Raw genomic sequence first — 56,905 nt, 5'->3', positions numbered from 1 at the left:
TGCTGCCCGACGGCGCTTACCGGCTGCCCGGCCGTCGGGCGCGAAGCCGCTTTCCATGGCTTCGATCGTCTCGGAGAAGAACGCGAGGAACATCGTCATCGCGACGGTCGCGCTCATGTCCGCCCGCTGGTAGATGCAGCTGAACGAGCGCGCCCCCGCGTCGGCAAGCGGCGTCCATGCGAGCCGGCCGGCGGCCACGTCTTCCGCGACGTTCTCGGCAATCAGGAAGCCGACGCCCGCGCCTTCGGCCACCAGGCGCCGCACCATCGGCACCGAACCCGTCTCGACCAGTGGCCGCACGTTGCGCGGCTGTCGCGCATCGATCTGGTCGAACATCGCGCGCAGTTCCGTGTCGGGTGTCATCAGGATCAGCGGATGCGCGAAGCAGTCGCGCATCCGCACCTTGCCGCCGGACGCCGCGAGCGGATGGCCCGGTGCCGTGACGACGCCCAGCGGCTGAGCGAACGCGCGCACTTCGACGACGCCCGCCGACGTGCGCCGGCGCAGCGCATAGCCGATGTCGGCCTCGCCCGTCTCGACCCAGCGCACGATGCTCTCGCCGTTTCCCGAGCGCACGCTGTACGTGACACCCGGGTAGCGCTGCATCGCGGCGAGGATCGCGTCGGGCACGAGCTTTTCCGCGGTGGATGCGGGCACCGCCAGGTTCACGTGCCCGCGTCGCAGCGCGCGCAGGTCCTCGACCTGCGTGAGCGCATTGTCGAAATCGCGCTGGCCGCGCCGCACGGCTGCGATCACGATCTCGCCGGCCAGCGTCAACTGCATGCCGCGCGGCAACCGGTCGAACAGCGGTACGCCGACCTGCTCCTCGAGATTGCGGATCTGCTGGTGCACCGCCGCAGCGGTCAGGTGCAGCGCGTCGGCCGCCTTGCGGATCGAGCCGCGTCTCGCGACTTCGTCGAAACAGCGGAATGTCTGCGATATCGAACGCATATGAGGTCCGTTAGATTTTTTCGAACAGGGCGTCAAGAATAATCCGATTTTACTGACCGTCCGGATCGTCTAGATTCCGCTGCATCCCCGTGTCCGATTCGAATGGAGACCGCAGTGACAACCGTCGACCAGATTACCCAGCGCCGCCGTGGCGTCGGCCTCATCGCCCACGATCCCGCCCTGTCAGCGGGCGGCTATACGCTCATCGCGCCGCAGACGGCCGACGGCAACGTCTATCTCGTCGGCATCGACGGCGAGGTCGCTCATCAGTGGAAAATGCCCGTGCGCCCCGGCCGCCATGCGGTCATCCTCGCGAACGGCAACCTCGGCTACAACGGCAATCATCCGCAATCCGAATCACGCTATGCGCCGTGGTCGATGTGGCATGGCGGCGACTTCTACGAAGTCACGCCGCAAGGCGAAACCGTGTGGCGCTACGAGGATCCCGCGCACCACCACGATGCGCAGTGGCTGCCGAACGGCAACCTGCTCTACGCCGCGTGCGAGCCGGTCGACGCCGCGTTCGCGCGGCGCGTGCCGGGCGGCACGCCGCACGGTGACGACGAGGTGATGTATTCGGACGTGATCCGGGAAGTCAACCGGGCCGGGCAGATCGTCTGGGAATGGCATGCGCGCGACCATCTGCGGCCCGAGGATTTCCCGATCGCGGCCGGCTTCGGGCGCTATCACTGGCCGCTCGTCAACGGCCTCGCGGTCGATGCGAACGGCCGCGTGCTGATGAGCCTGCGCACGACGTCGGGCATCATCGGCGTGGACCGCGCAACCGGCCGCGTCGACCTGCGGATCGGGTCCGACGTCGTGTCGCACCAGCACGCGCCGGTGCCGCTCGCGAACGGCAACATCCTCGCATTCGACAACGGCAATTTCCGCCACGGCGCGCACGTCGTGTTCTCGCGCGTCGTCGAGATCGATCCGGCGACGCAGCGCGTCGTGTGGTCGTACGCGGACGACGTCGTGAACCTGTTCTACACGCCGTTCATGGGCAACGCGCAGCGCTTGCCGAACGGCAACACGCACGTCACCGAATCGTCGACGGGCAGGCTGTTCGAAGTGACGCCGGCCGGCGAGGTCGTCTGGGAATACGTGATTCCGTGGTTCGCCGAATACCCGGACGAAGCCGCGCGCAAGACCGGCCCCGGGCAACTCAACAGTGTGTTCCAGACGTTCCGCTACAGCGCCGCGCAACTGCCCTGGCTGCGGGACTGACCCTCCGTTCATCGCCGGTTTCCGGCGCTCGTCGCCGTTCGCTTCGAAGGGGCCTGCCGTGTCGCACGATCCGATCCCAACGCCCGTCGACACGCGGCTGCCCGCTTGGCAGCTCGTGCTGTTCGGGCTGCAGCACGTGTTGTCGATGGCCGCGTCCCCGATCACGGCCGTGTTCCTGATCGCAAAAGTGCTCGCGCTGCCCGCGGAGCTGACGGTCCAGCTGATCGGCGCAACGTTCTTCGCGTGCGGGATCGGCACGCTGCTCCAATCGCTCGGCGCCGGGCCGATCGGTGCACGCATGCCATTCGTGATGGTGCCCGGCGGCGCACCGACGATGCTGTTCGCCGGCATCGCCGCGCAATCGGGCCTGCCGACGGCGGCCGGCGCGGCGTTGCTCGCCAGCGCGTTCTACTGGGTGCTGCTGCCCGTCTTCACGCGCTGCCTGCGGCTCTTTCCGCGCATCGTCGTCGGTGCGATGCTGTTGCTCGTGTCGGTCAACCTGATCCGGATCTACGCGACGATCGTCGTCGGCCAACCCGATTCGGCCGATTTCGCTCAGCCACGCGCGCTCGGTCTCGCGCTGGCGACGATCGTCGCCACCGTCGTCGTGGCCGGTGCGTTCCGCGGCACGCTCGGGCGGCTCGCGGTGCTGATCGGCCTGATGGCCGGTGCGACGCTCGGCTGGGCGCTCGATGCGATGCCGGCGCTCGCCGACGTGTGGCGCGGCCCGCTGTTCACGCATCCGGTATGGCTGCCGTTCGGGATGCCGCGCTTCGACGTGCTGGCCGCGCTGCCGCTGCTGATCTTCACCGCGATCTCGATGGCCGAGGCCACCGCGCAGACGGTCGCCGTCGGCGAAACGTGCGGCAAGCCGATCTCGCTGCCACGCGACGTGCCGAAGACGATACGCGGCGATGCGCTGGCGTCGCTGGTCGGCGCGCTGTTCGGCACGCCGTTGATCGTGACCAGCGCCGAGAATATCGGTGTCGTGCAGACGACTGGCGTGCGCTCGCGCTACGTGACGGCTGCCGCCGGTGCGATCCTGATCGTCATCGCGCTGTTTGCACCGCTCGCGCGGCTCGCGTATGCGATTCCGGCCGCCGTGGTCGGCGGCACCGCGCTGGTCGTGTTCGCGATGATCGGCGTAATGGGCATCCGGCTGCTCGCCAGCGTCGACCTGCACGCACGCGCCAACCAGTACACGCTCGCAGCCGCGCTCGTCGTCGGCCTTGCGCCGATCCTGGTGCCGAACCTGTATCGCCATTTCGGTGCGCCGGTGCAGATCGTGCTCGGCAACGGCATGGCGGCCGGCACGCTCGCGGCCATTGCGACGCAACTGGCGTTCGCTGCATTGGCGCGGGCAAGGGGACAGGTAGGCACGGTAGCGGCAACTGCACCTTCGCGCGACGCATAACGGCGACGGCCGGCAGCGCGATACGCGCGCAGGCCCCGCTTGACGACGCTCGAGGTTCGACCGACAATCGCCGCTCCCTCCTGGCGCGGGCACTCGATCCAGCCGGCGCGTGCGTCTCCTCGACGCCGCCCCGGCTTCAGGTTTTCCAGTCCCGATCTCCGCGCCGCCGTGCCACGCACGCAAACCGCCGGCCCCGCCGGACACGCTCATGCAGGTATCGCCCCGAACGCCGGCTGATCGCCGCGCGGTCGCGCTTTCGCCTGCCCATTCATTTCGGAGTCCATTGTGATCGTTCGTCTTTCCAAGGCAGCCATGGTGCTTGCCATGGCTTTTTTCGCATCGCTCGTCGCGTTCGGCAACATCACCGACTACGCGACGAATTTCGCGTTCGTGCATCACGTGTTCCTGATGGACACGACGTTCCCCGGCAACGGGATCATGTATCGCGCGATCGGTACGACGTGGGTTCATCACGTCGGCTATATCGGCATCATCTCGATGGAAACGCTGACGGCCGTGCTGTGCTGGATCGGCGGAGTCCGTCTGCTGCGCGCGCGACGCACCGGCGATGCTGCATTCCGTGCGGCCAAGGCATATGCGATCGCCGGCCTGACGCTCGGCTTCCTCACGTGGCAGGTCGCCTTCATGTCGGTCGGCGGCGAGTGGTTCGGCATGTGGATGTCGAAACAATGGAACGGCGTGCCGGACGCGTTCCGCTTCTTCATCACGCTGCTGCTCGTGCTCGTCTACCTGACGATGAACAACGACGACATCGACGACACGCGTACCGCGCACTGACGCGTCGCTTGCATCGGGCCGGGCGGCCGAAAGGACATCGGGACGATTGCCGGCGTCACCGCGTCCGGCTATAAATCGTGCATGGACACGAATCGCTGGATTCACGACCCCGTTGGCGCCTTCCGCGCGTGGCAGGAAACCGCCGCGACCGGCGCCGATCGCCGGCCGTTCGCGCCGCGATCGGTCGTGCAGCACGTCGCGATGTTCGAACGGTTCCTGCGTTACCTGATTGCACAGCGCGTGTCGCTCGCCACGTTCGGGCCCGACCACGTCGCAGCCTTCCTGGCGGAACTCGAGCGTACCTGCGCGCCCGGCACGTCGACCCGCGTGCGTTACGCGAAGCTGATCGACCGGCTGAGCCGGCATCTGGTCGAAGCCGGCGTGCGCACGATCCATCCGGCCGGCCGGACGACGCGCGATCTCGCATGGCCGGACGGCGAGCCCGAGCCGTGCTACCTGCCGCCCGATGCCGACGCGGCGCTGCAGCGCCATGTGCAGCCACGAGCGGGCGACACGCCGGCCGACTGCAGGAATCGCGCGATCGTCGCGCTGCTACTTGCGAGCGGCATCACGTCGGCCGAGATACGCGCGACCACCTGCGGCGCGCCCGATCTCGACGCGCGGCCGCCTGCGCTATCCGTGCCGCGCGATCGGGCACGGCCGGCACGCCGGATCGCGCTCGCCGAATTTGCGCTGGCGCCGCTCGCCGCATGGCGCGTGCGCTCGCCAGACGCACCGGCATCCGCGTTGCTGTTTCCCGCGCCGCGCGGCGGTGGCGCGATGAACGACATGTTCCTGCTGCTCGTGGTGCGCGACGCGTTGACCGCGATCGGCTTCCACGCGACGGACCTGAGCCCGCGCGTGCTGCGCAATACGTATGCACGCCGCCAGTTGCTTGCAGGCCACGCGCATGCCGACGTCAGTGCGATGCTCGGTCTCGTCAGCGCGCGAACGGTCACGCGCATCCGGCAGACGCTGCCGCCCGACGCGGCCGCCGACCGGGCCGCGCACGAGCGCTGATCCCGCCCGCGCCCGGCACGGGTCGCGTGTCGATCGGCGCCCTATTCGCCCTGCTTCGACTGGATCAGCCGCAGAATTCGGGTGTCGTACGGTGATTGCATGACTTCCGCGACACGGGCCTCGGATGCGGCCGGATGCAGCGGATTCAGCAGGAAGTTGTGCGCGTGCGGCACGACGACGCTCGGCACGCGCAGCAGCGCGCTCGGCTGTGTGTGCAGCCACTCGGTGCCGGCGCTGCGGGTCCAGTCGACGTTGGATCGCCAGTCGTCAGGCGCGTCGCCCTCCGCGATTTCGGCGATATCGACCGAATCGGCTACCTCGATGCGAAGCAACTGGTATCCGCTCGGCAATTGCGCGACCGTAGCGATTTCAAAATGAACGAGCGTCTCGAGCAGCGCGAGCGCCGGATGCTCGGCGAGATACACGACGGGCTGCCCGGCAAAGTGCCAGCGCCCGCCGGCGCGCAACCCGCCGATGCCTTTCAGGTCGGCGAAATTGCTGATCCGCCACAGCGTCGTCAAGCGAAGTACCCCTCGTCGATCTGCGTGAGGACTTCCTCGACGAGCCGCGCGCCATGCTCGGTGCTCGCCATGTCGAGCGACGTGCGGCCGCCGAAGCGCTCGAGCCCGTTGCGCAGCCACGCCATCGCCTTGTCCTGGTCGCCGAACGTGGCCGTCGCCTGCGCGACGATGCGCGCGAGACGGATCGCCTTGTCGGATTCCTCCTGCGACAGGCGTTCGTGCGCCTGGCGACGATGGCTCAGCGTGCGACGCGGAATGATGAAGGCCAGCTCGTCGGATTTCAGCCCGCGCTCGGACAGACGGTCGATCACCGAGACGTCGACGCGTGCGCTCGCCAACTCGGCAAGATCGGCCCCCGATCGGACGCGGATCGCCAACAGCTGCTCGAGAATCGTGAATTCGGCCTGACGCGGATGCGCGACGCCCGAAGGATGGAAAGCAATGGTGCTCATGACCTCTCCCGGCAATTTGCCCAATCATTATAGGCGTTTTGCCGAAAATAGGCGGAAACGGGTTGGAGGGCGCAGGTGGCACCCGGCGAAGCCTTCGTGAGAGCAGCGGCGGGCAGGCGTCGCCGGTCTGAAAGCAGGTGAGTACGGTCGCGAATCGAAGATTCGCTTCGGCGGAAGGTTGTATCTATTCAGTATATAAAGTCCATGCAAGTATCACATGGTTGTCACGTAACAACTTTTTTATCGATTAGCGTTCCGACTATAAGATGGGCGTGAACAGTCCCCGTCGCCACGCGCAGATTCGCGAGATGGCGAAATCGCTCGATCGAGGCTGACAGAACCGGGAAAGAAGTCCTTGTCCGCGGTTCGTCCGACTTCGTTTGCCATCCTTCCCCGCTGGTGCACGACGGCTTCAGCGCCCGGACGCCGACCTGACGAATGCCGCCAGGTCGTGGTTGAACCGGTCGGGCTCCTCGATAAACGGCGCGTGGCCCGAATCGGCATATACCTTGGTGGCGATCCGTGAATTCAGCGTGATCGCACGTGCAAGCGTCTTGCGCGTATCGACCAATGCGTCGTGACCGCCGTAGACAAAAAGCAGCGGTACGCGCGCTGTGCCGAGCCCCTCGGCAGCGGAAACCGTCATCGTCGGGATTGCCCGCTGCATATCCCACGATGCCATCGCGGCATTGGCAAGAAGCCGGCTGAAGGTCTCGGCACCCGGTCGATGGTTGAAGCACAATTCCAAGAATCTGCGCTCGCCGTCCAAATGCGTTTTCAGATCCGGCGAATTCATATCGCGATAGACCTCGGGATGATCGACGATTTGACCAGGTGCGAGTTCGACCACACCATCGACAAAGACGGCACCCGCGACGTCGCGGTCCCCGTAGGCTGCGAGGTAGTTGGATATCACTACGCCACCCAGCGACCAACCGACCACAACGGGTTTGCGCGCATGCGCGCCCTTGACGACGGCATCAAGGTCATCGGCCCAACGACGTCCATCGCGATACGGCGCAGCTCCGGACGGCTTGTCCGAGAGACCATGGCCGCGCAGATCATAGGTAATGATGCGGTAGTGGCGCAATTCGGCGCTCTGCACTTGCGCGTCCCAGTCCAAACGACTGCCGAGCAGACCGTGAATCAGGATCACCGGGCGGCCATCGGGGTTGCCGTCTTCCTGAACCGCAAGTCTTACGCCGTCTTTCGACGTAACCATGTAGCTTTTGGGCGCAGCCACGGCACTTGGCACCGACGTAATCAGTATTGCCGCCGTTACTACTGCGTTCAGCAAATCAATCAGCGATCGGATCCGCATGAAAAAGTCCTCGGAAGTGAGCAGTTCTCCGAGTCTCAACCCTTACACTGATGTGAGAGTCAAGCGGCATGTGCCAGGCTGACGTTCATGGACACGATACTCATGCAGAAATGGCTGACGATAGGGGCGCTCTCGCAACATACCGGCGCAAGCGTGCGGTCGATCCGGCACTACGACGAACATGGCTTGCTCGCGTCGGTACGTGCAAGTAACGGCTACCGCATGTTTCCCGACAAGGCAGTCACACAGGTCAGGCAGATTCAGCGCATGATTGCGACCGGTTTCACCATCGACGACATTCGCGGCTTTCCCGACTGCATGCTTCTGATCGAAGGCGCGCGCTCGTGCGATCAGGTCACCGAGGTCCAGCAGCAACGCCTCGCAGCCATCGAGCGTCAGTTGGCGGATCTCGAGCGACGTCGCGCCCGGCTTATCCAGACCTTGTCGGAAGGCAGGATTCCGCCAGTCGACTGATGCCGGCCGATGTCCGGACAGACGAACCGCCACGCAACAGGAGCGGTGCTGAATGGACACGGTCGCCGCAGGCGCGAGTCGGTTCTCGAGCGTCCTGCTTTCACGACATGATCGGACTCCTGATCAATATCGCAACCCCGGCTCTTGTTTCCCCCTACTCAGTGCCGGGGATCGTGTGCCATAAGGAAGCCGATCAGCCGGCCCACGCGGACGCCCGGATCACGCTGCAGAAATTGCCCGCGTGGAAATGCGGATCCTTGTCTGCGAGCACGTCGGCCTTTACGTTGCCGAATGTCGTGTCAGGCTTGTGCTTGATCCCGTCGTAGAACGCCTGAATGATGTCCTCCTTGAAGTGCGGCGTACGCGGATGCGCACGAACGACGGCCTCGCGCTCGACGTCGCTGTATTCCGGATACGTCAGGCCCAGCACGTCCATCTCGACGCCTGCGGTAACGAGCGCGATCACCGGATGCATGTGCTGCGGGATACCCGGCGTGGTATGCAACGCGATCGAGGTCCACACGACGTCGATATCCTGCTGCGAGATGCCCTTGCCCTTCAGGAAATCGCGGGCGGCGTTGGCACCGTCCACCTCGAAACGCTCGCACGCGCTGCTGTGTTTGTGCGTGAGCCCCATGTCGTGGAACATGCAGCCGCAGTAGAGCAGCTCGGGATCGTATTTCAGCCCGCGCCGCTGGCCCGCGAGCGCCGCGAAATAGAACACCCGGCTGGAATGATGGAACAGCAACGGAGACGCGGTATCGCGAACGAGCTCAGTGATCTCACGCGTCAGTTGGCTATCGGGAATGGTGATGCCTGCAACGTTCTCAGTCATGATCGACCTCCATTGGAAACACCCTTTATTCTCCGGAGACCGATAGCTGGCTTCAATAGACGCATTACGTCAAATCCTGCCATTTTGTGCGACGGACGGACACGGTGCCCGCGCGGCAAGAAGAACGCAGGAAACAGGCTCATCAGCCCGCGTCACGCGCCGCTGGCGCCTCTATACTGCTACCCGTCACGTTCGACACGCCACGCAATCGATCATGCCGAAGGTCGTAGGAATTTTCGCCGTTCCGGGCGTTCAACTGCTCGATGTCTCCGCACCGCTCGACGTCTTCGCGCAAGCGAACGCCGAATGCGGGAAGCCGTTCTATACGTTGCGGATCATTGCAAGCGAGTCCGGTCCGATCCGCAGTTCGTCCGGTGCGCAGTTGCTGCCCGACTGGATCGTTCCCGACATTCCTGAGCGAATCGACACGCTGCTGGTCGCCGGTGCGCCGAGCGCCGGCCGGATCGCACTGCGCACCGACGTCCTCGCGTGGCTGCGAGCGACAGCCGTGCAGAGCAAGCGCTACGGCTCGATCTGCACCGGCGCATTCATCCTCGCGGCCACCGGCCTGCTGAAAGGGCGTCACCTGACCACGCACTGGGCCGCTGCCGGCGCGCTTGCCGAAGCCTATCCGTCGCTCGCTGTCGACGCGGACGCGCTGTACGTGCGCGACGGCAAGCTGCGCACCGGCGCCGGCGTCACGGCTGGGCTCGATCTCGCGCTCGCGCTGGTCGAGGAAGATCTCGGACGCGAGATCGCGCGGCGCGTCGCCGCGCAACTGGTCATGTTCTTCAAGCGCCCGGGCGGGCAACTCCAGTTCAGCCGCAAGGGCGAGGCGCGCCCCGCCGGGCGTTCGGTACTGCAGGAGGTCCAGCGCTGGATCGCGGCAAATCCGGAGCTCGAGCATTCGGTGGCGGAAATGGCGAAGCATGCGGGCATGAGTCCGCGTCACTTCGCACGGCTGTTCCGTGCGGAAGTCGGCATGACGCCAGCCGCATGGGTCGAGGCGACCCGCATTTCGGCCGCCCGCCACTTGCTCGAGAACGGCCACGACACGCCGAAACAGGTCGCCGCGAAATGCGGCTTCGCGAATGTCGATACGCTCAGGCGGTCGTTCACCCGGCATGTCGGAATCACGCCTGCCGAATACCGGAAACGACAGGCGGTCGTGGTCGAGTGACGCGGCAGTGCGCACGGACGGCACGGCCGATATCGAAGGCCTCGTTCAAATATTTCGGAATGCGATTCAACTGATCGTTGTGTGGCCCCGGCCGATCGACGACATTGCCCCGCTCGAAGGTCCATCCGCAGTCCCTGCCAGGCACCGGACGCCCTCGCAATCATCAGACGAAATACCCGCCTGCCCGGATCGTTTACCCAGTTGCAATAATTAATCGCTGGAACGCGTATTTCCGACCGGTAGCGCGATCGCTACGATGCAATCAACCGCTGAACGCAACAAGCGAAGCGCGAAATCAATGAAACCGGAGGTCATCATGAAGTCGTTCATCTACGCAGTCGTCGCCGCAACCGCCCTGTCCGCCTCGTACGGCGCATTTGCACAATCGAACCCGTCGGGCCAGCTGACGCGTGCCCAGGTGCGCGCGGAACTCGTCCAGCTCGAACAGGCCGGCTACAAGCCCGAAGTCTCCGATCAGTACTACCCGCGCGCGCTGCAGACCGCCCAGGCCCGCGTGACGAACGCCGATGAAACCGGCTACGGCGCGCAAGCCGCCGCTGGCGTACGCGCCGGCCGCGCGATCGCAGTCAAGCAGGATGGCCGCGACTCCGTGTATTTCGGCCAGTAAGCCGGACACGCGCCCGCGTATTCCGATACGCGCGCAGCAGACGAAACACCCCGCTCCCGTTCATCGGGGCGGGGTGTTTGCTTTCCGGTCGTCCGCTCCCGGAACGGATTGCCTGCCCTCGATCGACGCGATCTTGCGGATCGCGTACCGCGCGGCTCCGTTCACGACGGTAGCCGGTGTTTGCGCATAGAATGGCCGCGTGGTCGGTGCCGGCCGAAACGAACGCGAGCGGAACCACGACGCCCGGCTTGCCCGATCGTCGCCGTGCCCGCAGGCCGGCCCCGATGCCGCACTCATCGCATTTTTCGAAAAGGAGCGGTTTCATGTCTCAAACATCCGGTTCCATGATCACGTTTCGACGCCCGGACGGCCAGGAACTGCAGGGCTATCTCGCCACGCCGGCAAAGACCGAAGGCGCGCCCGCGGTCGTCGTCATCCAGGAATGGTGGGGGCTGAACGACCAGATCCGCGGCGTCGCGGATCGCCTCGCGCGCTGCGGCTACTTCGCACTCGTACCCGACCTGTATCGCGGCAAATCGACGGTCGAGGAAGAGGAAGCGCATCACCTGATGACCGGGCTCGATTTCGGCGACGCGGCTTCGCAGGACATTCCGGGCGCCGTGACGCATCTGAAGACGCTGGCCTCGCGGGTCGCGGTGACGGGTTACTGCATGGGCGGCGCACTCACGCTGCTGTCGCTGCAGTTCGCCGATGCGGACGCAGGCGTCACGTGGTACGGCTTCCCGCCGCTCGACTACCTCGATCCGGCCAAGCTCAAGGTGCCGCTGATGGGCCACTGGGCCACGCAGGACGCATTCTTCGCGATCGACCAGGTCGATGCGCTCGAAAAGAAGCTGACCGATGCGAAGGTCAATGTCGAATTCCATCGCTATCTCGCGCATCACGCGTTCGCAAACGAAACCGCCGTCGGCCCCGGCCGCATCGCCGGCACGCAATTCGATCCGGTGTGGTCGCAAACGGCGTGGGATCGCACGCTGACGTTCTTCGGCCGCACGCTTTGGGAAAAGCAGGGGTAACGTAACGCCGCGTCCAATGCGCGCGGCTACGTTGGCTGCGTAAAAAGAAACGCCACGGGTTGTCATCCGTGGCGTTTTCGTTTTCGCGTCGGGCAGCCTCCGCGAACAGGGGTCATGACTTGCCCCTGCCCTCGGTCTTGCTTACCCGTTCGTTGCCGCTACCGACGCGGGCGCCGGAGCAGCCGCCCTGTCGTAGTCGACCGGTGCATCCGGCGCGCGCGGCGTCTCGCCGGCCCGCTCGACCCACCCGCCGCCCAGCGCGCGGTACAGGGTGACCAGGTTCGTCCAGCGTGCCAGACGTGCGCTGATCAGCGACTGCTGCGCGTTGTACAGATCCGTCTGCGCAGTCAGCACCGACAGGTAGCTGTCGACGCCGTTCTTGTAGCGCAGGTCCGACAGGTCGAAACGTCGCTGCTGCGCGTGCTCGTTGCGCTCGAGCGCCGCGATCTGCTGGTCGTACGTGCCGCGGGCGGCAAGGCCATCCGACACTTCGCGGAATGCCGACTGGATCGCCTTCTCGTAGCTCGCGATCTCGATGCGCTTCTGCACGTGTGCAAGATCGAGGTTCGCGAGGTTCGAGCCGCCTTCGAAGATCGGCAGCGCGATGTTCGGCGCGAACGACCATGCCGCGGTGCCGGCCTTGAACAGGCCGCCAAGCGTCGGGCTGGCCGTGCCGAACGCGGCCGTCAGCGAGATCTTCGGGAAGAACGCCGCGCGGGCCGCACCGATGTTCGCATTCGCGGCCAGCAGCGACTGCTCGGCCTGCATCACGTCGGGGCGACGCATCAGCAGGTCGGACGGCAACCCGGCCGACACGTCCGTCAGCAGGTTCTGCGCGTCGAGCGGCATGCCCGCCGGCAGGTCGTCCGGCAGCGGCTCGCCGATCAGCAGTACCAGATAGTTCAGCGCCTGCGCACGGTCGCGCGCCTGCGACTGCTGGCTCGCGAGCGCCGTCTCGACCACCGTCTGCGCCTGACGCAGGTCGAGCTCGGAGCCCGTGCCGTTGTCGAACTTCAGCTTCGTCAGGTTGTACGAGTCCTGCGCGGACTTCAGCGTGTCCTCCGTGACCTTTAGCAGGTCGTCGGTCGACAGCAGCGTCAGGTATTGATCAGCCACCTGCGATACCAGCGAGATCTCCTGCGCTTGCCGCGCATAAGACGTCGACAGGTATTGCGCGAGTGCCTGGTCCTTCAGGCTCTGCACGCGGCCGAACAGGTCGAGTTCCCACGACGCCGACAGCCCGACGTTGTAGGTCGTCGTGATGTTCCGGCCCGACACCGAGGTCAGCGCATTCGGCAATCGCTGACGGCTGCCGGTACCGATGCCGTCGAGCGTCGGGAACAGGCCCGCGCGCGTGATCTGGTACTGCGCGCGCGCCGCCTCGATGTTCAGCACCGACACGCGCAGGTCGCGGTTGTTTTTCAGCGCGATCTCGATCAGCCGCTGCAGGCGTGGATCGACGAAGAACTCGCGCCAGCCGATGGCGGTCGCCGCCTGGCCGTTCGCGCTGCGCGCGCCGGCCGCCCCCGGCTGCGTCGCGTAGACGCCGCCGGCCGGGTACGTCTGCGCGACGGGTGCATCGGGCCGCTTGTAATGCGGCGCCATCGTGCAGCCCGCAGCGAACAACGCGGCAGCCAGGGCGGCCGCGGTTGCAGTCAAAGCGTGTTTTTGCATCGTTACTGCCCCTTCGAATCGTGTGCGTCGTCGTGACCGCGCTGCAGGTCGCCCTGCACGAGACGCCATGCGTCGTCGACGTTTTCCGTCTCGCCGCTGAAGATCGCGCGAACCCGCACGAAGAACATCGGGATCATGAAAATCGCGAGGAACGTCGCCGTGATCATCCCGCCGATCACACCCGTGCCGATTGCATGCTGGCTGGCCGAACCCGCGCCGTTGCTGATCGCAAGCGGCAGCACGCCGAGCATGAACGCGAGCGACGTCATCAGGATCGGACGCAGCCGCAGACGCGCCGCCTCGATCGCCGCGCGCACCGGCCCCATGTTCTCTCTCGTCTGCAATTCGCGTGCGAACTCGACGATCAGGATCGCGTTCTTCGCGGACAGGCCCACGGTGGTCAGCAGGCCGACCTGGAAGAACACGTCGTTCTCGAGCCCACGCAGCATCGTCGCGAGCAGCGCGCCGACCACACCGAGCGGCACCACCATGATCACCGAGAACGGAATCGACCAGCTTTCATACAGCGCCGCGAGACACAGGAACACGACGAGGATCGAGATCGCATACAGGATCGGCGCCTGCGAGCCGGACTGGATTTCCTGGAACGACAGGCCCGTCCACGAGTAGCCGATACCTTCCGGCAGCTTGCTCGCGAGCGCTTCCATTGCCGCCATCGCCTGGCCGGTCGACTTGCCTTCCGCGGCCTGCCCCTGGATCTCGATCGACGACACGCCGTTGTAGCGCTCGAGCTTCGGCGAACCGTAGCTCCAGTGGCCGGTCGAGAACGCACTGAACGGCACCATGCCGCCCGCGCTGTTGCGCACGTACCAGATGTTCATGTCTTCCGGCGTCATCCGGAACGGCGCGTCCGACTGCACGTACACCTTCTTGATCCGGCCATCCATATCGAGGAAGTTGTTCACGTACTGCGACGCCCACGCGATCGAGAACGTCTGGTCGATCGCAGCAGCCGTCACGCCGAGCGCGTTCGCCTTCTCGCGATCGATGTCGACCTTGTACTGCGGCGTATCGTTCAGGCCGTTCGGGCGCACGAGCGCCAGCGCGGGATCCTTCGCGGCCATCCCGAGCAACTGCCCGCGCGCGGCCATCAGCGCTTCGTGGCCGAGACCGGCGTTGTCCGTCAGCTCGAAGTCGAAGCCGGCTGCCGTCCCGAGTTCAGGAATCGACGGCGGGTTGAACGGGATCACCATCGCATCCTTGTACTGCGAGTAGTGCGCGAAGGTCCGACCGATCAGCGCCTGCACCTTCTGGTCCGAACGCTGGCGATGCTCGTACGGTTTCAGCTTCACGAACACGAGACCGGCGTTCTGGCCTCGGCCCGCAAAGCTGAAGCCATTGACCGTGAACACCGAGTCGACCACGTCCTTCTCGGTGGTGGTCAGGTACGTGTTGATGTTGTCGAGCGTCTTGCCGGTCGTTTCCTGCGTGGAGCCGGACGGCGTCTGCACGATCATGAACATGTAGCCCTGGTCTTCATCCGGCAGGAACGACTTCGGCAGGCGCACGAACATCACGCCGACCGCGATGAACACGGCCAGGTAGATCACCAGCCAGCGTCCCGAGCGACGGATCACGTGATTCACGCCACCCGTATAGCGATCGCGGCTGCGGTCGAACGTGCGGTTGAACCAGCCGAAGAAGCCCTTCTTCTCCTCGTGATGCCCTTGCGGGATCGGCTTGAGGATCGTCGCGCACAGTGCCGGCGTCAGAATCAACGCGACGAGCACCGACAGCACCATTGCCGACACGATCGTCAGCGAGAACTGACGATAGATCGCGCCGACCGAGCCACCCGAGAACGCCACCGGCACGAACACCGCCGACAGCACGAGCGCCACGCCGACGAGTGCGCCGGTGATCTGGCCCATCGCCTTGCGGGTCGCCTCCTTCGGCGACAGTCCCTCCTCGGCCATCACGCGCTCGACGTTCTCCACGACCACGATCGCATCGTCGACCAGCAGGCCGATGGCAAGCACGAGGCCGAACATCGACAGCGTGTTGATCGAGAAGCCGGCGACGCCCATGATCGCGAACGTACCGAGCAGCACGACCGGCACCGCGATCGTCGGGATGATCGTTGCCCGCAGGTTCTGCAGGAACAGGTACATCACGAGGAACACCAGCACGATGCCTTCGAGCAGCGTCTTGACCACTTCCTCGATCGACAGGCGCACGAACGGCGTCGTGTCGTACGGATAGTGGACGACGAGACCGTGCGGGAAATACTTCGACAGTTCGTCGATCTTCGCCCGCAGCGCGGTCGCGGTCGCCAGCGCGTTCGCGCCGGTTGCGAGCTGGATGCCGAGACCGGCCGTCGGCTGCCCCATGTACTTCGTGTCGAACGTGTAGTTCTCGGAGCCGAGCGCCGCGCGGCCGACGTCCTTCAGGCGAACCTGCGAACCGTCCTGGTTGACCTTCAGCAGGATGTTGCCGAACTGCTCGGGCGTGCGCAGCAGCGTCGATTCGGTGATCGTCGCCTGCAGCATCGTGCCCGGCTTCGCCGGCGTGCCGCCGATCTGGCCACCCGCGATCTGCACGTTCTGCTGCGTGATCGCGGCCGACACGTCGGTCGGCGTGAGGCTGTAGTTGGTCAGCTTGACCGGGTCGAGCCAGATGCGCATCGAAAACTGCGAACCGAGCAGCAGCGTCTGGCCGACGCCGTTCACGCGGCTGAGCGGATCGAGCACGTGCGACGCCACATAGTTCGTCAGGTCCTCCTTCGACATGCTGCCGTCGTCGGAGTTGAACGCGAACCACATCAGCCAGTTGCTGCTCGACTTCGTGACCTGCATGCCGAGCTGCTGCACGACCTGCGGCAGGTTCGGCGTCGCAAGCGACAGCTTGTTCTGCACCTGCACCTGCGCGACGTCCGGATTCGTACCCGGCGAGAAGGTCAGCGTGATCGTCGCGTTACCCGAGTCGTCGCTGGTCGACGACATGTACAGGAAGTTGTCGAGACCGCTCATCTGCTGCTCGATCACCTGCGTCACCGTGTCTTCCACCGTCTTCGCGGAAGCGCCCGGATAGTTCGCCTGGATCTGGATCGTCGGCGGTGCGATCGTCGGATACTGCGCGATCGGCATCTTGAAGATCGATGCGACGCCGGCCAGCATCAGCACGATCGCGATCACCCACGCAAAGATCGGGCGATCGATAAAGAACTTGGCCATGAAACGGACTCCTCGTTATTGCGCGGTCGACGCGGCGGTCGAACGCGCGGCAGCATTGGCGGCGTTGCTCGCCGGCGCGACGCCGGACGCATTCGCGGCGCTTGCCGGTGTGCCGGACGCAGCGTCCGGCGCCGGTGCGAGCTGCGCAGCGACCGTTTTCACTGTCGCGCCCGGACGCACCTTGTCGACGCCCTGCACGATCACGTGATCGCCCGCTGCCAGACCGCCTTCGACGATCCAGTCCTGGCCGTACGTGCCGGCCGTCGTCAACGGACGTGTCTCGACCTTGCTGGCCGCGTTCACGACCAGTGCGATCGCCTGCCCCTTCTGGTCATGCGTGACGCCGATCTGCGGCACCAGGAACGCGTTCTCGTTCACGCCTTCCTCGATCCGTGCGCGTACGAACATGCCCGGCAGCAGCACGCGGCCCGAGTTCGGGAAGATCGCGCGAATCGTGACCGAGCCGGTGGTCTGGTCGACCGTCACGTCCGAGAACTGCAGCTTGCCCGGCTCCGAATAGGTCTTGCCGTCTTCCAGGATCAGCGACACCTTCGCCGCGCCCGGGCCGCTCGTTTTCAGCTTGCCGCTCTGCACGTCCTGGCGCAGCTTCAGCCCGTCGAGGCTCGACTGCGTGAGGTCCACGTACACGGGGTCGAGCTGCTGCACCGTCGACATCAGCGTCGCCTGGCTCGCCTGCACATACGCGCCCGGCGTCACCTGCGAGATGCCGACGCGGCCCGAAACCGGCGAGACGACATCGGTATAGCCGAGGTTGATCTGTGCGGTATCGACCGCCGCCTTGCCGGCTGCGACGTCCGCCGCTGCCTGCCCTTGCGTAGCCACTGCGTTGTCGTAGTCCTGCTTGCTGACCGCGTTCGCGGCCACCAGCACCTTGTAACGTGCGACCAATGCGTTCTGCGTGACGAGGTTCGCCTGTGCCCTTGCGAGCGTCGCCTTTGCGCTGTTCAGCGCGGCGACGTACGGTGCCGGGTCGATCTTGTAGAGGCGCTGACCGGCCTTGACGTCGGTGCCTTCGGTGAATTCGCGGCGCAGCACGATGCCGTCGACCCGCGCACGCACCTGTGCGACGAGGAACGCGCTGGTGCGACCCGGCAGTTCCGTTACCGCCGGCACGGCCTGCGGCTGGACGGTGACGACGCCGACTTCCGGCGTTTGCGGCGGCGGTGCCGATTCTTTTTTTCCGCACGCGGCCAGGAAAACGGCAGCCGTTGCAGCAGTGATTAAGCGGTATGGAACCCGTTCGACGCGCATGGAGCGACCTCTCACAAATAGACGACCTTCAATGGGAATCACCAGATCTCCTCGTGACCTGCACGCGCGGCCGGAATGCTGTCGCTTCCTGTTTGCCGCTGCTGCGGTCGCGTATTTCGGGCGTGCGTTGCGCCCTGCGGAGCGTTCGTTCGTCGAACTGCTTCCGTGGAAAAAGAACGATGAGCCCGCGGCACTGGCGGGCGGGCTTTGCCGCGGCTACCGACCGGGCCGCTAACTCGCGGGCCTGAATGCGGCGCCGGCGAATTCGACGAATGCCCGCGCAGCGGCCGGCAGATGCGCGGTGCGGGCATGCGCGAGCTTCAGCGTGACGGGCGCGAGCGGGCGAATCGGCGCAACGCGCACCAGCGTGCCGGCAGCCAGATCGGCGTCGGCGAGATACGCGGGCAGCACCGCAGCGCCCATGCCGGCCACCGCCAGCCGCCGTGCCATTTCGAGATGGCCGACGCCCGGACTGCCGCCGGGCGCCGTGTCGGGGCGAAATGCAGCCGCATCGTCATCGCCGGTCGCCGGCAGATCGAGCCGCACGGCCGTGATATCCGGCCAGTCGCCCGACGCAGCCGCGCCGCCATGCGCGTCGACATAAGACGGCGCCGCGACACGCACGGATTCGTAGGCGGCCAGCGTGTGCAGCGCATGCGCACCTGTCACCGGCATGCCGTCGGTAAGGAACGCGACATCGATGTCTTCGGATGTCAGGTCGACATGGGCATCGGTCAGCGTCACGGTCGGCCGCACGTCCGGAAACCGGTTCACAAAACGATCGAGCAATGCGCTCAACTGGCTGAGCCCGAACGCGACCGGCGCGGCAACGCGCAACGCGCCTTCCGGCTTGCTGCCCATCGCGACGAAGCGACCGTCGATCTCGTCGATCGCACCGAGGATCCGCTCGACACGCGCGAGATACAGCTCACCGATTTCCGTCAGCGACTGATGGCAGGTGCTGCGTTGCAGCAGGCGTGCGCCAAGGCGCGTCTCGAGCGCATCGACCAGCCGGCTCGCCATCGCCGTCGACACGCGCAGCCGCGTCGCCGCCCGGCGAAAGCCGCCTTCCCTTGCCACCGTCACGAATGCCCGAATCGATTGAAGTTGGTCCATTTGTCCGGATTCCCCTGCGCGGTCGACTGCCTTGACGCGCACCCCGTCGCCGCATCGCGACCGGCATGCAGCGGCCCGGCCAATGCGGCGGCACCGACGCCGGCTACACCGGGTCGGTCGGCACGCTCGCGCCAGACGCGCGCCGGCATGCAACGGACGCAAGCCGGCCTCGGCTGGCCCGATACATGAACATTCGAATAGCAGTCCTGAGTCTTTTCCAGTGGTTCGCAGCGACAACGCCGGCGGCATTCGCCGGCCATGCGGCAGTCATACCTGCATCGCCCGAGTGCACTGGATCACGTTTGTTTCAGCAGGTGCAATGGTATGAAAACCGCCGGAAATTGGCTTGCCCGATCCTGCGATTGTTTTGCCTTAATTTCCGAATTTGTGCGCTGCACACCGCGCAGCGACGCGCGATGCGGTCACCGGCCATGCAGATCCGGATGATCGGGCTAATTTCCCACAGGTTTAGGCAATCGCGTGCACGCGACTCGCCGTACGATGTGACCGCCGTGCCGGCACCCCTGCCGGGACACCAACAGGGAATCGCAGCCGCGCACCTTGCACCGATCATTTCGCCACCCGCTCACGCACCATGGAAATCGACGCCCGAACGCCGCCGCTACAGCGCATCACGCCCGATCACGCCCCTCGGTCCCCTGCCCGGTCGCCCACGGCCCGGCTCGCTGCGCTGATCGCCGCGTACGCGCCACATGACGGCACGTTCGAGCTCCCGGTGCGCGGCATGCGCATCGCACGCGCCTCCACGTCACCGCCGCCCTGGAACCATGGCGTGCACCACGCGTGCCTGAGCATCGTCGGGCAAGGCGCGAAATCGATGCGGGTCGGCGACGACACCTACGTGACCGACGAATCGCGGATGCTGGTGGCGACTGCCGACCTGCCCGTCACCGGTCGCGTGATCCGTGCGAGCCCGGCCGAGCCGTTCCTCTATGCGCAACTGGAACTCGACCCGGCCCGCATCGCGGCACTCACGCCACGCGTGTTTCCGCTCGGGTTGCCGAAGGCGGTCGACTGCGGCGCACTCGATACGCACGATGCACAGCCTGAAATCGTCGACGCCGTCGTGCGCCTGATGCAACTGATCGCGCAACCCGACGACATCGACCTGCTCGCCCCGCTGATCGTCGACGAAATCCTCATTCGGCTGCTGCGCGGCCCGTCGGGTGCACGCGTCGCACAGGTCGGCCTGACCGATTCGACGACGCAACGCATCTCGCGCGCCGTCGCCTGGATTCGCGACCACTACCTCGATCCGATGACGGTCGAATCGCTCGCGCGGCAGGTGGACATGAGCCCGTCGACCTTCCATCACCACTTCCGTGCGGTCACGTCGATGAGCCCGTTGCAATGCCAGAAGGTACTGCGACTGCAGGAGGCGCGCCGCCTGATGTGCGTATCGGCAATGGATGCGCGGCAGGCGTGCCGCAGTGTCGGCTATGTGAGCGCGTCGCAGTTCAGCCGCGAATACGCACGCCTGTTCGGTGATGCCCCGGGCCGCGATGTGCTGAAGCTGCGCGACGAAGCGGTGCCGCTATCCCGCGTCGCGCCGTAGGCCCGCACCTCACGCGCGCGGCGCACGCGAGCGCGTCCCGCGCTTCGTCACGCCGGCATTCGCACGCTCGGCCTGTACGGCTTCGTCGATGCAGCGCACGAAGTACTCGGCCGACGCCGTGAGCACCGCGCTGTCGCGGAACAGCAGATAGAGGTTGCGCGCGGGCGGCTGCCCGACGAGATCGAGCGTCTTCAGCGTATCGGATGCATCCTCCCCGCGTAGTGCGAGCTGCGTCCACGCCGTCACCACGTCGCTGTTGACGGCCAGTGCGTAGAACAGCGTCTGCGACGCGCAGCGCGTCACGCGGCGCGGCACCGGCAGGCCGGCCTGCGCGAACAGCTCCGCAAGAAAGGCGCGAAATTCGGTGGATGGCCCCGTATGCAGCCACTCCGCGTCCTGCAGGTCGGCCAGCGAGGTCGCACCGGCGAGCTTGCCCTTGCGGCTCACCGCGAACCACATCGGAAACGAGTCGAGATGCTCGCAGCGCACGGACGTGAAGTCCTGCGCATCCGCGCCCGCACCCAACGCGAAATCGAGTGCGCCGTTCTTCAACTGCTCGACCAGTTGCGACGGGCTGCCCTCGACGAATTCGAGCTGGACGTCGGGCATCGCGCGGCGAAAGCGGTTGTACGCGGCCGGCAGCACCGTGATGCCCGCCAGCGGCGTCATCCCGATCGCGAGCCGGCCTTGCCGGTTCTCGCGCAACTGCGCCATTTCCTCCTCGGTGCGCGCAACCTCGTTGACGACCAGTTCGGCCCGCCGCAGCATCGCACGCCCCGCATCGGTCAGCGTCACGCCCGACGAACTGCGTGCGACCAGCATCAGCCCGAGTTCGTCCTCGAGATCGCGCAGCGAGCGCGTGACGGCAGGTTGCGTGAGATGCAGGGTGCGCGCGGCTTCATGGATGCTGCCCGAGCGGGCAACGGCCACGAGCGCGCGGAGCTGGTGAAGTTTCATGCGACGAATGGACGAGACAGACGAAAGGCATCGGGGGATAAACAAATGTTATCAGGATAAAAATTTGCGCGTATCGCGATGTTTTGCCGGGTCTTAACATGCGGCCAGCTCTCGCAGGATGCCTGACGATCCATGCGGTGCTCACGATACCGATACCCATGGAGACATCCCCGATGCAAGACGCCGCCACGCCGCTCGTCAACGCGCCGCCTGCCCCGCGCCGCCGCTCGGCGCAGACCCGGACGATCATCGCCACCTCGGCCGGCAACGCGCTCGAGATGTTCGACTTCACCGTGTTCAGCTACTTCGCCGCGCTGATCGGCAAGACGTTCTTTCCGGTCGACTCGGGCGCCGGGCCACTGCTGCTCGCGATGGCGACCTTCGGCGTCGGCTTCGTGATGCGCCCGCTCGGTGGCGTGCTGATCGGCAACTACGCCGATCGCGCAGGCCGGCGCGCGGCGCTGACGCTGACGATCCAGCTGATGATCGCGGGCACCGCGCTGATCGCGCTGACGCCGTCCTATGCGCGCATCGGCGTCGTCGCGCCGGTGCTGGTCGTGATCGGCCGGCTGCTGCAAGGCCTGTCGGCCGGCGGCGAAATCGGTGCGTCGACCACCTTCTTGATGGAATCGGGTCCGCTGTCCGGCCGCGGCTTCATGGTGAGCTGGCAAATGATCACCCAGGGCGTCGCGGCGCTGCTCGGCGCGCTCAGCGGTGCGCTGCTGTCGGCCGTGCTGTCGGCGGACGCGCTCGAAAGCTGGGGCTGGCGCGTGCCGTTCCTGCTCGGCCTGCTGCTCGGCCCGGTCGGCTTCTACATCCGCCGACATCTCGACGAAACGCATGTGCCGACGCACGATGCCGACGGCAGCGCGGTGCGCGAAGTGTTCACGCGCTACCTCGGCCGCGTCGTGCTCGGCACGCTGATGATCATCGGCGGCACGTCGACGCTCTACATCTTCGTGTTCTACATGCCCGCCTATGCGGTACGCACGCTTCACCTGCCGATGGCGACGTCGCTGCTCGCCGGCTGCGCGTCGGGGCTTGCGATGATCGTCGCCGCGCTCGTGTCGGGACTGTGGATCATCGATCGCCTGCCGCGCCGCAAGCCGATGATCGCGGTCACGTGGCTGCTGTCGCTCGCGTGCGTGTATCCCGCCTTCCGGCTGCTGATCGCCGCGCCGTCGGTGGGGCTGATGGTCGCGATCGTCACCGTCGTGATGGCCTTCGCCACCGCAGGCAGTTCCGCGTTCCTGCTGCTGATCATGGAGGCGTTCCCGCCGCGCGTGCGCGCCACCGCGCTCGCAACGATCTACAGCTTCGGCGTGACGATCTTCGGTGGTTTTGCGCAGTTCAACGTCACGTGGCTGCTGCATCGCACCGGCGACCCGATGTCGCCCGCGTGGTACGTGCTCGCGTGCGGCGCCGTCAGCATGATCGCGCTGTGGCGCTTCCGCGAACGCCCGGCCGACTCGCATCACGACGGTCGCTGAACGGCGCGCCGCTTCATTCACGGCGACGCCGGATACCGGCCGCGCCACCCACTATCAGACAACAGAATCCGCGACGTCGACGCGTGCGCGGGCGGGCCCTTGCACGCCTGCGATTCGCGCGCCGACGATCGCGACATCACGAGACAAACGTGCGCAATTCAACCCTGATGGCCGCGTGCTGCGCGGCAACCTGCATGTGGGCCGCGCCGGCCCGCGCCAACGTACAGATCTACGGCGCGCTCGACAGCTTCCTGCAATACGCGCGCATCGGCAGCCAGACGAGCGTCGGCCTGATGAGCGGCGGTGCGTCGACGTCGCGCTTCGGCTTCATCGGCAGCGAGGATCTCGGCGGCGGCCTGCGCGCGAGCTTCCGCCTCGAAAGCGGTTTCGACCTGATGTCCGGGCGCCCGCAGAGCGCAGCATCGTTCTACAACCGCGAAGCCAACGTCGCGATCGGCTCCGCGGACTGGGGGACGATCAAGCTCGGCAAGCAGTATCCGGCGATCGTGCCGGAAGCGGCCGATCCGTTCTATCTCGTCGGCCAGTTGTCGCCGTTCGCGAGCACCGCGCTGATCGGCAGCGATCTCGGGCGCGGTGCCGCGTCGCTGCCCGGGCGCATCGAGAACGCGATCAGCTACAAGACGCCGACCTACGGCGGGCTCGACGTCACCGTGCTCTACGCGTTCCGCAACGCGGCAGGCGCGAGCCCGATCGCCAGCAACGCCGGGGCCGTCGCCAATTTCGCACGCGGCCCGGTGATGCTGAGCGGTGCATACAACGCGATGTGGGCCGCCACGTCGTCGACGCCGGGCGGCGCCCCCGACGGCCCGCGCACCGATTCGGTGATGGCCAGCGCGTCGTATGCGTTCGGTCCGACGCTCGCGTCGTTCGCGTACACGCTGATGCGCCCCACCGCGCCCGGCACGCTCGTCGCGCAGGTCTATTCGCTGGGTGCGATCTGGCAGCGCGGCCCGCATGCGATCCGCGCCGACCTCGCGTATCGCACGATCGCCGGCCAGGCGAGCCATGCGCTCGGTGCGCTGCTCGGCTACGACTACCAGTTCTCGAAACTCACCGGTGTGTACGTACGGCTCGGCGGCTTCAGAAACACCGGACAGTCGGCGCTGTCGTTCGGCTCCGCACCGATGTCCGCCCCCGGCATGAGCAGCACCGTCTTCGCCCTTGGCCTCCGGCAGAAATTCTGACCGCGCCAGTCTCTTCACAGGAGCAATTCATGACTTCACTCGCCCTCGATTTCATCGACAGCCAGCGTGCACAATTCACCGAGCTGTCCGACCGGATCTGGAACCTCGCCGAGTTGCGCTACGAGGAATTCGCGTCGACCGACCTGCACATCCGGATGCTGGAGGAAGCCGGCTTTCGCGTGACGCGCGGCGTGGCCGACATTCCGACCGCATTCGTCGCCGAAGCCGGCGACGGCGGCCCCGTGATCGGCATCCTCGGCGAATACGATGCGTTGTCCGGGCTCAGCCAGGAAGCCGGCGCACTCACCTGCCAGCCGTCGGGCGAGATCTCGAACGGCAATGGCCACGGCTGCGGCCACCACCTGCTCGGCACCGCCGCGCATCTCGCCGCGACAGCGGTGAAGGCGCATCTCGAACGCACGGGCCAGCCCGGCACCGTGCGCTTCTACGGCTGCCCGGCCGAAGAAGGCGGCTCCGGCAAGACGTTCATGGCGCGCGCCGGCGTGTTCGACGATCTCGACGCCGCGCTGTCGTGGCACCCGCACGTGTACACGGGCATCTTTCCGGCCGGTTCGCTCGCGAACATCCAGGCGTACTTCCGCTTCACGGGCAAGGCGTCGCACGCCGCCGCGTCGCCGCATCTCGGCCGCAGCGCACTGGATGCCGTCGAGCTGATGAACGTGGGCGTCAACTACCTGCGCGAACACATGCTGCCCGAAGCGCGCGTGCACTATGCGGTAACGAACACGGGTGGCCTGTCGCCGAACGTCGTGCAGGCCAATGCGGAAGTGCTGTACCTCGTGCGCGCAGCCCGCAACGACCAGGCGGCCGAGCTGTTCGAGCGCGTGAAGAACGTCGCGCGCGGCGCGGCGATGATGACCGATTGCCGGCTCGAGATCGTGTTCGACAAGGCCTGCTCGAACCTGCTGGAAAACGCCGTGCTGAACCAGGTCATGTACCGGCATCTGCAGTCGATCGGCACCGCCGGCTTCGACGCGGACGACGCAGCGCTCGCCGATACGTACCAGCGCCAGACGCTCACTGCTCAGGATATCGAAACGTCATCGCGTTCGCTGAACCAGGCGTGGCGTAATCCGAAAGCGCTGTTCGACGGGATCGATCCGTACGAGCCGGGCAAGGGCCGCCCGATCTGCGGCTCGACCGACGTCGGCGACGTGAGCTGGGTCACGCCGACCGCGCAATGCCATACGAGCTGCTACGCGTTCGGCACGCCGCCGCACTCGTGGCAGTGGGTTGCGCAGGGCAAGACGCCGCTCGCGCACAAGGGCATGCTGCTTGCAGCGAAGACGATGGCCGCGACCGCGATCGACCTGCTCGGCGCACCGGACACGCTCGCGCAGGCGAAGGCCGAATTGCTCGAGCGGCGCGGCGGCCGGCCGTACGTGTGCCCGATTCCGGACGACGTCGCACTGCCGTTCCGCCGTTGACCGGCAGCACCTTCAAGCGAGCGCGGGTGGCGCGGCCAGGCTGACGTCGACGCGCTTCGGCAGCACGCCGGCCTGGTAGAACACGTCGGCGATGCGCTGCTGATACGCGAGCGTGTCGCGCGTGACGGGCTCGACGCCGAAGCGCGCGCGGCGAAACGCGAGCGCTACCGCGGGCTCCGGAATCCCCCACAGCTTCGAGAACTCGGCCGCGCCCTGCGCGCGGTTCGCATCGAGCCATCGCTGGACCGCCGTCAATTCCGACACGGCCACGTCCAGCACGTCGGCATTGTGCTGCGCATACGTGCGCGACGCAAAGTAGTAGCCGCGATTCTCGACGAGCCCGGTGCCATCCGCGACGATGCGCGCACCGAACGCCTGCTGCACTACCGCGAGAAACGGATCCCAGATGATCCACGCATCGACCGAGCGATTCTCGAACGCGGCACGCGCATCGGACGGTGACAGCCAGACCGGCGAGATGTCGGCATAGTTGAGCTTGGCCGCCTGCAGCAGCCGGACCAGCAGGAAGTGCGTGTTCGATCCCTTCACCAGCGCGATGCGCTTGCCGCGCAGGTCCGCAAAGGTCTTGACCGGCGAATCCTTCGCGACCACCAACGCCTCGGCGGCGGGGCCGGCCGGCGTCTGCGCGTAATAGACGAGTGGTGCGCCGGCCGCGAGCGCGAAGATCGGCGGTGCCTCACCGACATCGCCGAAGTCGATCGATCCCGCGTTCAGTGCCTCGAGCTGCGGCGGCCCGGACGGAAACTCGGTCCACGTGACGGTCACGCCGAGTGTCGCGAGCTTGCTCTGCAGCGTACCGCGTGCCTTCAACAGGCTGAGCGGCCCTTTCTGATAGCCAATGCGCAACGTACGCGCACCGGCCGTGCTCGCCAGCGCGAAGCCCGGTTGCACGGCGGCGCCCGCCGCGATGGCCAGGCCGGCATGCAGGAGCCGGCGGCGGGTTGTGGAGTGTTGGTCTGCCATGTCGTATCGGGTTCGATGAAGAGGATGCCGCTTTGCGCACGCATGCGATGAAGCCGGTCGAACCGATTCTAGGGGGTTGGCGCCACGCACCGAACCAACGATGTTCGATATCGAAAGCAAGCGCTTTCATAAGGGCACGCCGGTTATCCGCGCGTCATTGCCCGGGGCCGTCGTGACGAGGCGGCCGATATCCGCCTCAAATACAGGACTGCAGATTATTTGTGCGATCGATGCGCAGCATCGTACTCACATGCCGACAGCACGACCTCAGGACTTGCAGGACGCGTGCAGCGCAGCCTCGTCGGTGGCCAGCATTTCGGGCACGCATTCGCGCAGGAAATCGACGAACGTACGGATCTTCGCATCGAGATACTGACGCGATGCATACAGCGTGTAGACCGTCAGCTTCTGCAACCGGTAGTCGGGCAGCACGCGCACCAGCGCGCCGCTCGCCAGCGCCGGCAACGCCGACGACATCGGCAGCGAACCGATGCCAAGGCCCGCGCGCAGTGCGGCGCCGAGCGCATCGGCGATGTTCACCTGGAAATCCGGCAACGGCAGGTCGAACGTTTCGGGGCCGTCGGGGCCGTCGAGATGCCAGCGATCACGTGGAAACACGGGCGTGACGATCTGCAGGCACGCATGGCCGTCGAGCTCGCGCACCGTGCGCGGCGTACCGCGCTCCTTCAGATACGCGGGCGACGCGCACAACACGCTGTGCACCTCGCCGAGCCGCTGCGACACGAGCCCCGAATCGGGCAACTCCGTCGCGCTCAACTGCAGCGACACGTCGTAGCCTTCGTCGATGATGTCGGGCACGTGCTGCGACAGCGTCAGCTCGACCGCGACCGATGGATAGCGCTGCCGGTATCGCACGACCGCGGGCACCACGTAGGCCTGGCCGAAGCTCGTCGTCGCATGGACATGCAGCCGTCCGGACGGCTTTGCCTGTGCGTCGGCCGCCTCGGATTCCGCTTCTTCGATATAACCGAGGATGCGCTGGCAGCGGTCGAGATAGCGCTGCCCGGCGTCGGTCAGCGCGATGCGGCGTGTGCTGCGGTTGAGCAGGCGCGTGCGCAGATGCGTTTCGAGCTGCGCGACCGACCGCGATGCGTAGGCCGTCGTGATGTCCAGGCGCTGGGCCGCGCTCGTGAAGCTGCCCTCCTCCGCCACCCGGACGAAAATGCGCATCATCTGTAACGTGTCCATCGACCTGTCCCCGGGATTGAGATCACGTCGCGCCACCGCGCGGCCACGGTGCCGGCGGCTCCGGCGCAGGCCGGTCTGGCGCGAATTGTGCGGAACAGTACAGCAGCAGTGCTGACGTGTCCAGTTCGCCGTATGCGGCGTAATCCGGACGCCGAATCGAGTGGCCGAGTCGCCGTGTGCGCGATGTCCGGCCCGAGCGAATGCGCGACCGGTCGCGCCGGCACACGAGCGGCATCGGATCGGCAAAAACTACCCGGCGACCACGGTGCCGCGCCGCGATTCACCGCATGGTTGACGCATTACGCCCCGGCGGCCGCATCGAACGGATTGCGCAACACGATCGTGTCGTCGCGCTCCGCGCCGGTCGTGATCATCGATACCGGTGCGCCCGCGACCGCTTCGACGCGTGCAATGAAATCCTGCGCGGCGCGCGGCAGCGCCGCACGTTCACGTACCCCCTTCACGGTACCGCGCCAGCCGTCGAACCGCTCGTACACGGGCTTCGCGCGCGACTGCGCCTCGAGGCTCGCGGGCAGATGATCGACCCGCACGCCATCGAATTCGTAGCCGACGCACAGCTCGATCGACTCGAAACCGTCGAGTACGTCGAGCTTGGTGAGCGCCAGCGAATCGATGCCCGAGATCCTGACGGCCTGACGCAGCTGCGCGGCATCGAGCCACCCGCAGCGGCGCGGCCGGCCGGTATTCACGCCGAACTCCTGCCCGCGCGCGCGCAGCGTTTCGCCGGTCGCGTCGGACAGCTCGGTGAGGAACGGGCCGCCGCCGACCCGCGTCGCATATGCCTTGGTGACGCCCAGCACGTGGCCGAGCTTCGACGCACCCAGCCCCGTGCCGGCCGCCGCCGCCGATGCAACGGTGCCGGACGACGTCACGAACGGGTACGTGCCCCAGTCGATGTCCAGCATCACGGCTTGGGACCCTTCGAACAGGATGCGCTCGCCGCGGTCGGTCGCGTCGTTGAGATCGGCCCAGACGGGGCGCACGAACGGCAGGATCCGCGGCGCAAGGTCGACCAGCGTCGCCAGCATCGCGTCGCGGGAATACTCGTCGAGCCCCAGGCCGCGGAACCACGCGTTGTGATGGTCGACGAGCACATCCAGTTTGGCGGCGAGCCGGCCCGGTTCCGCGAGATCGCCGACGCGCAGCCCGCGGCGCCCGACCTTGTCCTCGTAGGCCGGCCCGATCCCGCGCAGCGTGGTGCCGATCGGCTCGCGGCGCAAGCGCTCCTGAGCCTGGTCGATCGCGCGGTGGATCGGCAGCACCAGCGTCGCGTTCTCGGCGATCGACAGGTTGTCCGGCGTCACCGACAGCCCGAGCTCGGCCATCCGCCCGATTTCCGCGAGCAGCGCTTCCGGATCGAGCGCCACCCCGTTGCCGATCACGCCGCGCTTGCCGCGCACGACGCCGCTCGGCAGGAGCGCGAGCTTGTACGTCTTGCCGCCGACCACCAGCGTATGACCCGCGTTGTGGCCACCGTTGTAGCGTGCAACGAGATCGGCCTGTGCCGCCAGCCAGTCCACGACGCGCCCCTTACCTTCGTCGCCCCATTGGGCGCCCACGACCACCACGTTCGGCATGCTCCGCACTCCATGTGAGAAATTCAGACAGTCATTCGGCCGAGCCGGCCGTTTGTGTGCCATATTGGCGGAGCTTGAGCACCCGATCAAACGATTAATCCTGAACCATCGTGTGAGTAAATATCACACGAACGATGCCATGGCCCGACGACTCCCTCCGCTGAATTCCCTGCGTGCGTTCGAAGCCGCCGCGCGCCTCGGCAGTTTCACGCTGGCCGCGGACGAACTGTGCGTGACCCATGGCGCGATCAGCCGGCACGTGCAGCAGCTGGAGGCGTGGCTCGGACGGCCGCTGTTCGAGCGCCATAACCGGCGGGTCGAGCTGACCGACTCGGGCCGCGCGTATCTCGCCGAGGTCGGCGCGTCGTTCGACCGGATCGCGCTCGCCACCGCGCAGCATTTCGGCCATGCGCAGCAGCGCGTGCTGCGCGTGAGCGCACCCGCGACGTTTTCGTTGCGCTGGCTGGTGCCGAAGCTGTCGTCGTTCCAGGTCGCCCATCCGGCCATCGAGGTGCGGCTGTCAACGTCGAACGAGCCGATCGACAAGCTGCGCGACAAGGTCGACCTGATCGTGCGCGGCGGCCCACAGGCCATCGACGGTTACGTTGCCGAGGAATTCCTGTCCGAAGTCCGGCTGCCGGTGTGTGCGCCGAAGCTGCTCGAGGGGCGGCCGTTGCATACGCCCGCCGATCTCGCCGGCTTCACGCTGCTGCACGCGGCCACCTATCCCGGCATGTGGCCCGAATGGCTCGCGGCAGCCGGGCAGCCGAATCTCGTGCCGCGCCACTCGCTCACGCTCGAGCATTTCTACCTGACGCTGCAAGGCGCGCTCGACGGGCTCGGCGTCGCGATGGGGCCGATCGCACTCGTCGCAGACGACATCGCCGAAGGTCGGCTCGTGCAGCCGTTCAGCGAACCGGCGCTGCCGCCGTGGCGTTACTTCACGTACGTGGCCTCGGCACGCGCGAACGACGAAGCGGTGCGGGCGTTCAAGGAATGGCTGAAGGTGACGGGAAACGCGGCTGCGCCGCCGGGGCGGAGCTGACCGCGTCGGTGTGCGGGTCGCGCGCGCCAAGACACGCAGGAATCCGAATCAAATGATGCAAGCGTATGGATTGCGTTTGCGTTCGTCGATACCTGGAATGTCGTTTTCGATGTGCGCCGCGAGGCCGCGACGCATGCGGCAAGCCGCGGATCGAACCGTGGCTTGCCGCCGGACGACGCTTACTGACCAGCGCCGGCAGCCTTCTTCTGCGCGTTCTGCAGGTTCTGCGGATAGTTCGGATCATTGGCCGCCGGCTTGTAACCGGCGTCTTCGAGTTTCTTCAGCTCGGCGGTGTTCTTCGCACGTGCCGCCTTGTGCTCTGCCTTGCGTTGGGCCCTGGCCGCCTTGCGTGCCTGGCTCTTCGCTGCCTTCGCATCCTGTGCCGCGGGCGCGCTGGCGTCGGTCTGCGCAAACGCAGGAACTGCCGAGCCGAACAGGAACGCGGCTGCAGTAGCAGCCAGCGTGAGTTTTCTGATCTGGATTCGCATCGCTGAACTCTCTTTTCTGGTTTATCACGGATTGAAAGACCATCGAGATACCGCCCCTGCCCCGATCGGTTGTCATGCCGCGCTCGGGACCTGTGCATCATAACCGCGCCGCGAAAAATGTGGCGTCAACGTGAGAGCGGAATTGGGATACACGTATGGGAGAAAACGTGGATGCCGCTCGACGGTCACAGACAGGACGAACTGTGAGGCGCGTGTCGGCACGCGCTGTGGTGGAAACAGGAAACGGTCGGTGTACCCGCGCTTCTGTGACGAGGACGGGTCATGTACGCGCGGTGCAGTGCGATGTGAGGTACCCGAGACTGTTTCATAGATGGAGTTGCCGACGCGCTGACGCTTGATGCGACTGTTATCAGATCAATCGCGATCACAGCATCAGCAGTCGATCTGTGTGTTGCGTTGCCAGTCGACGCGGTTCAAGCAACGGTTCCTCCCATAAACGACCACGATTCGGCTTTTCCGTGATCAAGGCATGCACGATTGCATTGCCACAGCGCACAGCAATCGCTCCGGCAACCAATCACGGCACTGTGATGCCGAGCTTTACCTGAGCGGTAACACTCGTCGCCGCGTGGTCCTGTGGTCCCGTGGTCCGTATGACGAAAGGTCATCAACACGTAGCGTGCGGTGAAGACATTCGGGGGAATTGCTTCACGGCTACGCCTACGACGCCGCACCGATGTCGGCACGCTCGTCCGGCGATCATGGCGCGTAGGGTTGTGATGTCTCGACAACGCTTGTGATCCGTCCGAATCTGCTCAGGAACGCACCGCGCAACGTCCGCGACTCACAGGTTTTTCATTCTGCGGTTTTGGTCGCCCGAATCCAGGCGGGTGTCGCGCCCCGCACAGCATGTCAATTTCTGTGGCCTCGTCTGGCGGGTGAGCTTTTACGGGATTCGGTACTGTCGGAAGGTGAGAATGTTCGGGATCATCGCTCGAATTCGATGACGGTGAGCTTCGTGGTCGCCCGCATCTTCACGTTGGTTCGCGACGTGCATTGGATCGACCCAGGAGCCGGCGATGCGTGCTGACAGCGTACCGGGGCCCAGCTGATCTGCAGGAAGCCGTTCCCGGACCTCTCCTTGTGCTCTGGGTGCACAGCGTTGAACTTCGGTTGGTGACGCCAAAGGTAGAAAGTTGGAAGACCACCGGCGCTGTAAAACGAGTGGCGTCGATTTCCTCTGTACACAGCCCACAGGCTAAATTTGTCGAGAGGCGCGGGTGGCCAATCGGAAAAACTTGTCCATGGACAGGGAAGCACGAGTGCAAAAAACCCTTCGCCTGCTGTCCCGGATGATTTCAAACTGCTGTGAACGAAACCAAAGAGATTCGTGTTTCCGGATCGTTGGTCCGCTTTGTCGGTCGGTTACAGGCGCCGGCGAGGTCACGGAGCCGGTTTTTCGATCCCATAAATGGGAACCTGTGCCCGGAAACGGGACTTTCTATCCGTTTTTCTCCCATAGGTTTCTACGTTTCAGTCAAAGTGAGTGTGTACTCACCTCTTCTGGAAGCCTTGTCGAGCCTGGAGCCTGTGTAGAACGGGGCGCCAAGTCATTGTTTCCAGGCTTGAATCGACGGTTTGAGGTGCCGGGATCACCATAGACGGCTCCCATTGGTAGCGGTTTATGGGGTTCGTCTTTCTGTGGAAGCGCACGTGTGTTTACATCTTTTGTTAACAACGTTTACTTCTTTAACTACTTTTAGACGGCTCACTGCCTTATCTGGTAAGGGTTTGATGGGTGTTCGGTACCCATTTATGGGAGCACAGGTGTAAGGGCTTGGGAGTTAAGGTCTGTGGATTTGGGTTTTGGGGTACCGCGTTGTGGGGAATCTGGGTTGTGGATATGGGGCACGCGTACCCGGTTATGGGAAATCGGCCTGGGAACGCGTTGGGTAGTCATCTATGGGAATGCTCGTAGGTAGCCTTTTATGGGGCGCTTTTTTTGATTCGTGAGTGCTGGGTCGCACAGCGATTTTTCTCTGGTAGCCGGTTATGGGGCGCGTGAAAGGTAGCGGGTTATGGGTAGCATTTGGGGCGGCTCGACAGCATTTCTCCACGATTCCCGGTGGCGGGTTCCCATGGACAGGATCGATGGCACCGACAGGTGACCTTCTATGGGGAAAACAACAGGTTGCCGTTTATGGGAGCGATCTCGGCCTTCAGGGCTAAAATCCGCGCAGCCAAGGCAACCGAAGCCAGTCAAAAGGTACCCTCCTGTGGGAATCGACAATGGTAGCAAGTTATGGGAAGAAAACCGGTCTGTGCTGCAGAGCACCACGAATTTGCCTAACGATCTCGATTCTGCGCGTTTGCTTCCCATGGATGGTTACCTTGCCGAGGGCAATTCTCATGCCGGGTTTCCGTGTCCGGGTATGAAAGGTAGCGACTTGTGGGAAGCATTTTTGTCGAAAGGTAGATGGATATGGGGTTCCGCATAGATCGTCTGATTGTAAATTTCCCTTTGATATCTGTAGGTTAGCCGCGAGAGTGCAAGTAAAGCCGGAACAAGGGCGTTGCTCCTCGACGCGAAAAGGTATAAAGTCCGCTCTCAACAAGGTCACCTTATCCGGACATTACGATGCCGCGCAAGCCCGCAAGCAAAGGCTCAGACAAACAGGTTTCACTGTTTCAGACACCCGAGCCTCCCGACTTGCTGCGCAAGGCGGTCCAGGCGATTCATATCGCGCCGAAGTCCGGAAAGATCGGTCTGCAGCAGCGCAAGATGTTCAGCTCGCTGATCAAGAACGCGCTTCGACAGGAGGCGTTCGAGCCAGGCCGGACGAGCTTCTCGATCTCGCTTGCGTCGCTTTCGCACGAGAGCGGGTTGAACAGCAACAACACGAAGTACGTGAAGGACACGGTCAACTCGCTGATCAGTACCGTCGTCAACTGGGACTATCTGGCCGCGGACCGGTCGACAGTCTGGAAAGCGTCGGGCCTGCTCGCCGGCGCGGAGCTCGAGCAATCGGTGCTGAAGTACAGCTTCTCCGACCAGATTCGCAGCGAGTTGCTCAACCCCGAGATCTACGCCCTGATCGATATGCGGATCGCCCGCGAGTTCCGGCGGTCACACTCGCTCGCGTTGTGGGAAAACACGGTGCGCTACGAGGGGATCGGCATCACCGCGAAGATCCCGTTACCGAAATTTCGTGACCTCATTCTCGGCCAGGACAAGGCGTCGCAGTCGTACAAGGAATACAAGCTGTTCAAGAGCAAGGTCCTGGTGCCGTGTATTCAGGAGGTAAACGAAGTTTCGGATCACACGCTCGAGTTGATTGAACACAAGTCCGGCCGGAGTGTGGAGGCCGTTCAGTTCAAGGTGACGCGCAAGCAGAGCACCGATACGGTGGAGGACGGCGACGTCAAGAACGAAGCGCTGGTCGAGGAGGTTGCCAAGTTCGGCATCCCGCGTTCGGAAGCACGCCGGCTGATCACGCAATACGGCGTGCAGCGCATCAAGGCGGCGATTGCCTATACGCTCAATCGGACTACGAAGAAGAATGCGGCCCCGGTCGACAACGTGGCCGCATATTTCCGCAAGGCGCTGACGCACGGCTACACGCTGTCCGACGGGCAGGGATCGGAGGCGGCCGCCCCGGCGAAGGAATCCGCGCAGAGCAAGCAGGAACAGATTCGCGACAAATATCTGGCGGCGAAGGTCGAAGAAGCCGGCGCGTATTTCCGCGAACTGGAGATCGACGACCAGACCAAGCTGATCGAACGTTACAACGAGACGGTGGCAGGCTCGAAGGACCTGACGCTGTCGCCGAAGAAGAAGGCGAGCAAGCTCGCGCAGACCAGCTTCTTCCGATGGCTCGCGCTGGATACGTGGGGCGAACCGACCTCGGACGACTTGCTGGAATTCCTGCTGAAAAGCAGTCTCGCAGGCAACTGAACAAGGCCTCGCAGCCGGGTGTGCGTCGCGCGCCGGACATTGCTGTCCGGCTTCGCGATGCATCGCGGATGCGAGGCCTTCTGCTTTTCGCGCGTTACTGTGACGTAGCCGTTGCCAGTTCGGCAACGTACGCGTCGATGACGGTCTTGAGCTTGTCGGCGAGCGCCTCCTGGTGCGATGCGTCGACCCCCTTGAGCTGCAGATCCAGACGTCCGTCCGGATAGGTTTTCAACTGGCCGATCGCGCGCGATTCGAGCGCGAAGTCGTGGCGGACGCTGTAACGCGTGCGTCCCGCTTTCTTGCTGCCGTCGCTTTGTGCACGCAGGAAATTCTCCAGATCACGAACCGATTTCTTCCGGTCGATCACGGCCGTCAACAGCCGGTCGGCAGTCGGCTCGCCCAAGCGTTCGAAGATCAGCTTCAGGAAGTACGCCGCCTGCAGGCCGACCACGTCGTTCGCGCTCGCCATCCGTTCCAGGAGTGTGTTCGGGAGTGCGTTGAGCGACAGCGTCTTGCTGATCGATGCCTTGTCCTTGCCGATCTTTTCCGCCAGCGTGTTCTGGTCGGAAAAGACCTTCTCGTCGAGGAGACGCTTCCACGCGACCGCATCGTCGAAGATCGTCTGGCGTTCGTGGTCGTGGTTCGCGCGATACGCGATCGTGTAGAGCTGCTCCGGCGTGTGATCCGTGCGGAACGTGGCGTTGATGGTTTCGTCGCCGTTGATGCTCGTCGCACGGAGCCGGCGTTGCCCGTCGATCACCACGAGCTTGCCGGGAAACTCCGGGAGTCGCGTAACCTTGATCGGCTCGATCTGCCCTTCCCGTTTCAGCGTCAGGGCGAGCTCGTGCAGGCTCGACTCCGAGTAGAACACGCGCGGGTTGAACGGGTTCGGAATGCAATCCTTGACCGATACCTTCTGAGGCGCGCCAAGGTCCGGCGTGCCGGCGGGCGTGGCTTCGGCCGGGGCGCTGGCGGTTGCCGTCTCACCGGCGGCATTCGGTGCGGCCGCCGGTTCGGGCAGCCGCGTTTCGAGTGCCGCATTCTCCTGCGCGAGCCCACGCAGCAGGCCGGCTGCGAGATGCAGGTTGCCGGTCGGCTTCTTGTCTTTCGATGTGTCCTTAGCCATGAGCGGCTCCGGTAGCGCGCGTCGACGCGATGTATTGGGCCATTTCCGTAACCAGCTTTTCGATTTCCGCCCGGGCTTCTTTCAGGCCCTTCAGATATCGATTGTGGTGATGGATGGTGGTGCCGAGCGCAAACGTCTGACGGTAGACCTCGCGCTGCGCGATCTGGCTGTCGAGCAGATGCTCCCCTATTTCTTCAGCCCTTAGAATTTTTAAAATTTCTTCACGCATTTTAGTTTTTCCATTAACGCTATTCAGCATTAATGCGGAAGAAAGTTTAGGGTTACGGACTGACCGCATCGACTCGATCATGCGGATCATCGCAACGGTGCTGTAGAGATCGGCCGGCGACGGTGACAGTGGTACGAGGCAGAAGTCGGCGACCTCGAGTACGGATGCAATTCGCGGGTCTTCGAGGTTGCCAGGACAGTCGACAACGATCACGTCGAAGTTCGCGTCCTGTTTTTTGATCTCGCCGCCGATGCCACGACCGGCAGGGGCCAGAGAAAGAACCGTCATCGGCAGCGTGTTCTCGCCGCTCGTTACCCACCGGACGGACGTGCCTTGAGGGTCGGCATCGATCAGGGCGACCTTGTTGCCGCCGGCTTCGAACGCAGCGGCGATATTGACGGAGATGGTTGTCTTTCCAGTCCCACCTTTTTGATTGCTGACGGCGATCTTGAAAGCCATTAAATTCCTCCACGGAGTTTTGCGTAATATATGCAGTTATTGTCGAAATGTCCAGAAAAAGACTTCGAAGCGATGTATGTCTTGGTGATTGATGTAGTTGTCACGTGACAAGTGGGCCGAATGGCCAACGAATCAGTCGCGACTAGTGATCGAGTAAAAATAGAATCGACGATCACGATTGAAAAGCACGTACGAAGATCGAGAAGAAATCGACGAATTTAAATGTCGATGGCTGCGTAGAGAATGGTGACGGGCCGCCTGATCTCGCGGTGTTCCTGATAGAACTCGTCGCAGTTCCAGTTTGTTAATTCCGAGCGGGTCACCGGAAAACTTGGTTGTCACGTGACAAGTGGCAGGGGTTTGCTCCTTCGCTACATAGTCCGGCGCCAGGAAATCTTTGATTCGATCGTACTTCCCGCTATGGCAAGATCATTTCGAGACCCGAATTCCGCTCTTTGGCTCGGTGTGACTATCTCTCGTGCGGTGAGTTGTCACGTGACAATTGATTCAGAGCGAAAGGTAACGTCAGTTCGAAATCGCCTTTCAGGAGCAGTTGTAATCGGACGCCATAGAGCGCAAGCAAGTTGATTGAGAAAGAAGCGATTCGCCATCGTCGGCTCTTCGCGAAATGCAATCCCCTGGGTGAGTTGACTGAGGAGTTGTCACGTGACAACTGGCGCGTTGTATCGGGGCTTTGCGTGTGAAAGTGGCGCGGTGCACTGCATACGGGGCGGGAGACATCTATATCGAAGAGTCTGGATCGTCAGGTGGCCTGCAGGTCCTGCGGGCCTCGTCGCTGGCTATTCGCATTCAGGTGTCAGCGGTAAGGTGCCGCTCGGCTTGGTGGACTGCACCCTCGGATGAATGTCCAGGATGGCATTGATATGTCCCTACTTATGCGGGGCGCTCAGATCACCTTCGTCGCACTCTTTGGTCAGCAGGGGAGGGTATGGGCTTTGCCACGCGCATACCTGAGTTACGACCCGTGCAGTAGGGAGCTTTTGCGTGACAACTCTGGAGGTGAGGCTCCGATTTACGACAATCTTCGCAGTTGAAGACCACATGACAACCCAAACGGGCCGGATCGTGAAACATTTCCAAGAAATTCGGTGCTCGTGGAAATCCTTATCTGGCAATGGGTTGCGCTATATTCTTCATGTTGTTTCACGCGAAATCGACGAGATGAACCCTGTAAATAGGGGCGCATGATCATTTCGCGTTCGGCGCTCCGAAGGAGGTGCAAATACACCACGATATGTATGGTTTGATACGTAATTCGTGGTAATTGAAATTTTTTTGGGTCGATCTGGTGCCGTAGGTAAATCGAGCTAAGGCGAATCCGATGTGTCACGGACACGTTGTCGAGCCTTTCATTAAACGTGCGGAGCCGAACTATCAGCCCGAGTTGTCACGTGACAACGCACACGCTGGCCGAGCAAATCATTGGATTGCACCGTGACGCAAGACTCACGGCAGTGGAGCGTTAGAGGCTAGAGCGTCTGGAAGACAGAAGGACGACCCGGTTGAGGAAAGGGCAAAGTCCTTATCAGTTCATGAGGACAGTATGAGACGACTTGTCTCTGGCCGATGGATGCTTGTGAGTTCGGGGGCAACGTCGCGAGCCGCCCAAGCATCTCTCGATACTCAAATTGAAATTCGCAGACGGCTGCCGGGCAATTGATCAGAAGCTGGCAACAAGAGCACATCCCGCTGCGCTCGTCTGGCTCAATCGGATCGCCCCTCCACGATTGAGGCAGCGATCCAATCATTCTGCGGATACCGCCAAACGCGGCATCCTGCATCTCCGGTACCGCCCCTGTGCTCAATACATCGCGACAACAGACTGGACAACATCCGCTCCGCTCCGCAGGCTATCGATATCTCTCCGCGGAGAATTTCCGAACAACCGGCTGTATTCGCGATTGAACTGAGTCGGGCTCGCATATCCGACCCTGAACGATGCCGACGCGGCGTCGAGCCGCTCGGACAGCATCAGGCGACGTGCTTCGTTGAGCCGTATCCATTTCTGGTACTGCAGCGGACTCATGCCGGTGAGCTGGCGGAAGTGGTGGTGGAAAGTCGAACTGCTCATTTGCACCTGCGCAGCCAGATCGTCGACCCGCAGCGATTCGTCGTAATGGGTCCGTAACCACTGGATCGCCCGCGACACGCGGTTGCCCTGACTGCCGGCGGATGCAATCTGACGCAGCCGGGCACCCTGGTCGCTCGTCAGCAGCCGGTAGTAGATTTCTCGCTCGACGTACGGTGCAAGAACTGCAATGGCGTTCGGGTCATCCAGCAACGCCAGCAACCGGTTCACCGCGTCGTAGAGCGGTTCGTTCATATCGCCGACGACGAGGCCGCGGCCTGCGGGGGCTTCCTCGTGATCCGGTGCGACCTGCACCATCAGTTCGGCCATCACGCGAAAATCAAGCTTGAGCCCGATTCCGAGAAAGGGCCTGTCGCGGCTGGCTTCGATGACCTGCGTCGAACCGGGCAAGTCGAGCGATGTGATCAGAAAGCGGTTGGCGTCGCAGAGATACACATCGCCGCTCTGAATAAGCCGCTTCGTGCCTTGAACGACGAGACCGAAGCTCGGCTCGACCAGGCAGTCCATCGGCTGCGTTGTCGCCTCCCTTCGATGGAGGCTCAGGTTCGGAATGGCCGTCGCGAGGTGGTCGGCGCTTTCCGTCCATCTCGCGACGCGCTCCGCGAGCGCCAGCCGCAGGTCGTTCTCTCGGCTATGGCTCGTCGATCGGCAGGCTGCTGGGTTGAATGCGGCGAAGGTGGCGTCGTCGACTGGTTGGCCGGGTGCGTATCGGACGGGTGCCGGGTGCATGACTTCTCTACTCAGGTAAGCGGGTCTACAGACAGCCCGTCGACGTGCGGGTACGTCGGCAACGCGCCTGCCGGAGTCGCGGCATTACCGCGCTCCGGGAAATAAGTGCAACGACAGGTGGATCTACTTCGTCGCCTGCGACGCGCAAAGCGACCAGCGGCGCGATTTCGTGGCAACGGACGTGACGCGCTCGTCGACCGTGCGCCACCACCGTTCGCCGCGATGCGGCTCGTCGAGTGCGAGCCGCTCGCCCATCCTGGGCGTCGACAGTTCGACGCCTCGCACGATCGCCAGCGCCGTGACGCGTTCGAATGGTTCCTGCCAGCGATGCATCGCGAGATCGAACGTGCCGTTGTGGATCGGGACCAGCCAGCGGCCGCGCAAATCGATGTGCGCCTGGACGGTTTCTTCCGGCTGCATGTGTACGTACGGCCATTGCGCGTCGTATGCGCCTGTCTCGATCAGCGTGACATCGAACGGCCCGAGTCGCTCGCCGATCGTCCGGAAGCCGTCGAAGTAGCCGGTGTCGCCGCTGAAGAACACACGCAAGTCGTCGTCGACGATGACCCAGGATGCCCACAGCGTGCTGTTGCCGTCGAACAGGCTGCGCCCGGAAAAGTGCTGGGCAGGTGTCGCGGTCAGCGTCAGGCCGGCCACGTCGACGCTCTGCCACCAGTCGAGCTGACGGACTTTCTTCGCGTCGATGCCCCACTCGATCAGGCGGTCGCCGACACCCAGCGTGGTCACGAACACACCGGTGGTTGCGGCGAGCGCGAGCACCGTGTCGCGGTCGAGATGATCGTAGTGATCGTGCGACAGGATCACGCCGCGCAGCGGCGGAAGATCCTCAAGCGCGATCGGCGGCGCATGGAAACGCTTCGGACCGACGCGCCGGAACGGCGACGCGCGCTCGGCAAATACGGGATCGGTCAACCAGAATTCGCCGCGCAGCTTGAGCAGCAGCGTCGAATGACCAAGCCGGTACAGGCTGCGATCGGGGGCCGCATCGAGTTCGGCGCGCGTCAGCGAATCGACGGGCAGTGCACCCGCAGGCACGGTATTGCGCGGCTTGTTGAACAGCATGTTCCAGGCGATCCCGAGCGTCTTGCTCAACCCCTCGACCGGACGAGGCGCGACATTGCTGAAGCGCTCGCCATTGTGCTGCGGCGAGCCGCCAGACAGCGTGCGGCCGCGTCGAGCGGCCGCAAAACCCAGAATGCGATGAATCAAAACGAGAGGCGATGCCATGTCGGTTCGTCCGGAGGATAAAGTACACTAAACAGTGTAGTTTATTTCTGGGATAAGTAAACTACCCGGTGTAAAATTTCTGAATGGATACCCCTACTCCCCCTCAACGCCTGACCGATCGAAAGCGCGCGGCCATCGTCGACGCGGCCATCGAGGAATTTCTCGCGTCGGGTTACGACGCGACCAGCATGGACCGTATTGCCGCGCGTGCGGACGTGTCGAAACGCACGGTCTATAACCATTTCCCGGGCAAGGAAACGTTGTTCGCCGCGATCCTGCAAAAATTGTGGGATGCGACCCAGACCGGCAGTTCACCAACCTATCGTGCCGATGTGCCGCTGCGCGAGCAATTGCTCGCGTTGCTGGATCGCAAAATGCGCCTGCTCGGCGACGAGGCATTTCTGTCGCTCGCACGCGTCGCGATCGGCGCGGCCATCCATTCGCCGGAACGGGCGCGTGACATGGTCGAGCGCCTTGACGAGCGCGAGGAAGACATGACGGTCTGGGTGCGGACAGCGGCGGCGGCCGGACGCCTGTCCGTCACCGATCCGGTGTTTGCCGCGCATCAGCTGCACGGTGTCGTGAAGGCATTCGCGTTCTGGCCGCAGGTCACGATGGGCCAGCCGCCGCTCGCGGAGCCGGAGCAACAAAAAATCGCGGAATCCGCTGCCGACATGTTTCTCGCGTACTACGCGCGACCGGAACACACCGACGCATCGCGTGCGGTAACGGACTGATCGGGACTGATCGGGACTGATCGTGGATCCGGTCGAACTTGCGCGAATCGAACCTGGCGCAACGCGCATCATCGCTGCGTGCCTCGCAACGACGAGCCGGCAAGCCGGCCGCTCCGCGGAAGCGAACGCGGAACAGCCGCCTCTGATCTCTGGCCATTCAGCGGAAATCGGCGATGCCGTCAGCGCACCTGAAACCGAATGTGAGTAACGACGAATGAAGACGCTGTTGATCGTCTATCACACGATGACCGGAGGCACGCAACAGATGGCCGAAGCGGCTGCCGGCGCTGCGCGCGAGCAAACCGGCGTCGACGTCAGGCTGCAGCGCGCGGATGCGACGAGCGCGGACGACGTGCTGGCCGCCGACGCCTATCTGTTCGCAACGCCGGAGAATCTCGCGGCAATGTCCGGGCTGATGAAGGATTTCTTCGACCGCTGCTACTACGCGGCGCTCGATCGCGTGAACGGCCGCCCGTATGCGGTGATGATCTGCGCGGGAAGCGATGGGCAGAACGCGTTGCGCCAGATCGACCGGATCGCGACCGGATGGCGGTTGAAGAACGTGGCACCGGGCCTGATCGTCTGTACGCACGCGCAGACACCGGAACGCATCCTCGCGGCGAAGACGATCGATGGCGACGATCTCGCGCGCTGCGCCGAATTGGGTGCCGGTCTTGCCGCGGGGCTTGCACTGGGTGTCTTTTGATCGCTGGCGCCGCGATTGCGACGACCGGTCAACGCACGTTTGTGCACGCTACGCGCGCGTTCTGCGGGCACGGGGGCTGGCCGAATGCCCGGTCCTTAGCTGCGCTTTGCCGTCCCCGAAGGCCGGTGATATTCGGGCCAAAGACGTTTCACGAGATCGCGCGATGCGCCATAGGCATGGCAACTGTCGATCTTGAGCGGTTTTCCCTCGCTATCGCGCTCCTCGAACGATGACTTGCGCATGCCGACCATCGTCTGATAGGCCGTGGTGGCGATCGGGCCGAGCAATTCCTTCAGGTGCGTGCACGTATCGCAGGACGGCAGGCGCTTGCGGATCTCGCTGTTCCAGCCCGCGCCGATGCTCAGTCCGACGAGTGCCTGCAGCGAGTCGCCACCGCCCGGGCACTGCGCATACGGATGCGACCGGAGGAACGTGGAGACGGCGCGGACGACCATGTCGGCGTCGAACACCAGCGTCACGCCGAGGTCGTGGATCGGCGACAGCGCAGCGACCGTTCGCGTGCCGCCCGGCGGCGTGAAATCGAAGGTCTTGCGGTCGGCGAGGTAGGCCGTTACTTCGAACTGGCCGTCGCTGCGCCGATAGCCGCGCATGTCGATCTGCCGATGGTGAATCTCCTCGCGCGTGATGCCGTCGTGCGTGATGTCGTGTGGGGGAACCATGTATCTGCTCCGTTTCGTACAACCGGTTCGTTCTTTTGGCGGACAAGCGGGATGTCGGCGGCTCGCCGCGGGCGCGGCGAAACGGGCCGAGGTACGCGGCCGACGACATCGATTCGGCCATACTACGCACTTTCCGGCCTCTACGTGCGCCACGGGATCGATGCGGACGCAACGAGTCAGGCGCGGGCACCGATGTCATGGAGTGGGCACGGCACTTGCGCCGATCCATCGACGTGATCGTCGATGTGCACGCAGCCGGCGCCGCTGTCCGGAATGCGGAATCGCAGCGGGGCCCGCGACGTACCGATGCGGCGGGCTCGCATTCGACGTCCCGCGGCGGAATACTCCGTGCCCGGTGTCGGGCGTCGATCCGTGCTGCCGGGGCAATCGCGGCGTGCAAGATGGCCCCGATTTCCGTTGTCGAGGATGAACGGCGTGACATCCGGAAGCGTATCCATATAATGCGCAACACGACCGCATGGACGCATTTCCGGTACCCCGAATCGGGCCAATGCAGACCAGTGAGTCAACCGGCCGCCGCGCGTACCGGTATACTTCCACTCCTGCCTTGTCCGGCATCGTGGCCGGGTGCCCGAAAACAGAGTGGCGTGCGCGATGCGGCCCCGTAGTGTTCCGCATCGGCGGCAGACGGGTCGCACGCACGGCGGCGAAGCTTTTGCGCCGCGCGGCATGGCCGCACGAACCACACCTTATATTCCTGGTGGATTGAATTTATGGGTTTTGAACAACTTGCCGAATTGCGGGCGCAGCTCGCAGCGAAGGCCAAGCAGGAGCGCAACGCGAAGCGGCCGGCAGCGCCGGCGGACACCGGCGCGAAGCCGAAGTCCGGCGACCAGCCGCAGCGTGGCGCCAAGCCGGCTGCGGCCGGCGGCAAAGCACCGCATCGCGCGAAGCCTGCTTCGGCGAAGCCGTCGGCGCCGGTCGATCCGGTCATCGTTGCGATCGGCAAACTGCAGCGTAAGTTTCCGAGTGCGTTCCCGAAGAATCCGGCCCCTAAAGTGCCGCTCAAGGTCGGTATCTGGGACGACCTCGCACGTGAAGCACAGGCCGTCGGCCTCAACGAAGCCGAACTGCGCGAAGCGATGTCGACGTGGTGCCGTGGCAACCGTTACTGGTCGTGCCTCGTCGAAGACGCCGTGCGGGTCGATCTGCAGGGCAACGAAGCAGGGCGCGTCACGCATGACGACGCAGCGCGGGCGCGCCGGCTGAAGGCTCGCCGCCCCGGCAAGGGCGCGGGGCAATCGGCCAAGGGCGCGCAGCAGCAGCCGAAGGCCGAGCAGCAAGCCGAGGCCGCCGCCGCCGTCGCAGAGCCGCAACCGGCAAACGTGGAAGCGCAAGCCGACGCAGCGCCGCAGGTCGAGCAGCAAACGGCCGGAAACGAGTAACCGGCACCGCGCCGCTGCCTACCGCACGGCGCGATCCGCATGCACATCGCGTGCGGTGCATGACACGACAGACTGACCTGCCTCGACCGAGGCAGGCCAGGACTGCTCCCACCGGTGCTCGACGTGCCGGGCCTTTACCCATTCCGCCTCGAACAGACCACGCGACCGGACGACGAAAGTTCGCCGATCGGCGCCACATGCGCGTTGCTTCGACCGTGTCGCTTGCGCGTGGACGATACGCCTGTCCGGAATGCGGCAACGCTTCATTCAATTAATTCGTTTTCCTAAAATAGAGGCACGCCGGAACCACCGACAGTCGCGTGGACGATCGCGTCCGGTCATCGTGACATGATGACGCGCGATAATCCCGGCGCGGCCGTCGGTTCGCGCGTGCAAGCTGGCCGGCTGCAATGCAGCTTGCGTTTCGAAAGGTAAGAAAAGCCCGCTGCGATCCGACCCGCTGCCACGGTCGGCGCCTTTCAACATCAATTCAAACCGGATCATGCACTCGAGACATTCCGCGATTCTCGTCGCGCTCACTGCGGCCGCGCTGTTCGGCGCCGCGACACCGCTCGCCAAGGCGCTGATCGGCGCGATGTCGCCGTTCATGGTCGCCGGCCTGTTCTATCTCGGCAGCGGCGTCGGGCTCGGTATCGGGATCCTGCTTCGTCGCCTGCGCAACCACCATGCGCCGATCGCAGACGCCGCGCCACTGCAGCGTGCAGACCTGCCTTGGCTGGCCGGTGCGATTGCGGCGGGCGGAGTGGCCGGCCCGGCTTTGCTGATGCTCGGGCTGTCGAGCACGCCGGCAGCGACGAGCGCGTTATTGCTCAATCTCGAGGGCGTGCTGACGGCCGTCATCGCGTGGGTCGTGTTTCGCGAGAACGTGGATTCGCAGGTGTTCCTCGGAATGGTCGCGATCGTCGCCGGCGGTACGCTGCTGTCGTGGACGCCGGGGCGAGCCGGCGTGCCGGCCGGCGCGTTGCTGATCGTCGGCGCATGCCTGTGCTGGGCGGTCGACAACAACCTGACCCGCAAGGTGGCCGCAAACGACGCGATGGTCATCGCGTGTACGAAGGGGCTGATCGCCGGACCCGTGAACATCGGCATCGCGCTGGCGACCGGCGCAACGCTGCCGGCGGTCCCGGTCACGGCTGCCGCGATGCTGACGGGACTCGGCGGCTACGGGATCAGCCTCGTGCTGTTCGTCGTCGCACTGCGTCATCTCGGCAGTGCGCGCACGGGTGCGTATTTCTCGGTCGCGCCGCTGTTCGGCGTCGTGCTGTCGCTGCTGATCTGGCCCGCGCTGCCGCCCGCGACGTTCTGGATCGCAGCCGCGCTGATGGCGCTCGGCATCTGGCTGCACGTTCGCGAGCGGCATGAACACGCGCACACGCACGAGCCGCTCGAGCACACGCATCGGCATCGGCACGACGAACATCACCAGCATGCGCACGATTTTGCATACGACGGCAACGAACCCCACTCGCATCCGCATGTGCATCTGCCGATCACGCACAGTCATGCACATTTTCCGGACATTCATCACCGGCACCGGCATTGATCGCGTCATGAACGGCGAACGATACGGATCACAAGGTGACCATTTATGGGACGTGCGCCGCATCGCGCGCGGATCTGTTTGCAGCGCCGCCCGATCGCGGACGCAACGGCGGCTGCGCGCCTAGTCTTCGGTCTGGATCAACCGGATCAGCGAGCCGTCAGGGTCGATCAGTGCGCCGACGGTGCCGCCCCAGGCTTCGCGTGTCGGCCGGTGCGCGCGTGGCCAGCCGGTTGCCTGCTCCGGAATGCCGGCTGCGAGCACGTCGTCGAAGAACGTGCCGACATCCGCGAGCCGGAAGCAGCAACTGAACCAGCTCGTCGCGGGATCGAGTTCGAGGTGCGGAAAGAATTCCAGCAACAGGTTGCCGCGCTTGAGGATCATCCAGCCATCGTCGCGCCAGGTTTCAGCGAACCCGAGCTTTTCGTAGAAGCGGGACGTGACTTCGAAATCGCGTGACGGCAGGTTGGGGCTCGCAATGTCGGTCAAGGCGGTTTCTCCGGATGGCGATGCGACGGATCGAATGGGTAGACCGGGCCAGCCGTGCTGGTTATCGCGGGTTATCGCGCGTGAGGAAAGCAGACGCCGAAATCCTCGCAGCCCGGGCACCCGGGGGCGGGGCCCGGCGGCGCATCGAGCGAGGCGGCCACTTCCTGTGCGAGGAATTTCTTCCAGCGCAGGTGAGCGACGTTGCGCGCGGCAAGCGCGGGGAAATAGCGATCGAGCATCGCGGATACCGCGTCGCGCCCGTCGAGCCCGAGATCGCGCCACAGATGATCGGGGCGCAGGCAGGCATGCGCGATGATCGACGCGAGACAGCCGGCGTCGTCGCGGTTGGCGGCGGGATTCGCGTCGTCCATCAGCCGTGCGTGCAGCGTCTCGACGAACGTCGCATGAGTGGATGGCAGCAGTGCCATCGCGACCGTCGGCATGAGTGCCGCGACATCGGCCGCGGGCAGGCGCGGAAACTGCCGCGCCAGCAGGCCAGTCAGCTGCGGATGAGACAGGCCGAGCAGGTTGAGTTCATTGCGGCGCGCGCGTGCCGCAATGAGTGCGCCGAACAGGCGTGCGTCGGGCGTGTCTGCGCCGTCCGCTGCGGACAGCAACGACTGTAGCGCCTGTTGCCGAGCGTGATCGAACGCGGCTGTCATCGCGTGCATCCGACGGACAGCCGCACGGCGCGATTCGCGTGAATGCGCCGTGCCGAACGGATCGCCATCGCGATCGTCACGCGTTCACTCGACGCCGACGATTACGCTCGATGCCTTGAAGATCGCGGATGCAGCCGTGCCGCTCGCGAGACCGAGGCGATCGACGCTGTCGTTGGTGACGATCGCGACGATCTCGGCGCCGCCCGCGGCCTTGATCACGACTTCCGAATTGACCGCGCCCTTCGCGACCGACGATACGGTGCCTGCGACGCAGTTGCGGGCCGACACCTTGCTGCTGTCGACGTCGACCATCACGATGACCGACGACGCCTTCACGAGTGCGAACGCCTTCGTGCCGGCCGCGAGGCCCAGCGACGCCGCGCTGCCGTGGGTGATCACGGCGACGATGTCGAGGCCGTCCTGCGTGCGGAGCGTGATTTCGTCGTTGACGGCACCGGTCTTGACGGCGCTGACCTGGCCGGCGAAGTGGTTGCGGGCGCTGGTTCGCATGATGGATCTCCGGAAAATGAGCCGCCCGGCGGGCGGTGGGTAAAAGGCGGGAAATTGCGGACGAGTTTACCTTCAATGCCGGCGAAATGCGGCTCGGGTTTGCGATGCCCGGCATTCCGGCTGCGAACGGTCGCTCGGCCGCTCGGTGGGTCATTCGTCGGAAGCTTCCGGCGAGCCCCGGGCCGCCTCGTGCGCATCGCCCGGCGAGTAGCGCGGCGGCGTCACGGCCGCCCCGCAACCCATGCTGCGCTGCGGGACGACGCGAAGTATCCGGCGGTTCGCGGCCCGGGAACCTAGCTTCGCTTCGATGCGCTGCGCGGCGCCGCGGCCTGGCGCGAAGCCGTCTTGCGGGCCGGGGTGGCCCGCGTCTCGCCCAGCGCGACGAGTGCATCGGTCAGCTGCGCCATGTGTTTCGTCATCGATCGCGGGTCGCCCGATTGCAACGAAACGAACGCGCCGTCGAAACCCATCATCCCGAAGTACGCGAGATCGTCCGCGGTGGCGGCGGTCATGCCCTTGCCGTCCTGGCCGAACGCGTTGCGAATCATGTCGCGCATGTAGTCACGGCCTTCATTACGCACATCGACGACCGTCTGCATCGCCTCCGGCTCCGCTGCCTCGTTGCTCATGACCATCACGAACAGCAGGCGCAGGAAATTCTCGCGGTGCAGGAAAACCTCGCCGGTCTTCTGCAGATACCAGCCCAGACGCTCGCGCGGCGTGCCGTCGGGCGGGTTCTCGTGCGCATTGCGCATCGCATCGAAGAAGCCCCGTGCGCCTTGCGCCATCACTTCCGCGAGCAATCCTGCCTTGGAGCCGAAGTGATGGTAGATCGCGCTCTTCGGGATGCCGGTCGCTTCGACCAGCGCTGACATCGATGTGCCGGCATAGCCATAGGCCGACATGACGCGAGCCGCCGCGTCGAGGATTTCCTGGCGTGATTTCTGACCGCGCCGGTTGCCGATTTGTTGTGGATTGTCCATTCCAAAAGTATACGCTCCTCAACTATTGGACCGATTGGTCCAATAAGCGTTTTCCCTAGATTTTCAGTTTTGGACCTATCGGTACAATTCGACCATCGACGGTGTGGACCGTCACACCACCTGGCGAACGAAAACAGGAGAAGGAGACACCCCATGACTCACCAGTACGACGCCGACGTTGCGATCGTTGGCTATGGTCCGACCGGCGTCATCGCCGCGCTCACGCTGGCCCGGCACGGCATTTCCTGCGTGGCGTTCGAACGGCACCGCGAGATCTACCCGCGGGCGCGGGCAGTGACGGTCAACGACTGGACGATGCGGATCTTCCAGAATCTCGGCGTCGACGAAGCGGTGCTGAAGCACATCGATCCGCAACGCGCGCTGCGCTGGATGCGTTACGACGGCACCGAGATCATGCGCATCGAACATCCGCCGTCGACGCTCGGCATCAAGCCGCGCTTCTTCAACATCTATCAGCCGACGATGGAAGCGGCCTTGCGCGAGTGCGCGGCGAAGTACGAGCGCGAGATCGATGTGCGCTACGGCTTCGAGGTGGTCGCGCTGACGCAGGGCGACGCAGGCGTCACCGTGCGTACGAGGAATACGGCGACCGGCGAAACGAACGACACGCGTGTGCGCTACGTGATCGGGTGCGACGGCGGGAGCAGCGCGACGCGCGGCATGCTGGGCATCAAGCTGCTCGGCGATACGCTGGACGTGCAGTGGATCGTGATCGACTGCCGCGTGAAGCGCTGGTGGCCGGATCGCAACCTGCTGACCTTCTGGTCCGACAAGGAACGGCCCGTGGTCGATATCGCGTTGTCCGGCGGCAATCACCGCTGGGAACTGCCGCTCAAGCCCGGCGAGAGCGAGGCCGATTTCGCGACCCACGAGCAGGTCTGGCCGCTGCTGAAGGCGCTCGGGGTGAGCGAGGACGACGTCGAGATCCATCAATATGCGTTCTACCGGCATCACACGCGAATGGCCGATACGTGGCGGGCTGGCCGCGCGTTTCTCGCCGGCGACGCCGCGCACCTGATGCCGCCATGGGCCGGCGCCGGCATGCAGACCGGCATGCGCGATGCGTTCGACCTCGGCTGGAAGCTTTCTGGTGTGCTGAACGGTACGTTGTCCGAAGATTTTCTCGACACCTACGAGACGGAACGCCGGCCGAACGCGACGTTCTACACGCAGCTTGCCGTTCAGCTCGGCCGCATCATCAAGCAGGAACTGTCGGAGGACGAGCAGGCCGCGCTTGCCGCACCGCCCCGCCCGGACGCGCCCGAGCCGCCGTTGATTGCGCCGCCCGTGCTTGCGGCCGGTTGGCTGCGCGGCCCGCTCGGCGACGAGAGCGTCGTCGGCCGGATGGTGCCGCAGCCGGTGGTGGGCGATAACCGTGGCGCAATGGCGCGGCTGGACGACCTGCTGGGGGACGGCTTCGTACTCCTTGGCGACGACGTCGATCCGGCCAGCCTGCTCAGCACCGATGAAAAGGCGGCGTGGGACCGGCTGGGTGCGCGCTACATCGCCGTTCGCCAGCAACATGAGCATACGCAGGGCCCCGACGAATTCGTCGATCTCGACGGCGTGCTGCAGCCGTGGCTGCGCAAGTTCGGCGCACGCGCGGTCGCGCTGCGGCCGGACCGGTTCGTCGCGGCCGCCGACGTGAGCGGCCTCGCCGTACCCGATCGCACCGTCAGCCGATGCGGGACGAATCAATGAAGGAGAGCAGGATGAGTACAGTGACGGAACTCGGATACGTCGGCATCGAGGCCAGCGACCTTGCCGCGTGGGAACGCTTCGCGACCGACCTGCTCGGCATGCAGGTCGGCAGCCGCGCCGACGACATGCTGAGCTTGCGGATGGACGATGCGGTGCACCGCTGGATCGTCGTCCGGGGGCCTGCCGACGATCTCGCGTTTACCGGTTTCGGTTGCGAGACGGACGCGGATCTCGATGCGATCGTCGGCAGGCTGCGCGCGGCCGGCAACGAAGTAGTCGAGGGCGATGCGCAGTTGTGCGCGCAACGGTCGGTTCGCCGCCTTGCCGTGACGGCCGATCCGCTGGGCAACCGCATCGAACTCTATGTCGGGCTGGCCGCCGCCGATACGCCGTTCCAGTCGCCGCAACGCGTGTCGCGCTTCGTGACCGGCGGAATCGGCGCGGGCCATCAGGTGCTGATCGAGAACGGCACGGACCGTAGCCTGCTCGTCGACTGGTACGGGCTGCTCGGTTTTCGCACGACGGACGTCATCGACGAGGAGGTGGCACCCGGCATCGTGGCCAGTGTGGCATTCCTGCGCTGCAACCCGCGTCATCACACGGTCGCGTTCGCGAACATGCCGTTCGGCAAGCGCATGCATCACTTCATGATCGAGGCGGCCGATATCGGCGACGTCGGGCTCGCGCACGACCGGTGCCTCGAAGCGAAACAGCCGCTCGAGATGAGCCTCGGCATGCACCCCAACGACCGGATGTTCAGCTTCTACGTTCGTACGCCATCGGGCTTCAACGTCGAGTTCGGCTGGGGCGGGCTCGTCATCGACGAATCCAGCTGGGAAGTCCAGCACCTAGACCGGCTCAGTACCTGGGGGCACCGTCCTCCGCACGTCGTCGCAGACCTGCTGCGCGGCTGACGCACCGCGCCCGGGCGCGACCGCAGCGTTGCTGCGACACACCTCAATCACTTTCGGGAAGGAAACCATCATGGCGCTTACCCAGGCTCAGACCAGCCGCACCGTCAAGACGCGGGACTGGCAACTTCATTACCACGAGGCCGGCAGCGGTCATCCGGTGATCCTGCTGCACGGCAGCGGCCCGGGCGCGACCGGATGGAGCAACTTCAGCGGCAATATCGACGCGCTCGCGAAGCAGTTCCACGTGTACGCCGTCGACATGCCCGGCTGGGGGCAATCGGATTCGGCGACGGTCGAGCAGCTCGACCATGTCGACGCGGCGATCCAGTTCATGGATGCGCTGGGCATCGAGCGGGCCGCTTTCGTCGGCAATTCGATGGGGGGCCAGACGTCGCTGCGGCTCGCGACCGAATATCCGGAACGCATCACGCACCTCGTGACGATGGGGCCGCCGGTCGGCCGCATGCCCACGCTGTTCGGCGCAGGCGACGGCCCGTCCGAAGGGCTCAAGGTACTGATCCAGGCGTACCGCGATCCGTCGCCGGAGCACATGCGCCGGCTGGTGGAGATCATGGTGTACGACAAGGCGCGCTTCGCGACGCCGGAATTGTGCCAGGCCCGTTCGGATGCCGCGCTGCTGCGCCCCGAGCACCTGAGCAACTATGTGGCGGGGCTGCCGGGTGGCGCGCCGCTGCCGAAGTGGGTGAAGCCCGAGCTGCTGCCGGCGATCAAGACGCCCACGCTGCTGATCCACGGCCGCGACGATCGCGTGGTGTCGTTCGAGACGTCGCTGTATCTGCTCGCAAACATTCCGGATTCGCGTCTCGTGCTGCTGAACCGCTGCGGGCACTGGGCAATGATCGAGCATCCGGACGAGTTCAACCGCCTGGTTGCCGATTTCATCGCGAACGCGTGATGGATACGCGCGATTCCAGCCCACCACCGACCGAGTGCGGGAGAACCTTGAAGATGCCGGATTCCGAAGTCATCGATACGCTGGCCGCGCGCCTTCGCCACGCGGAGGCGCAATGCAGGGCGACGGCGCCCGTGCGCGGCGAGATCGCAACGGACGACGGTGCCGCCGCGTATGCGGTGCAGCAAGCCAACGTCGACCTGCGGGTCCGCAATGGCGAGCGCATCGTGGGGCGCAAGATCGGCCTGACGTCACTCGCGGTGCAGCGGCAGCTCGGCGTCGACCAGCCCGATTTCGGCACGCTGTTCGCGTCGATGGCGGCCGGCGATGCCGAGCCGATGCGATTGGCGCAGCTGATCCAGCCGAAGGTCGAAGCGGAGATCGCACTCGTGCTCGAGCATGACCTCGTGCACGAGAAGCACACGTTCGCCGACCTGCAGCGTGCTTGCGCGTATGCGCTTGCGGCGATCGAGATCGTCGACAGCCGGATCGCCGACTGGGACATCCGTTTCGTCGACACCGTAGCGGACAACGCGTCGAGCGCACGCTTCGTGCTCGGCAGCCGGCCCGTGCTGCTGAAGGACGTCGATCTCGCCGGCTGCGAGATGACGCTGATGTCGGACGGCGACGTGCTGTCGCGCGGCAACGGCGCCGCCTGCCTCGGCAATCCGCTGAACGCGGCCGCGTGGCTCGCTGACCGGATGGTGCGGCTCGGCACGCCGCTGCGCGCGGGCGACCTGATCCTGACCGGCGCGCTCGGGCCGATGGTCGCCGTGCGAGCGGCCGGCACGTTCGTCGCGGATGTTGCCGGCCTTGGCGGCGTGCGCGCGACTTTCATCGATTGAGGACTTTCATGAGCCATCCTAAACTCAAGGCCGCGATCATCGGCTCGGGCAACATCGGCACCGACCTGATGATCAAGATCATGCGGCACGCGCGGCATCTCGACGTTGCCGCGATGGTCGGCATCGACCCGGCGTCCGATGGCCTGGCGCGCGCGGCGCGCCTGGGCGTCGCGACGACGCACGAAGGCGTCGATGGCCTGGCGCGATTGCCGGTGTTCGACGACATCGACTTCGTATTCGATGCGACGTCGGCCGGCGCGCACGTGAAGAACGACGCATTCCTGCGCGCGCTTAAGCCCGGCATTCGTTGCATCGACCTGACACCCGCGGCGATCGGCCCGTACTGTGTGCCGGTCGTCAATCTCGACGCGCATCTCGACGCACCGAACGTGAACATGGTCACGTGCGGCGGCCAGGCGACGATTCCGATGGTCGCGGCCGTCTCCCGCGTCGCGAAAGCGCACTACGCGGAGATCATCGCGTCGATCAGCAGCAAGTCGGCCGGGCCCGGCACGCGCGCGAACATCGACGAATTCACCGAGACGACGTCGAAGGCGATCGAAGCTGTGGGCGGCGCGGCGCACGGCAAGGCCATCATCATCCTGAATCCGGCCGAGCCGCCGGTGATGATGCGCGACACCGTCTACGTGCTGTCGGCGTTGGCCGACGAAGCGCGGATCGCGGCGTCGGTGGACGAGATGGCGCGCGCGGTACAGGCGTACGTGCCGGGTTATCGACTGAAGCAGGCGGTGCAGTTCGACGTGATCCCGGAATCCGCACCGCTGAATATCCCGGGCCTCGGCCGCATGAGCGGGCTGAAGACCTCGATCTTCATCGAGGTCGAGGGCGCCGCGCATTACCTGCCGCCGTATGCGGGCAATCTCGACATCATGACGTCCGCCGCGCTCGCGACCGCCGAGCGCATGGCGCAGTCGCTGCAGCGCGCGAGCGCGTAACGGGGCCTTCATCATGAGCAAGAAACTCACTATCTCCGACGTCACGTTGCGCGACGGCATGCATGCGATCCGGCATCGGTATTCGATCGATGACGTGCAGGCGATCGCCCGTGCGCTCGATGCCGCGAAGGTCGACAGCATCGAGGTCGCGCACGGCGACGGCCTGCAAGGATCGAGCTTCAACTACGGGTTCGGTGCGCATGGCGATCCCGAATGGATCGCGGCCGCGGCGGACGTCGTCACGCACGCGAAGATCGCGACGCTGCTGATTCCGGGCATCGGCACGATCCACGACCTGAAAGCGGCATACGATGCGGGCGCGCGCGTCGTGCGTGTCGCGACGCACTGCACCGAGGCCGATATCTCGAAGCAGCATATCGAGCATGCGCGCGCACTCGGCATGGACACGGTCGGCTTCCTGATGATGAGCCACATGACGACGCCGGACCGGCTGGCCGTCGAGGCGAAGAAAATGGAAAGCTACGGCGCGACCTGCATCTACGTGGTCGATTCCGGCGGCGCGATGAACATGAACGACGTGCGCGACCGCTTTCGCGCGATCAAGGCCGTGCTGAACCCCGACACGCAGACGGGCATGCATGCGCACCACAACCTGAGCCTCGGCGTCGCGAACTCGATCGTCGCCGTCGAGGAAGGCTGCGACCGGATCGACGCGAGTCTTGCCGGCATGGGGGCAGGTGCCGGCAATGCGCCGCTCGAAGTGTTCGTCGCGGCAGCCGAGCGCCTGGGCTGGCATCACGGCACGGATCTTCGCCTGCTGATGGATGCGGCCGACGACATCGTGCGTCCGTTGCAGGATCGGCCGGTTCGGGTGGATCGCGAGACGCTGGCGCTCGGCTATGCCGGTGTCTATTCGAGCTTCCTTCGCCACTCGGAAGCGGCGGCGCGGAAGTACGGGCTGAAGGCGGTCGATATTCTCGTCGAGCTCGGCAAGCGCCGGATGGTCGGCGGGCAGGAGGACATGATCGTCGACGTCGCGCTGGATCTTCTCAATACGCGCTCCACCGCGCGGTAGCGGTTCGATCGCAAGGCAGTCGTGCCTGTCCGTGCAGGACAGGCACCGCCGGCACCGGCGGGATTCGTTTTACGCCAGCCGGCACGCATCGATTCGATGTGGCAACACGAAAATAATAATCAATATAACTAAATAAACTGGAAATCAGGTCAATGGAGACGAGCAATGAAAAATGTGGTCTGGCTGGGAATCGCACTGGGCGCTTCGGCATGCGTGCATGACGCGCAGGCGGGAACGGGTAGCAGCGTCACGCTGTATGGTTTTCTGGATGCGGGCATCACCTACATCAGCAATTCGGGCGGGCACGGCACCCTGAAGTTCGACGACGGCATCATGGCGCCCAATTTGCTGGGTATCAGGGGCGACGAGGATCTCGGTGGCGGCACGCACGCGGTCTTCGATCTCGTCAGCCAGATTGCGGTCGGAACGGGGGCGATCCAGCCGCCCGGAAAAGGCCTGTTCGGGCGCAACGCATGGGTCGGGTTGACCGACAACCGGTTCGGGTCGATCAAGTTCGGTAACCAGTACGACTTCATGATCGACTCGCTGTTCTTCGGTCGTACCGATGCGGCGTTTGCGGTCGGTGGCCTGTACGACTTTCGCGCGGGCCCGTTCCAGAAAATCGCGCTGCCGTACAACCCGCCGTATGCGGCGCAGTTCGACTGGGACCGGATGTCCGGCCAGACGGTCGCGAACTCGGTCAAGTATCAGTCGCCTTCCATTTACGGTTTCCGAATGGGGGCGATGTATGGATTCGGCGGTGTGCCCGGATCGATCGGAAGCGGAAACAGCGTCAGCGCCGGCCTGAACTACGACCACGGCGCGTTTGGCGCCGCTGCCGCGTTCACCGAGGTCAAGTACTTGCAGCCGGGCGGGCCGCAGGTCGGCATCCGTAACTGGGGCGTCGGCGCGCGCTACGATTTCGGCCGCCTTTCGACGAGCGCACTCATCACGACCGTGCGAAACGGCGCGAACGGCGGCGCGATCGCGCAGGGCGAACTGGGGGCGACGTTCCTCGTCACACCCGCGCTGCAGCTCGGTGCGAGCTACATGTACATGAAGGGCAACGCGTATCTGGAGAACAATCACGCGCACCAGCTGAGCGCGTCGGTGGACTACTTTCTGTCCAAGCGGACCACCGTGTATGCGGTCGCCGTGTACCAGCGCGCGAATGCCAACGCGCAGGCACTCGTCAGCGGCATCATCGACCCGAACGGCACCGCCAGCGGCCCGAATCAGCTACTGGCGCGTGTCGGGGTGCAGACGCGCTTCTAGGTCTTCGTCGGCGGGTTACTCGGCTGCGGTGACGGCGGCCGAGGCTGCCGACGCACTGCTTGCCGGCGTTGGCTTCGACGTCTGTTTCGCCGCGTCGGATGCTGCATCGTCATCCCAGCCGCCGCCGAGCGCGAGGAAGAGCCGCACCTGGTCGGTCGCGACCTGGCCTTCGGCTGCCGCCACTTGCGCCTGCACGCTCGTCAGCGTGCGTGTCGCATCGAGATCGGAGATGAACGATTCGCGGCCGGCCAGATAGAGACGATGCGTTTCGTCGGCGGAATTGCGTGCCGATTCATACGCCGTGCGCAGCGCTTCCGTGCGCTGCACGTCAGCCGCATAGGTCGCGAGGCTCGACTGCGTCTCGCGCAGCGCGTTCAGCACGACCCCGTCGAAGTGCGCGAGCGCGCCGCCCGTTGCGGCTTCGGCCTCGCGCACGCGTGCACGCTGGCCGTTGACGGGGAACGACCAGCTGATCAGCGGGCCGAACGACCAGCGATTCGTCGTGGACGAGAACAGGTCGGCGGCGACCCCGACCGAGCCCGCCGACGCGCCGATGCTGATCGACGGGTACAGCGCGGC

General features: G+C 64.8%; 50 protein-coding genes (1 of these 50 cut by a window edge). 26 read left to right on the top strand and 24 right to left on the bottom strand.

Features of this window, described 5'->3' with window-relative positions; all coding sequences use genetic code 11:
- Nucleotides 1-951 carry the 5' portion of a LysR family transcriptional regulator gene (locus G3O00_RS05480; RefSeq protein WP_011349316.1) on the bottom strand. 6 nt of this gene lie to the left of the window's left edge, so 951 of the gene's 957 nt are visible here — the first part of the coding sequence; it begins with the start codon at nucleotides 949-951; its stop codon lies beyond the left edge, outside the window.
- Between the two features lie 102 nt (nucleotides 952-1,053).
- On the opposite strand from G3O00_RS05480, the gene G3O00_RS05475 reads away from it, so the two are divergent.
- The 4 genes from G3O00_RS05475 (at nucleotide 1,054) to G3O00_RS05460 (ending at nucleotide 5,410) form a co-directional block, all read left to right on the top strand.
- Nucleotides 1,054-2,178 (top strand): aryl-sulfate sulfotransferase, encoded by a 1,125-nt coding sequence (locus G3O00_RS05475; RefSeq protein WP_206142336.1) that lies wholly within the window; start codon nucleotides 1,054-1,056, stop codon nucleotides 2,176-2,178.
- Between the two features lie 58 nt (nucleotides 2,179-2,236).
- A complete protein-coding gene (locus G3O00_RS05470; RefSeq protein WP_206142335.1) occupies nucleotides 2,237-3,592 on the top strand; it encodes a uracil-xanthine permease family protein in 1,356 nt (451 codons plus the stop codon).
- A gap of 285 nt (nucleotides 3,593-3,877) precedes the next feature.
- Nucleotides 3,878-4,390: a DUF2165 domain-containing protein gene (locus tag G3O00_RS05465; RefSeq protein ID WP_174928884.1), complete on the top strand. Its 513-nt coding sequence runs from the start codon at nucleotides 3,878-3,880 to the stop codon at nucleotides 4,388-4,390.
- An 81-nt stretch (nucleotides 4,391-4,471) separates the two neighbouring features.
- Nucleotides 4,472-5,410, top strand: a complete 939-nt coding sequence (locus tag G3O00_RS05460) for a site-specific integrase (protein ID WP_174928885.1) — start codon at nucleotides 4,472-4,474, stop codon at nucleotides 5,408-5,410.
- Between the two features lie 41 nt (nucleotides 5,411-5,451).
- Here G3O00_RS05460 and G3O00_RS05455 read toward each other — a convergent pair whose 3' ends face one another.
- From G3O00_RS05455 to G3O00_RS05445, 3 genes are all read right to left on the bottom strand, one after another.
- Complete coding sequence (locus G3O00_RS05455; protein ID WP_174928886.1) at nucleotides 5,452-5,931, bottom strand: RES family NAD+ phosphorylase; 480 nt, start codon at nucleotides 5,929-5,931, stop codon at nucleotides 5,452-5,454.
- Complete coding sequence (locus G3O00_RS05450) at nucleotides 5,928-6,383, bottom strand: antitoxin Xre/MbcA/ParS toxin-binding domain-containing protein (RefSeq protein WP_174928887.1); 456 nt, start codon at nucleotides 6,381-6,383, stop codon at nucleotides 5,928-5,930. Before G3O00_RS05450 ends, G3O00_RS05455 begins: the two co-directional genes overlap by 4 nt.
- Nucleotides 6,384-6,795: 412 nt before the next feature.
- Nucleotides 6,796-7,704 (bottom strand): alpha/beta hydrolase, encoded by a 909-nt coding sequence (locus tag G3O00_RS05445; protein ID WP_174928888.1) that lies wholly within the window; start codon nucleotides 7,702-7,704, stop codon nucleotides 6,796-6,798.
- Nucleotides 7,705-7,791: 87 nt separating this feature from the next.
- Here G3O00_RS05445 and G3O00_RS05440 point away from each other — a divergent pair, with 87 nt between their 5' ends.
- Entirely contained in the window at nucleotides 7,792-8,178 is a 387-nt protein-coding gene (locus G3O00_RS05440) for a MerR family transcriptional regulator (RefSeq protein WP_011349308.1), read from the top strand.
- Between the two features lie 193 nt (nucleotides 8,179-8,371).
- Here the strand turns inward: G3O00_RS05440 and G3O00_RS05435 are convergent, their stop codons facing one another.
- Nucleotides 8,372-9,013, bottom strand: a complete 642-nt coding sequence (locus G3O00_RS05435) for an HD domain-containing protein (protein WP_206142334.1) — start codon at nucleotides 9,011-9,013, stop codon at nucleotides 8,372-8,374.
- A gap of 214 nt (nucleotides 9,014-9,227) precedes the next feature.
- Here G3O00_RS05435 and G3O00_RS05430 point away from each other — a divergent pair, with 214 nt between their 5' ends.
- From G3O00_RS05430 to G3O00_RS05420, 3 genes are all read left to right on the top strand, one after another.
- Nucleotides 9,228-10,193, top strand: coding sequence for a GlxA family transcriptional regulator (locus G3O00_RS05430; RefSeq protein WP_206142333.1), 966 nt, complete (start codon nucleotides 9,228-9,230; stop codon nucleotides 10,191-10,193).
- 316 nt (nucleotides 10,194-10,509) lie between these two features.
- Nucleotides 10,510-10,821 carry a DUF4148 domain-containing protein gene (locus G3O00_RS05425; protein ID WP_011349305.1) on the top strand — a complete coding sequence of 104 codons (312 nt, stop codon included), beginning with the start codon at nucleotides 10,510-10,512 and terminating at the stop codon, nucleotides 10,819-10,821.
- 323 nt (nucleotides 10,822-11,144) lie between these two features.
- Complete coding sequence (locus G3O00_RS05420) at nucleotides 11,145-11,858, top strand: dienelactone hydrolase family protein (RefSeq protein ID WP_011349304.1); 714 nt, start codon at nucleotides 11,145-11,147, stop codon at nucleotides 11,856-11,858.
- Nucleotides 11,859-11,999: 141 nt separating this feature from the next.
- Here G3O00_RS05420 and G3O00_RS05415 read toward each other — a convergent pair whose 3' ends face one another.
- The 3 genes from G3O00_RS05415 to G3O00_RS05405 are packed head-to-tail and all read right to left on the bottom strand — an operon-like array spanning nucleotide 12,000 to nucleotide 17,998.
- On the bottom strand, nucleotides 12,000-13,532 hold the full coding sequence (locus tag G3O00_RS05415) for an efflux transporter outer membrane subunit (protein ID WP_206142332.1): 1,533 nt from the start codon (nucleotides 13,530-13,532) through the stop codon (nucleotides 12,000-12,002).
- A gap of 2 nt (nucleotides 13,533-13,534) precedes the next feature.
- Nucleotides 13,535-16,726 (bottom strand): efflux RND transporter permease subunit, encoded by a 3,192-nt coding sequence (locus G3O00_RS05410; RefSeq protein ID WP_011349302.1) that lies wholly within the window; start codon nucleotides 16,724-16,726, stop codon nucleotides 13,535-13,537.
- A 15-nt stretch (nucleotides 16,727-16,741) separates the two neighbouring features.
- Nucleotides 16,742-17,998, bottom strand: a complete 1,257-nt coding sequence (locus G3O00_RS05405) for an efflux RND transporter periplasmic adaptor subunit (protein ID WP_206142331.1) — start codon at nucleotides 17,996-17,998, stop codon at nucleotides 16,742-16,744.
- Nucleotides 17,999-18,029: 31 nt separating this feature from the next.
- Here G3O00_RS05405 and G3O00_RS05400 point away from each other — a divergent pair, with 31 nt between their 5' ends.
- Entirely contained in the window at nucleotides 18,030-18,233 is a 204-nt protein-coding gene (locus G3O00_RS05400) for a hypothetical protein (RefSeq protein ID WP_206142330.1), read from the top strand.
- Here the strand turns inward: G3O00_RS05400 and G3O00_RS05395 are convergent.
- Nucleotides 18,230-19,114 carry a LysR family transcriptional regulator gene (locus tag G3O00_RS05395; protein WP_174953692.1) on the bottom strand — a complete coding sequence of 295 codons (885 nt, stop codon included), beginning with the start codon at nucleotides 19,112-19,114 and terminating at the stop codon, nucleotides 18,230-18,232. The genes G3O00_RS05400 and G3O00_RS05395 overlap by 4 nt on opposite strands.
- Before the next feature lie 745 nt (nucleotides 19,115-19,859).
- Here G3O00_RS05395 and G3O00_RS05390 point away from each other — a divergent pair.
- A complete protein-coding gene (locus G3O00_RS05390; protein WP_241024967.1) occupies nucleotides 19,860-20,690 on the top strand; it encodes an AraC family transcriptional regulator in 831 nt (276 codons plus the stop codon).
- A gap of 9 nt (nucleotides 20,691-20,699) precedes the next feature.
- Here the strand turns inward: G3O00_RS05390 and G3O00_RS05385 are convergent, their stop codons facing one another.
- The gene (locus tag G3O00_RS05385; protein WP_206142328.1) at nucleotides 20,700-21,647 is read right to left on the bottom strand and encodes a LysR substrate-binding domain-containing protein; all 948 of its coding nucleotides are present in this window, start codon (nucleotides 21,645-21,647) and stop codon (nucleotides 20,700-20,702) included.
- A 173-nt stretch (nucleotides 21,648-21,820) separates the two neighbouring features.
- On the opposite strand from G3O00_RS05385, the gene G3O00_RS05380 reads away from it, so the two are divergent.
- From G3O00_RS05380 to G3O00_RS05370, 3 genes are all read left to right on the top strand, one after another.
- A complete protein-coding gene (locus tag G3O00_RS05380; protein WP_241024966.1) occupies nucleotides 21,821-23,137 on the top strand; it encodes an MFS transporter in 1,317 nt (438 codons plus the stop codon).
- Nucleotides 23,138-23,286: 149 nt separating this feature from the next.
- The gene (locus G3O00_RS05375; RefSeq protein WP_157687075.1) at nucleotides 23,287-24,342 is read left to right on the top strand and encodes a porin; all 1,056 of its coding nucleotides are present in this window, start codon (nucleotides 23,287-23,289) and stop codon (nucleotides 24,340-24,342) included.
- 29 nt (nucleotides 24,343-24,371) lie between these two features.
- Entirely contained in the window at nucleotides 24,372-25,790 is a 1,419-nt protein-coding gene (locus G3O00_RS05370; protein WP_011349224.1) for a M20 family metallopeptidase, read from the top strand.
- Between the two features lie 12 nt (nucleotides 25,791-25,802).
- Here the strand turns inward: G3O00_RS05370 and G3O00_RS05365 are convergent, their stop codons facing one another.
- The 3 genes from G3O00_RS05365 to G3O00_RS05355 all read right to left on the bottom strand — a co-directional run bounded on the left by G3O00_RS05365 (nucleotide 25,803) and on the right by G3O00_RS05355 (nucleotide 29,581).
- Nucleotides 25,803-26,774: an aliphatic sulfonate ABC transporter substrate-binding protein gene (locus tag G3O00_RS05365; protein ID WP_206142326.1), complete on the bottom strand. Its 972-nt coding sequence runs from the start codon at nucleotides 26,772-26,774 to the stop codon at nucleotides 25,803-25,805.
- Nucleotides 26,775-27,041: 267 nt separating this feature from the next.
- Entirely contained in the window at nucleotides 27,042-27,983 is a 942-nt protein-coding gene (locus G3O00_RS05360) for a LysR family transcriptional regulator (RefSeq protein ID WP_011349222.1), read from the bottom strand.
- Between the two features lie 299 nt (nucleotides 27,984-28,282).
- On the bottom strand, nucleotides 28,283-29,581 hold the full coding sequence (locus tag G3O00_RS05355; protein ID WP_174928900.1) for an adenylosuccinate synthase: 1,299 nt from the start codon (nucleotides 29,579-29,581) through the stop codon (nucleotides 28,283-28,285).
- Between the two features lie 139 nt (nucleotides 29,582-29,720).
- Here G3O00_RS05355 and gcvA point away from each other — a divergent pair, with 139 nt between their 5' ends.
- Complete coding sequence (gene gcvA / locus G3O00_RS05350) at nucleotides 29,721-30,626, top strand: transcriptional regulator GcvA (protein ID WP_206142325.1); 906 nt, start codon at nucleotides 29,721-29,723, stop codon at nucleotides 30,624-30,626.
- 179 nt (nucleotides 30,627-30,805) lie between these two features.
- On the opposite strand, the gene G3O00_RS05345 is transcribed toward gcvA, so the two are convergent.
- Entirely contained in the window at nucleotides 30,806-31,114 is a 309-nt protein-coding gene (locus G3O00_RS05345; protein ID WP_011349219.1) for a hypothetical protein, read from the bottom strand.
- A gap of 2,599 nt (nucleotides 31,115-33,713) precedes the next feature.
- Between G3O00_RS05345 and G3O00_RS05340 the strand changes: the two genes are divergently transcribed.
- Nucleotides 33,714-35,030, top strand: coding sequence for a replication initiation protein (locus G3O00_RS05340; RefSeq protein WP_011350425.1), 1,317 nt, complete (start codon nucleotides 33,714-33,716; stop codon nucleotides 35,028-35,030).
- A gap of 94 nt (nucleotides 35,031-35,124) precedes the next feature.
- Here G3O00_RS05340 and G3O00_RS05335 read toward each other — a convergent pair whose 3' ends face one another.
- The 4 genes from G3O00_RS05335 to G3O00_RS05320 all read right to left on the bottom strand — a co-directional run bounded on the left by G3O00_RS05335 (nucleotide 35,125) and on the right by G3O00_RS05320 (nucleotide 40,931).
- A complete protein-coding gene (locus tag G3O00_RS05335) occupies nucleotides 35,125-36,156 on the bottom strand; it encodes a ParB/RepB/Spo0J family partition protein (RefSeq protein ID WP_206142324.1) in 1,032 nt (343 codons plus the stop codon).
- Nucleotides 36,149-36,844, bottom strand: coding sequence for a ParA family protein (locus tag G3O00_RS05330; protein WP_206142323.1), 696 nt, complete (start codon nucleotides 36,842-36,844; stop codon nucleotides 36,149-36,151). The genes G3O00_RS05335 and G3O00_RS05330 overlap by 8 nt, the downstream gene beginning before the upstream one ends.
- Nucleotides 36,845-38,666: 1,822 nt before the next feature.
- On the bottom strand, nucleotides 38,667-39,683 hold the full coding sequence (locus G3O00_RS05325) for an AraC family transcriptional regulator (RefSeq protein WP_206142322.1): 1,017 nt from the start codon (nucleotides 39,681-39,683) through the stop codon (nucleotides 38,667-38,669).
- 123 nt (nucleotides 39,684-39,806) lie between these two features.
- Nucleotides 39,807-40,931 carry an MBL fold metallo-hydrolase gene (locus G3O00_RS05320; protein WP_206142321.1) on the bottom strand — a complete coding sequence of 375 codons (1,125 nt, stop codon included), beginning with the start codon at nucleotides 40,929-40,931 and terminating at the stop codon, nucleotides 39,807-39,809.
- 83 nt (nucleotides 40,932-41,014) lie between these two features.
- Between G3O00_RS05320 and G3O00_RS05315 the strand changes: the two genes are divergently transcribed.
- Nucleotides 41,015-41,668, top strand: coding sequence for a TetR/AcrR family transcriptional regulator (locus G3O00_RS05315; protein WP_206142320.1), 654 nt, complete (start codon nucleotides 41,015-41,017; stop codon nucleotides 41,666-41,668).
- 214 nt (nucleotides 41,669-41,882) lie between these two features.
- Nucleotides 41,883-42,374, top strand: a complete 492-nt coding sequence (locus G3O00_RS05310; protein ID WP_174987963.1) for an NAD(P)H-dependent oxidoreductase — start codon at nucleotides 41,883-41,885, stop codon at nucleotides 42,372-42,374.
- A 95-nt stretch (nucleotides 42,375-42,469) separates the two neighbouring features.
- On the opposite strand, the gene G3O00_RS05305 is transcribed toward G3O00_RS05310, so the two are convergent.
- Entirely contained in the window at nucleotides 42,470-43,054 is a 585-nt protein-coding gene (locus G3O00_RS05305) for a DUF2889 domain-containing protein (RefSeq protein WP_206142319.1), read from the bottom strand.
- Nucleotides 43,055-43,788: 734 nt separating this feature from the next.
- On the opposite strand from G3O00_RS05305, the gene G3O00_RS05300 reads away from it, so the two are divergent.
- Both G3O00_RS05300 and G3O00_RS05295 read left to right on the top strand, forming a co-directional pair.
- Nucleotides 43,789-44,460, top strand: a complete 672-nt coding sequence (locus tag G3O00_RS05300) for a ProQ/FinO family protein (protein WP_174928906.1) — start codon at nucleotides 43,789-43,791, stop codon at nucleotides 44,458-44,460.
- A 502-nt stretch (nucleotides 44,461-44,962) separates the two neighbouring features.
- Nucleotides 44,963-46,024, top strand: a complete 1,062-nt coding sequence (locus G3O00_RS05295) for a DMT family transporter (protein WP_206142318.1) — start codon at nucleotides 44,963-44,965, stop codon at nucleotides 46,022-46,024.
- A gap of 120 nt (nucleotides 46,025-46,144) precedes the next feature.
- Here G3O00_RS05295 and G3O00_RS05290 read toward each other — a convergent pair whose 3' ends face one another.
- The 4 genes from G3O00_RS05290 to G3O00_RS05275 all read right to left on the bottom strand — a co-directional run bounded on the left by G3O00_RS05290 (nucleotide 46,145) and on the right by G3O00_RS05275 (nucleotide 48,665).
- Complete coding sequence (locus tag G3O00_RS05290) at nucleotides 46,145-46,510, bottom strand: bleomycin resistance protein (protein WP_206142317.1); 366 nt, start codon at nucleotides 46,508-46,510, stop codon at nucleotides 46,145-46,147.
- Nucleotides 46,511-46,581: 71 nt separating this feature from the next.
- Nucleotides 46,582-47,172: a nitrogen fixation protein NifQ gene (locus tag G3O00_RS05285; RefSeq protein WP_206142316.1), complete on the bottom strand. Its 591-nt coding sequence runs from the start codon at nucleotides 47,170-47,172 to the stop codon at nucleotides 46,582-46,584.
- Nucleotides 47,173-47,256: 84 nt separating this feature from the next.
- Nucleotides 47,257-47,682, bottom strand: a complete 426-nt coding sequence (locus tag G3O00_RS05280) for a TOBE domain-containing protein (RefSeq protein WP_011350412.1) — start codon at nucleotides 47,680-47,682, stop codon at nucleotides 47,257-47,259.
- Nucleotides 47,683-47,975: 293 nt separating this feature from the next.
- A complete protein-coding gene (locus G3O00_RS05275) occupies nucleotides 47,976-48,665 on the bottom strand; it encodes a TetR/AcrR family transcriptional regulator (RefSeq protein WP_174928911.1) in 690 nt (229 codons plus the stop codon).
- A 153-nt stretch (nucleotides 48,666-48,818) separates the two neighbouring features.
- Between G3O00_RS05275 and G3O00_RS05270 the strand changes: the two genes are divergently transcribed.
- The 7 genes from G3O00_RS05270 (at nucleotide 48,819) to G3O00_RS05240 (ending at nucleotide 56,326) form a co-directional block, all read left to right on the top strand.
- Nucleotides 48,819-50,387, top strand: coding sequence for a bifunctional 3-(3-hydroxy-phenyl)propionate/3-hydroxycinnamic acid hydroxylase (locus G3O00_RS05270; protein WP_206142315.1), 1,569 nt, complete (start codon nucleotides 48,819-48,821; stop codon nucleotides 50,385-50,387).
- A gap of 11 nt (nucleotides 50,388-50,398) precedes the next feature.
- A complete protein-coding gene (locus G3O00_RS05265) occupies nucleotides 50,399-51,301 on the top strand; it encodes a VOC family protein (RefSeq protein WP_206142314.1) in 903 nt (300 codons plus the stop codon).
- Between the two features lie 70 nt (nucleotides 51,302-51,371).
- Nucleotides 51,372-52,217 (top strand): alpha/beta hydrolase, encoded by an 846-nt coding sequence (locus G3O00_RS05260; RefSeq protein WP_206142313.1) that lies wholly within the window; start codon nucleotides 51,372-51,374, stop codon nucleotides 52,215-52,217.
- A 53-nt stretch (nucleotides 52,218-52,270) separates the two neighbouring features.
- The gene (locus tag G3O00_RS05255) at nucleotides 52,271-53,059 is read left to right on the top strand and encodes a fumarylacetoacetate hydrolase family protein (RefSeq protein ID WP_206142312.1); all 789 of its coding nucleotides are present in this window, start codon (nucleotides 52,271-52,273) and stop codon (nucleotides 53,057-53,059) included.
- 8 nt (nucleotides 53,060-53,067) lie between these two features.
- Nucleotides 53,068-54,015, top strand: a complete 948-nt coding sequence (locus G3O00_RS05250; protein ID WP_206142311.1) for an acetaldehyde dehydrogenase (acetylating) — start codon at nucleotides 53,068-53,070, stop codon at nucleotides 54,013-54,015.
- A gap of 13 nt (nucleotides 54,016-54,028) precedes the next feature.
- Nucleotides 54,029-55,051 (top strand): 4-hydroxy-2-oxovalerate aldolase, encoded by a 1,023-nt coding sequence (gene dmpG, locus G3O00_RS05245; protein WP_206142310.1) that lies wholly within the window; start codon nucleotides 54,029-54,031, stop codon nucleotides 55,049-55,051.
- Nucleotides 55,052-55,216: 165 nt separating this feature from the next.
- Nucleotides 55,217-56,326, top strand: a complete 1,110-nt coding sequence (locus G3O00_RS05240; protein WP_241024965.1) for a porin — start codon at nucleotides 55,217-55,219, stop codon at nucleotides 56,324-56,326.
- Between the two features lie 15 nt (nucleotides 56,327-56,341).
- Here G3O00_RS05240 and G3O00_RS05235 read toward each other — a convergent pair.
- The coding region (locus tag G3O00_RS05235; protein ID WP_206142309.1) for a TolC family protein at nucleotides 56,342-56,905 on the bottom strand (564 nt) is incomplete at its 5' end.

The organism is Burkholderia sp. Ac-20384, assembly GCF_017104605.1.
GTDB classification, from domain to species: Bacteria; Pseudomonadota; Gammaproteobacteria; order Burkholderiales; family Burkholderiaceae; genus Burkholderia; species Burkholderia lata.
Note: the sequence above shows the minus strand (reverse complement) of the source record. Positions and strands in the feature narration are given on the sequence as shown.

What these genes read in the sequence shown, in the direction of transcription:
- G3O00_RS05475 (WP_206142336.1), top strand. Translation starts at nt 1,054, where the DNA reads ATGGAGACCGCAGTGACAACCGTCGACCAGATTACCCAGCGCCGCCGT.
- G3O00_RS05460 (WP_174928885.1), top strand. Translation starts at nt 4,472, where the DNA reads ATGGACACGAATCGCTGGATTCACGACCCCGTTGGCGCCTTCCGCGCG.
- G3O00_RS05450 (WP_174928887.1), bottom strand. Translation starts at nt 6,383, where the DNA reads ATGAGCACCATTGCTTTCCATCCTTCGGGCGTCGCGCATCCGCGTCAG.
- G3O00_RS05445 (WP_174928888.1), bottom strand. Translation starts at nt 7,704, where the DNA reads ATGCGGATCCGATCGCTGATTGATTTGCTGAACGCAGTAGTAACGGCG.
- G3O00_RS05440 (WP_011349308.1), top strand. Translation starts at nt 7,792, where the DNA reads ATGGACACGATACTCATGCAGAAATGGCTGACGATAGGGGCGCTCTCG.
- G3O00_RS05435 (WP_206142334.1), bottom strand. Translation starts at nt 9,013, where the DNA reads ATGACTGAGAACGTTGCAGGCATCACCATTCCCGATAGCCAACTGACG.
- G3O00_RS05430 (WP_206142333.1), top strand. Translation starts at nt 9,228, where the DNA reads ATGCCGAAGGTCGTAGGAATTTTCGCCGTTCCGGGCGTTCAACTGCTC.
- G3O00_RS05425 (WP_011349305.1), top strand. Translation starts at nt 10,510, where the DNA reads ATGAAGTCGTTCATCTACGCAGTCGTCGCCGCAACCGCCCTGTCCGCC.
- G3O00_RS05420 (WP_011349304.1), top strand. Translation starts at nt 11,145, where the DNA reads ATGTCTCAAACATCCGGTTCCATGATCACGTTTCGACGCCCGGACGGC.
- G3O00_RS05415 (WP_206142332.1), bottom strand. Translation starts at nt 13,532, where the DNA reads ATGCAAAAACACGCTTTGACTGCAACCGCGGCCGCCCTGGCTGCCGCG.
- G3O00_RS05410 (WP_011349302.1), bottom strand. Translation starts at nt 16,726, where the DNA reads ATGGCCAAGTTCTTTATCGATCGCCCGATCTTTGCGTGGGTGATCGCG.
- G3O00_RS05405 (WP_206142331.1), bottom strand. Translation starts at nt 17,998, where the DNA reads ATGCGCGTCGAACGGGTTCCATACCGCTTAATCACTGCTGCAACGGCT.
- G3O00_RS05400 (WP_206142330.1), top strand. Translation starts at nt 18,030, where the DNA reads ATGGGAATCACCAGATCTCCTCGTGACCTGCACGCGCGGCCGGAATGC.
- G3O00_RS05395 (WP_174953692.1), bottom strand. Translation starts at nt 19,114, where the DNA reads ATGGACCAACTTCAATCGATTCGGGCATTCGTGACGGTGGCAAGGGAA.
- G3O00_RS05390 (WP_241024967.1), top strand. Translation starts at nt 19,860, where the DNA reads ATGCGCATCGCACGCGCCTCCACGTCACCGCCGCCCTGGAACCATGGC.
- G3O00_RS05385 (WP_206142328.1), bottom strand. Translation starts at nt 21,647, where the DNA reads ATGAAACTTCACCAGCTCCGCGCGCTCGTGGCCGTTGCCCGCTCGGGC.
- G3O00_RS05380 (WP_241024966.1), top strand. Translation starts at nt 21,821, where the DNA reads ATGCAAGACGCCGCCACGCCGCTCGTCAACGCGCCGCCTGCCCCGCGC.
- G3O00_RS05370 (WP_011349224.1), top strand. Translation starts at nt 24,372, where the DNA reads ATGACTTCACTCGCCCTCGATTTCATCGACAGCCAGCGTGCACAATTC.
- G3O00_RS05365 (WP_206142326.1), bottom strand. Translation starts at nt 26,774, where the DNA reads ATGGCAGACCAACACTCCACAACCCGCCGCCGGCTCCTGCATGCCGGC.
- G3O00_RS05360 (WP_011349222.1), bottom strand. Translation starts at nt 27,983, where the DNA reads ATGGACACGTTACAGATGATGCGCATTTTCGTCCGGGTGGCGGAGGAG.
- G3O00_RS05355 (WP_174928900.1), bottom strand. Translation starts at nt 29,581, where the DNA reads ATGCCGAACGTGGTGGTCGTGGGCGCCCAATGGGGCGACGAAGGTAAG.
- gcvA (WP_206142325.1), top strand. Translation starts at nt 29,721, where the DNA reads ATGGCCCGACGACTCCCTCCGCTGAATTCCCTGCGTGCGTTCGAAGCC.
- G3O00_RS05345 (WP_011349219.1), bottom strand. Translation starts at nt 31,114, where the DNA reads ATGCGAATCCAGATCAGAAAACTCACGCTGGCTGCTACTGCAGCCGCG.
- G3O00_RS05340 (WP_011350425.1), top strand. Translation starts at nt 33,714, where the DNA reads ATGCCGCGCAAGCCCGCAAGCAAAGGCTCAGACAAACAGGTTTCACTG.
- G3O00_RS05335 (WP_206142324.1), bottom strand. Translation starts at nt 36,156, where the DNA reads ATGGCTAAGGACACATCGAAAGACAAGAAGCCGACCGGCAACCTGCAT.
- G3O00_RS05330 (WP_206142323.1), bottom strand. Translation starts at nt 36,844, where the DNA reads ATGGCTTTCAAGATCGCCGTCAGCAATCAAAAAGGTGGGACTGGAAAG.
- G3O00_RS05325 (WP_206142322.1), bottom strand. Translation starts at nt 39,683, where the DNA reads ATGCACCCGGCACCCGTCCGATACGCACCCGGCCAACCAGTCGACGAC.
- G3O00_RS05320 (WP_206142321.1), bottom strand. Translation starts at nt 40,931, where the DNA reads ATGGCATCGCCTCTCGTTTTGATTCATCGCATTCTGGGTTTTGCGGCC.
- G3O00_RS05315 (WP_206142320.1), top strand. Translation starts at nt 41,015, where the DNA reads ATGGATACCCCTACTCCCCCTCAACGCCTGACCGATCGAAAGCGCGCG.
- G3O00_RS05310 (WP_174987963.1), top strand. Translation starts at nt 41,883, where the DNA reads ATGAAGACGCTGTTGATCGTCTATCACACGATGACCGGAGGCACGCAA.
- G3O00_RS05305 (WP_206142319.1), bottom strand. Translation starts at nt 43,054, where the DNA reads ATGGTTCCCCCACACGACATCACGCACGACGGCATCACGCGCGAGGAG.
- G3O00_RS05300 (WP_174928906.1), top strand. Translation starts at nt 43,789, where the DNA reads ATGGGTTTTGAACAACTTGCCGAATTGCGGGCGCAGCTCGCAGCGAAG.
- G3O00_RS05295 (WP_206142318.1), top strand. Translation starts at nt 44,963, where the DNA reads ATGCACTCGAGACATTCCGCGATTCTCGTCGCGCTCACTGCGGCCGCG.
- G3O00_RS05285 (WP_206142316.1), bottom strand. Translation starts at nt 47,172, where the DNA reads ATGACAGCCGCGTTCGATCACGCTCGGCAACAGGCGCTACAGTCGTTG.
- G3O00_RS05280 (WP_011350412.1), bottom strand. Translation starts at nt 47,682, where the DNA reads ATGCGAACCAGCGCCCGCAACCACTTCGCCGGCCAGGTCAGCGCCGTC.
- G3O00_RS05275 (WP_174928911.1), bottom strand. Translation starts at nt 48,665, where the DNA reads ATGGACAATCCACAACAAATCGGCAACCGGCGCGGTCAGAAATCACGC.
- G3O00_RS05270 (WP_206142315.1), top strand. Translation starts at nt 48,819, where the DNA reads ATGACTCACCAGTACGACGCCGACGTTGCGATCGTTGGCTATGGTCCG.
- G3O00_RS05265 (WP_206142314.1), top strand. Translation starts at nt 50,399, where the DNA reads ATGAGTACAGTGACGGAACTCGGATACGTCGGCATCGAGGCCAGCGAC.
- G3O00_RS05260 (WP_206142313.1), top strand. Translation starts at nt 51,372, where the DNA reads ATGGCGCTTACCCAGGCTCAGACCAGCCGCACCGTCAAGACGCGGGAC.
- G3O00_RS05255 (WP_206142312.1), top strand. Translation starts at nt 52,271, where the DNA reads ATGCCGGATTCCGAAGTCATCGATACGCTGGCCGCGCGCCTTCGCCAC.
- G3O00_RS05250 (WP_206142311.1), top strand. Translation starts at nt 53,068, where the DNA reads ATGAGCCATCCTAAACTCAAGGCCGCGATCATCGGCTCGGGCAACATC.
- dmpG (WP_206142310.1), top strand. Translation starts at nt 54,029, where the DNA reads ATGAGCAAGAAACTCACTATCTCCGACGTCACGTTGCGCGACGGCATG.
- G3O00_RS05240 (WP_241024965.1), top strand. Translation starts at nt 55,217, where the DNA reads ATGAAAAATGTGGTCTGGCTGGGAATCGCACTGGGCGCTTCGGCATGC.